Annotated in this window: 61 protein-coding genes, 3 tRNA genes and 2 riboswitches (2 of these 66 cut by a window edge); of the genes, 58 read left to right on the forward strand and 6 right to left on the reverse strand. The window is 34.0% G+C overall.

Annotation, left to right across the window (positions count from 1 at the left end):
* The 31 genes from Q3V94_RS12075 to Q3V94_RS12225 form a co-directional block, all read left to right on the forward strand.
* Positions 1-331: the 3' portion of an MBL fold metallo-hydrolase gene (locus tag Q3V94_RS12075; protein ID WP_303528059.1), read on the forward strand. The gene continues 311 nt to the left of window position 1, outside the view; 331 of the gene's 642 nt are visible here — the last part of the coding sequence; the start codon falls outside the window, past its left edge; its stop codon occupies positions 329-331.
* A gap of 83 nt (positions 332-414) precedes the next feature.
* On the forward strand, positions 415-2,025 hold the full coding sequence (locus Q3V94_RS12080) for a CTP synthase (protein ID WP_008908239.1): 1,611 nt from the start codon (positions 415-417) through the stop codon (positions 2,023-2,025).
* 212 nt (positions 2,026-2,237) lie between these two features.
* A complete protein-coding gene (gene tnpB, locus Q3V94_RS12085) occupies positions 2,238-3,341 on the forward strand; it encodes an IS200/IS605 family element RNA-guided endonuclease TnpB (RefSeq protein WP_303528060.1) in 1,104 nt (367 codons plus the stop codon).
* Between the two features lie 147 nt (positions 3,342-3,488).
* Entirely contained in the window at positions 3,489-3,866 is a 378-nt protein-coding gene (locus tag Q3V94_RS12090; protein WP_303528061.1) for a hypothetical protein, read from the forward strand.
* 147 nt (positions 3,867-4,013) lie between these two features.
* Complete coding sequence (locus tag Q3V94_RS12095; RefSeq protein WP_008909969.1) at positions 4,014-4,139, forward strand: hypothetical protein; 126 nt, start codon at positions 4,014-4,016, stop codon at positions 4,137-4,139.
* Position 4,140: 1 nt separating this feature from the next.
* Positions 4,141-5,190: a glycosyltransferase family 39 protein gene (locus Q3V94_RS12100; RefSeq protein WP_303528065.1), complete on the forward strand. Its 1,050-nt coding sequence runs from the start codon at positions 4,141-4,143 to the stop codon at positions 5,188-5,190.
* A gap of 183 nt (positions 5,191-5,373) precedes the next feature.
* Entirely contained in the window at positions 5,374-5,766 is a 393-nt protein-coding gene (locus Q3V94_RS12105) for a hypothetical protein (protein ID WP_008909971.1), read from the forward strand.
* A gap of 1 nt (position 5,767) precedes the next feature.
* On the forward strand, positions 5,768-6,415 hold the full coding sequence (gene fsa, locus Q3V94_RS12110) for a fructose-6-phosphate aldolase (protein WP_303528068.1): 648 nt from the start codon (positions 5,768-5,770) through the stop codon (positions 6,413-6,415).
* A 208-nt stretch (positions 6,416-6,623) separates the two neighbouring features.
* Positions 6,624-7,997, forward strand: coding sequence for a transcription termination factor Rho (gene rho, locus Q3V94_RS12115; RefSeq protein WP_303528070.1), 1,374 nt, complete (start codon positions 6,624-6,626; stop codon positions 7,995-7,997).
* A 181-nt stretch (positions 7,998-8,178) separates the two neighbouring features.
* Positions 8,179-8,394 carry a 50S ribosomal protein L31 gene (rpmE, locus tag Q3V94_RS12120; RefSeq protein ID WP_008907717.1) on the forward strand — a complete coding sequence of 72 codons (216 nt, stop codon included), beginning with the start codon at positions 8,179-8,181 and terminating at the stop codon, positions 8,392-8,394.
* Positions 8,395-8,440: 46 nt separating this feature from the next.
* The gene (locus Q3V94_RS12125; protein WP_008907718.1) at positions 8,441-9,016 is read left to right on the forward strand and encodes a thymidine kinase; all 576 of its coding nucleotides are present in this window, start codon (positions 8,441-8,443) and stop codon (positions 9,014-9,016) included.
* A gap of 58 nt (positions 9,017-9,074) precedes the next feature.
* Positions 9,075-9,284 carry a DUF3006 domain-containing protein gene (locus Q3V94_RS12130; protein WP_008907719.1) on the forward strand — a complete coding sequence of 70 codons (210 nt, stop codon included), beginning with the start codon at positions 9,075-9,077 and terminating at the stop codon, positions 9,282-9,284.
* Positions 9,285-9,363: 79 nt separating this feature from the next.
* Complete coding sequence (locus Q3V94_RS12135; RefSeq protein ID WP_303528073.1) at positions 9,364-10,293, forward strand: transposase; 930 nt, start codon at positions 9,364-9,366, stop codon at positions 10,291-10,293.
* A gap of 193 nt (positions 10,294-10,486) precedes the next feature.
* Complete coding sequence (locus tag Q3V94_RS12140; protein ID WP_303528075.1) at positions 10,487-11,374, forward strand: DUF1385 domain-containing protein; 888 nt, start codon at positions 10,487-10,489, stop codon at positions 11,372-11,374.
* Between the two features lie 13 nt (positions 11,375-11,387).
* Entirely contained in the window at positions 11,388-12,245 is an 858-nt protein-coding gene (prmC, locus tag Q3V94_RS12145; protein WP_303528077.1) for a peptide chain release factor N(5)-glutamine methyltransferase, read from the forward strand.
* Positions 12,246-12,293: 48 nt separating this feature from the next.
* Entirely contained in the window at positions 12,294-13,364 is a 1,071-nt protein-coding gene (gene prfA / locus Q3V94_RS12150) for a peptide chain release factor 1 (protein ID WP_303528078.1), read from the forward strand.
* A gap of 9 nt (positions 13,365-13,373) precedes the next feature.
* Complete coding sequence (locus tag Q3V94_RS12155) at positions 13,374-13,967, forward strand: hypothetical protein (RefSeq protein ID WP_303528079.1); 594 nt, start codon at positions 13,374-13,376, stop codon at positions 13,965-13,967.
* A gap of 59 nt (positions 13,968-14,026) precedes the next feature.
* A complete protein-coding gene (locus tag Q3V94_RS12160) occupies positions 14,027-14,758 on the forward strand; it encodes a ZIP family metal transporter (protein ID WP_008907725.1) in 732 nt (243 codons plus the stop codon).
* A 10-nt stretch (positions 14,759-14,768) separates the two neighbouring features.
* Entirely contained in the window at positions 14,769-15,803 is a 1,035-nt protein-coding gene (locus Q3V94_RS12165) for an L-threonylcarbamoyladenylate synthase (RefSeq protein WP_303528082.1), read from the forward strand.
* 10 nt (positions 15,804-15,813) lie between these two features.
* A complete protein-coding gene (locus Q3V94_RS12170) occupies positions 15,814-16,260 on the forward strand; it encodes a low molecular weight protein arginine phosphatase (RefSeq protein WP_303528083.1) in 447 nt (148 codons plus the stop codon).
* A 53-nt stretch (positions 16,261-16,313) separates the two neighbouring features.
* The gene (rpiB, locus tag Q3V94_RS12175) at positions 16,314-16,763 is read left to right on the forward strand and encodes a ribose 5-phosphate isomerase B (RefSeq protein WP_303528087.1); all 450 of its coding nucleotides are present in this window, start codon (positions 16,314-16,316) and stop codon (positions 16,761-16,763) included.
* A gap of 11 nt (positions 16,764-16,774) precedes the next feature.
* A complete protein-coding gene (gene upp / locus Q3V94_RS12180) occupies positions 16,775-17,404 on the forward strand; it encodes a uracil phosphoribosyltransferase (RefSeq protein ID WP_303528090.1) in 630 nt (209 codons plus the stop codon).
* 8 nt (positions 17,405-17,412) lie between these two features.
* Positions 17,413-17,859: a cytidine/deoxycytidylate deaminase family protein gene (locus tag Q3V94_RS12185; RefSeq protein ID WP_008907730.1), complete on the forward strand. Its 447-nt coding sequence runs from the start codon at positions 17,413-17,415 to the stop codon at positions 17,857-17,859.
* 72 nt (positions 17,860-17,931) lie between these two features.
* Complete coding sequence (locus Q3V94_RS12190) at positions 17,932-18,954, forward strand: glycosyltransferase family 4 protein (RefSeq protein WP_303528093.1); 1,023 nt, start codon at positions 17,932-17,934, stop codon at positions 18,952-18,954.
* Between the two features lie 9 nt (positions 18,955-18,963).
* Entirely contained in the window at positions 18,964-20,118 is a 1,155-nt protein-coding gene (wecB, locus tag Q3V94_RS12195) for a non-hydrolyzing UDP-N-acetylglucosamine 2-epimerase (protein WP_008907733.1), read from the forward strand.
* A gap of 80 nt (positions 20,119-20,198) precedes the next feature.
* Positions 20,199-20,876, forward strand: a complete 678-nt coding sequence (locus Q3V94_RS12200) for a YwmB family TATA-box binding protein (protein WP_303528096.1) — start codon at positions 20,199-20,201, stop codon at positions 20,874-20,876.
* Between the two features lie 16 nt (positions 20,877-20,892).
* Positions 20,893-22,146, forward strand: a complete 1,254-nt coding sequence (gene murA / locus Q3V94_RS12205) for a UDP-N-acetylglucosamine 1-carboxyvinyltransferase (RefSeq protein ID WP_303528098.1) — start codon at positions 20,893-20,895, stop codon at positions 22,144-22,146.
* A gap of 83 nt (positions 22,147-22,229) precedes the next feature.
* Entirely contained in the window at positions 22,230-23,282 is a 1,053-nt protein-coding gene (gene spoIID, locus Q3V94_RS12210; protein ID WP_008907745.1) for a stage II sporulation protein D, read from the forward strand.
* Between the two features lie 66 nt (positions 23,283-23,348).
* Complete coding sequence (locus Q3V94_RS12215; RefSeq protein WP_303528102.1) at positions 23,349-24,146, forward strand: M23 family metallopeptidase; 798 nt, start codon at positions 23,349-23,351, stop codon at positions 24,144-24,146.
* Between the two features lie 114 nt (positions 24,147-24,260).
* Positions 24,261-24,515, forward strand: coding sequence for a sporulation transcriptional regulator SpoIIID (gene spoIIID, locus Q3V94_RS12220; RefSeq protein WP_008907747.1), 255 nt, complete (start codon positions 24,261-24,263; stop codon positions 24,513-24,515).
* Positions 24,516-24,593: 78 nt separating this feature from the next.
* On the forward strand, positions 24,594-25,622 hold the full coding sequence (locus Q3V94_RS12225) for a rod shape-determining protein (RefSeq protein ID WP_008907748.1): 1,029 nt from the start codon (positions 24,594-24,596) through the stop codon (positions 25,620-25,622).
* A 1-nt stretch (position 25,623) separates the two neighbouring features.
* Here Q3V94_RS12225 and yyaC read toward each other — a convergent pair whose 3' ends face one another.
* On the reverse strand, positions 25,624-26,169 hold the full coding sequence (gene yyaC / locus Q3V94_RS12230; protein WP_008907749.1) for a spore protease YyaC: 546 nt from the start codon (positions 26,167-26,169) through the stop codon (positions 25,624-25,626).
* Between the two features lie 117 nt (positions 26,170-26,286).
* Here yyaC and Q3V94_RS12235 point away from each other — a divergent pair, with 117 nt between their 5' ends.
* Positions 26,287-26,466, forward strand: coding sequence for a hypothetical protein (locus Q3V94_RS12235; protein WP_008907750.1), 180 nt, complete (start codon positions 26,287-26,289; stop codon positions 26,464-26,466).
* A gap of 10 nt (positions 26,467-26,476) precedes the next feature.
* On the opposite strand, the gene Q3V94_RS12240 is transcribed toward Q3V94_RS12235, so the two are convergent.
* Positions 26,477-27,217 carry an ATP-binding protein gene (locus Q3V94_RS12240; RefSeq protein ID WP_303528107.1) on the reverse strand — a complete coding sequence of 247 codons (741 nt, stop codon included), beginning with the start codon at positions 27,215-27,217 and terminating at the stop codon, positions 26,477-26,479.
* Between the two features lie 248 nt (positions 27,218-27,465).
* On the opposite strand from Q3V94_RS12240, the gene Q3V94_RS12245 reads away from it, so the two are divergent.
* From Q3V94_RS12245 to Q3V94_RS12280, 8 genes are all read left to right on the forward strand, one after another.
* Positions 27,466-27,541 (forward strand) — tRNA-Val (locus Q3V94_RS12245).
* A 5-nt stretch (positions 27,542-27,546) separates the two neighbouring features.
* Positions 27,547-27,621 (forward strand) — tRNA-Thr (locus tag Q3V94_RS12250).
* A gap of 3 nt (positions 27,622-27,624) precedes the next feature.
* Positions 27,625-27,710: transfer RNA gene (locus tag Q3V94_RS12255), tRNA-Tyr, on the forward strand.
* 286 nt (positions 27,711-27,996) lie between these two features.
* Positions 27,997-28,099: riboswitch (SAM riboswitch) on the forward strand.
* A gap of 123 nt (positions 28,100-28,222) precedes the next feature.
* Positions 28,223-29,413: a methionine adenosyltransferase gene (gene metK, locus Q3V94_RS12260; RefSeq protein WP_008907752.1), complete on the forward strand. Its 1,191-nt coding sequence runs from the start codon at positions 28,223-28,225 to the stop codon at positions 29,411-29,413.
* Between the two features lie 114 nt (positions 29,414-29,527).
* The gene (locus Q3V94_RS12265; RefSeq protein WP_008907753.1) at positions 29,528-29,752 is read left to right on the forward strand and encodes a DUF1659 domain-containing protein; all 225 of its coding nucleotides are present in this window, start codon (positions 29,528-29,530) and stop codon (positions 29,750-29,752) included.
* 41 nt (positions 29,753-29,793) lie between these two features.
* Positions 29,794-30,009, forward strand: a complete 216-nt coding sequence (locus Q3V94_RS12270; protein ID WP_008907754.1) for a DUF2922 domain-containing protein — start codon at positions 29,794-29,796, stop codon at positions 30,007-30,009.
* Positions 30,010-30,019: 10 nt separating this feature from the next.
* On the forward strand, positions 30,020-30,166 hold the full coding sequence (locus Q3V94_RS12275; protein WP_008907755.1) for a YvrJ family protein: 147 nt from the start codon (positions 30,020-30,022) through the stop codon (positions 30,164-30,166).
* 128 nt (positions 30,167-30,294) lie between these two features.
* A complete protein-coding gene (locus tag Q3V94_RS12280) occupies positions 30,295-30,672 on the forward strand; it encodes a hypothetical protein (RefSeq protein ID WP_008907756.1) in 378 nt (125 codons plus the stop codon).
* 33 nt (positions 30,673-30,705) lie between these two features.
* Here Q3V94_RS12280 and Q3V94_RS12285 read toward each other — a convergent pair whose 3' ends face one another.
* Positions 30,706-31,257, reverse strand: coding sequence for a hypothetical protein (locus tag Q3V94_RS12285; RefSeq protein WP_303528111.1), 552 nt, complete (start codon positions 31,255-31,257; stop codon positions 30,706-30,708).
* Positions 31,258-31,463: 206 nt separating this feature from the next.
* Positions 31,464-32,693, reverse strand: coding sequence for an MFS transporter (locus tag Q3V94_RS12290; protein WP_040305667.1), 1,230 nt, complete (start codon positions 32,691-32,693; stop codon positions 31,464-31,466).
* 128 nt (positions 32,694-32,821) lie between these two features.
* On the opposite strand from Q3V94_RS12290, the gene Q3V94_RS12295 reads away from it, so the two are divergent.
* From Q3V94_RS12295 to prfB, 7 genes are all read left to right on the forward strand, one after another.
* The gene (locus Q3V94_RS12295; protein ID WP_303528114.1) at positions 32,822-33,340 is read left to right on the forward strand and encodes a hypothetical protein; all 519 of its coding nucleotides are present in this window, start codon (positions 32,822-32,824) and stop codon (positions 33,338-33,340) included.
* A gap of 9 nt (positions 33,341-33,349) precedes the next feature.
* A complete protein-coding gene (locus tag Q3V94_RS12300) occupies positions 33,350-35,566 on the forward strand; it encodes an ATP-dependent RecD-like DNA helicase (protein WP_303528118.1) in 2,217 nt (738 codons plus the stop codon).
* A gap of 10 nt (positions 35,567-35,576) precedes the next feature.
* Positions 35,577-37,169 (forward strand): hypothetical protein, encoded by a 1,593-nt coding sequence (locus tag Q3V94_RS12305; protein ID WP_008907762.1) that lies wholly within the window; start codon positions 35,577-35,579, stop codon positions 37,167-37,169.
* Between the two features lie 17 nt (positions 37,170-37,186).
* Positions 37,187-37,807, forward strand: a complete 621-nt coding sequence (locus Q3V94_RS12310) for a ComF family protein (RefSeq protein ID WP_008907763.1) — start codon at positions 37,187-37,189, stop codon at positions 37,805-37,807.
* 456 nt (positions 37,808-38,263) lie between these two features.
* On the forward strand, positions 38,264-38,797 hold the full coding sequence (gene raiA, locus Q3V94_RS12315) for a ribosome-associated translation inhibitor RaiA (RefSeq protein ID WP_008907764.1): 534 nt from the start codon (positions 38,264-38,266) through the stop codon (positions 38,795-38,797).
* Between the two features lie 90 nt (positions 38,798-38,887).
* Positions 38,888-41,386: a preprotein translocase subunit SecA gene (gene secA / locus Q3V94_RS12320; RefSeq protein ID WP_008907765.1), complete on the forward strand. Its 2,499-nt coding sequence runs from the start codon at positions 38,888-38,890 to the stop codon at positions 41,384-41,386.
* A 12-nt stretch (positions 41,387-41,398) separates the two neighbouring features.
* Positions 41,399-42,509, forward strand: a protein-coding gene (prfB, locus tag Q3V94_RS12325; protein ID WP_303528125.1) for a peptide chain release factor 2 whose coding sequence is annotated in 2 segments (ribosomal slippage) — positions 41,399-41,476 and positions 41,478-42,509 — 1,110 coding nt in all. Because the reading frame shifts where the segments join, the coding sequence is not laid out codon by codon here.
* Positions 42,510-42,533: 24 nt separating this feature from the next.
* On the opposite strand, the gene Q3V94_RS12330 is transcribed toward prfB, so the two are convergent.
* Positions 42,534-43,919 (reverse strand): M28 family metallopeptidase, encoded by a 1,386-nt coding sequence (locus Q3V94_RS12330; RefSeq protein ID WP_303528128.1) that lies wholly within the window; start codon positions 43,917-43,919, stop codon positions 42,534-42,536.
* A gap of 286 nt (positions 43,920-44,205) precedes the next feature.
* Here Q3V94_RS12330 and Q3V94_RS12335 point away from each other — a divergent pair, with 286 nt between their 5' ends.
* The 5 genes from Q3V94_RS12335 to Q3V94_RS12355 all read left to right on the forward strand — a co-directional run bounded on the left by Q3V94_RS12335 (position 44,206) and on the right by Q3V94_RS12355 (position 49,923).
* Positions 44,206-45,141, forward strand: coding sequence for a magnesium transporter CorA family protein (locus Q3V94_RS12335; protein ID WP_303528130.1), 936 nt, complete (start codon positions 44,206-44,208; stop codon positions 45,139-45,141).
* Between the two features lie 15 nt (positions 45,142-45,156).
* Positions 45,157-46,227: a sensor domain-containing diguanylate cyclase gene (locus tag Q3V94_RS12340; protein WP_303528132.1), complete on the forward strand. Its 1,071-nt coding sequence runs from the start codon at positions 45,157-45,159 to the stop codon at positions 46,225-46,227.
* Positions 46,224-48,386 (forward strand): Tex family protein, encoded by a 2,163-nt coding sequence (locus Q3V94_RS12345; protein ID WP_303528135.1) that lies wholly within the window; start codon positions 46,224-46,226, stop codon positions 48,384-48,386. The genes Q3V94_RS12340 and Q3V94_RS12345 overlap by 4 nt, the downstream gene beginning before the upstream one ends.
* 80 nt (positions 48,387-48,466) lie before the next feature.
* The gene (locus Q3V94_RS12350; protein WP_008908042.1) at positions 48,467-49,135 is read left to right on the forward strand and encodes a Crp/Fnr family transcriptional regulator; all 669 of its coding nucleotides are present in this window, start codon (positions 48,467-48,469) and stop codon (positions 49,133-49,135) included.
* Between the two features lie 32 nt (positions 49,136-49,167).
* Positions 49,168-49,282: riboswitch (FMN riboswitch) on the forward strand.
* A gap of 53 nt (positions 49,283-49,335) precedes the next feature.
* Positions 49,336-49,923 carry an ECF transporter S component gene (locus tag Q3V94_RS12355; RefSeq protein WP_040305829.1) on the forward strand — a complete coding sequence of 196 codons (588 nt, stop codon included), beginning with the start codon at positions 49,336-49,338 and terminating at the stop codon, positions 49,921-49,923.
* 24 nt (positions 49,924-49,947) lie between these two features.
* Here Q3V94_RS12355 and Q3V94_RS12360 read toward each other — a convergent pair whose 3' ends face one another.
* A complete protein-coding gene (locus tag Q3V94_RS12360) occupies positions 49,948-51,186 on the reverse strand; it encodes an HD-GYP domain-containing protein (protein WP_008908040.1) in 1,239 nt (412 codons plus the stop codon).
* Positions 51,187-51,320: 134 nt separating this feature from the next.
* Between Q3V94_RS12360 and Q3V94_RS12365 the strand changes: the two genes are divergently transcribed.
* The 6 genes from Q3V94_RS12365 to Q3V94_RS12390 form a co-directional block, all read left to right on the forward strand.
* Positions 51,321-53,120 (forward strand): heme NO-binding domain-containing protein, encoded by a 1,800-nt coding sequence (locus Q3V94_RS12365; protein ID WP_303528141.1) that lies wholly within the window; start codon positions 51,321-51,323, stop codon positions 53,118-53,120.
* 94 nt (positions 53,121-53,214) lie between these two features.
* Positions 53,215-53,646, forward strand: coding sequence for a tRNA (adenosine(37)-N6)-threonylcarbamoyltransferase complex ATPase subunit type 1 TsaE (tsaE, locus tag Q3V94_RS12370; RefSeq protein ID WP_008908038.1), 432 nt, complete (start codon positions 53,215-53,217; stop codon positions 53,644-53,646).
* Positions 53,643-54,341 (forward strand): tRNA (adenosine(37)-N6)-threonylcarbamoyltransferase complex dimerization subunit type 1 TsaB, encoded by a 699-nt coding sequence (gene tsaB, locus Q3V94_RS12375; protein WP_008908037.1) that lies wholly within the window; start codon positions 53,643-53,645, stop codon positions 54,339-54,341. The genes tsaE and tsaB overlap by 4 nt, the downstream gene beginning before the upstream one ends.
* 16 nt (positions 54,342-54,357) lie before the next feature.
* Positions 54,358-54,783, forward strand: a complete 426-nt coding sequence (gene rimI / locus Q3V94_RS12380; RefSeq protein ID WP_083852791.1) for a ribosomal protein S18-alanine N-acetyltransferase — start codon at positions 54,358-54,360, stop codon at positions 54,781-54,783.
* A 290-nt stretch (positions 54,784-55,073) separates the two neighbouring features.
* Positions 55,074-55,427: a helix-turn-helix transcriptional regulator gene (locus tag Q3V94_RS12385; protein WP_008908035.1), complete on the forward strand. Its 354-nt coding sequence runs from the start codon at positions 55,074-55,076 to the stop codon at positions 55,425-55,427.
* Between the two features lie 11 nt (positions 55,428-55,438).
* Positions 55,439-57,671, forward strand: partial view of a heavy metal translocating P-type ATPase gene (locus Q3V94_RS12390; RefSeq protein ID WP_303528145.1) — the 5' portion only. 62 nt of this gene lie beyond the right edge of the window; only the first 2,233 of its 2,295 coding nucleotides appear in the window; it begins with the start codon at positions 55,439-55,441; the stop codon falls past the right edge of the window.

Below are 57,671 nucleotides of genomic sequence, written 5' to 3' on the forward strand. Positions count from 1 at the left end.
AATTAGGGTGTGCCACTTAGGGGATTTAGGTCATGTATTATCGCCTGCACAGGTTGAGATGATTGGAAGGGTTGATGTTCTTTTAATCCCTGTTGGAGGAATCTTTACAGTAGATTCTGAGAAGGCAGAAACTATTGTAAAACTTTTAAATCCCAAGATAGTAATCCCAATGCACTATAAAACAGAGCCTTTAAAGTTTAATTTAGATCATGTCGATAATTTTATAAAAAAATTTTCTAATGTTGAAAGACTAAAGGGGCAGGTAGTTGAAATTAAGAATGAAGATCTTAAAATGAATGAATTAAAGGTAATAGTTTTAAACTATAAATAAAGGCGAAAAGCCTTTATTTTTTATTGATAATTTTCTGTTTTTGAAGTAAAATATAAAAGTTAATAATACAAAGGAGGGGCGTTATGGCAACAAAATATATCTTTATAACAGGTGGAGTTACATCTTCTCTTGGTAAGGGAATAACAGCAGCTTCTTTAGGGCGATTGTTAAAAGCAAGGGGGCTAAAAGTCTCTATTCAAAAGTTTGACCCATATATAAATATAGATCCAGGAACCATGAGTCCATATCAGCATGGTGAGGTCTTCGTCACCGATGACGGAGCTGAAGCAGATCTTGACCTCGGTCACTATGAGAGATTTATCGATGAAAACTTGTCTAAAAATAGCAATGTCACAACTGGGAAAATATACTGGTCTGTAATTCAAAAAGAAAGAAGAGGAGATTACCTCGGAGGAACAGTTCAAGTTATCCCCCACATTACTAACGAAATAAAACAAAGAGTATATAGAGTTGCAAAGGAAAGGGAAGTTGATGTAGTTATTACAGAAATTGGAGGAACAGTAGGAGATATTGAAAGTTTACCCTTCTTAGAAGCAATAAGGCAGATAAAATACGATGTTGGAAGGGAAAATGTTTTATTTATTCATGTAACTTTGGTGCCCTATCTTGGAAAATCAGGGGAATTAAAAACTAAGCCTACACAACATTCAGTAAAGGAACTACGAAGCATCGGTATTCAACCTGATATAATAGTTTGTAGAACTGAAAAGCCTTTATCCTTAGAGCTTAAGGAAAAGATAGGACTTTTCTGTAATGTTTCTGCTGATGCTGTAATACAAAATATGGATGCTGATACTATATATGAAGTTCCTTTGCTTTTACATGAGGAGGGGCTAGATGATCTTGTTGTAAAAAAACTTGGCTTAAAGTGTTTAGATGCTGAACTTTCTGATTGGAGAAACATGGTAGAAAAATTAAAAAATCCAAAGGAAAAGGTAAAGATAGCCCTTGTTGGAAAATATGTTGAGCTTAAGGATGCTTATATGTCTGTTGTTGAAAGCTTAAGACATGCAGGGATTGCAAATGATTGTGAGGTTGAAATAGATTGGGTTAATGCTGCCCATATTGATATGGAAAACTACAAAGAAATATTAAAGGATGCTGATGGAATATTAGTTCCTGGAGGCTTTGGAGATAGGGGAATTGAAGGAAAAATTTTAGCCATTAAATATGCAAGGGAAAATAATGTTCCATTTCTTGGAATTTGCCTTGGAATGCAGCTTTCGGTAGTTGAATTTGCAAGGGATGTTGCAGGATTAGAGGGGGCAAATAGCTCTGAGATAGACCCTGAAACTAAATATCCTGTAATTGACCTTATGCCAGAACAGAGGGATGTAGATGAAAAGGGAGGAACCATGAGGCTTGGCCTTTATCCATGTAAGATAAAGGAGGGCACCTTCTCCTATGAGGCCTACAAGGATGAAGTTATATATGAAAGGCACAGACACAGATATGAGTTTAACAATGAATATAGAACAAAGCTTATGGAAAAGGGTCTTGTTATTGCAGGAACATCACCCGATGATAGGTTGGTTGAAATAGTTGAATTGAAGAATCATAGATGGTTTGTTGGGGTGCAATTCCATCCAGAGTTTAAATCAAGACCCAATAGGCCACATCCTTTATTTAGGGATTTTGTAAAGGCGTCCCTTGAAAATAGGCGTGCAAAATAATGCACGCCTTAAATATTTTTTGTAATTTTGGAGATAATATGTATGGTGATGCTATGAGGATTTTGATTAAGAAAGCCTCCACACACTCGTGACTTTAGTCATGAATAAGGACGCTCTAATAATAACATATATTATTTGTGTATCATAACTTATATTAGTTAAAAGTTTGTTTTGTGTAACAACATATGTTGCAATAATTATGAGGTGTAAGTATGGAAAAAGCTTTTAAATTTAGGTTTTATCCTAATAAACAACAAATAGAGCTTATAAATAAAACCTTTGGTTGTGTTAGATTTGTTTATAACTACTACCTTGCAAAACGAGAAGAAATATATAAAATTCAAGGTATAACATTTAATTATAAGGATTGCTCTGCTGACTTAACTAAACTTAAACAAACTAATACATGGCTAAAAGAAGCAGATAAGTTTGCACTTCAAAATTCGCTCAAAGACTTAGACAAAGCATTTAAGAATTTTTTTGAAGGTAGAGCAAATTATCCAAAGTTTAAGTCAAAGAAATGTAAATATCAAAGCTATAGAACAACATTTACAAATAACAAAATTGAAATTAAAGGAAACAAAATCAAACTACCTAAATTAGGCTGGGTAAAGTTTGTAAAATCAATGGAAGTAGAGGGTAAAATACTAAATGCAACTATAAGTAGAACTCCAACAGGGAAATATTTTGTTTCAATTTGTTGTAGGATAGAAAAAACTATAGAAAAGTCTAAAACTAACAAAGTAATAGGTATAGATTTAGGAGTAAAACATTTTCTGATAGATAGTGAAGGCAACAAAATATCCAATCCTAAATATCTTATAAAGTTAGAAAAAAGACTTATTAAGGAACAAAGGAAGCTTTCTAAAAAACAATTAGGTAGTAGTAACTTTAAGAAACAAGCTAAGAAAGTAGCCAAAATACATGAGAAGATAAGAAACCAAAGGGAAGATTTTTTGCAAAAGCTGTCCTCTAAAATTATAAACGAAAACCAAGTTGTAATTTTGGAGGACTTAAAGGTTAAGAATATGTTAAGAAATAACAAACTATCAAAGTCCATATCAGATGTAGCATGGTCAAAATTTGTAAACATGCTTGAATATAAAGCATTATGGTATGGGAGAACAATAGTAAAAATAGATATGTTTTATCCATCGAGTCAAATATGTAATGTATGTGGTTATAAAAATGAAGAAGTAAAAGACTTAAACGTAAGGGAGTGGGAATGTCCAATATGTAGGACAGCCCATGATAGAGATGTAAATGCAAGTAAAAATATATTAAAAGAAGGAAAGAGGATATTAGGCATAGCATAAGTAAAAACAGTAGGGTAGGGACTACCCGAATTAACGCCTGTGGAGATAGTAGGTTACGAGGTTGATGAAGCAGGAATCCCGCGACTTTAGTCGTGGGAGGTTCAAGGAGATGGGCAGCATAGGGCTGAATATATAGATGATTTGATTTTGGAAATTCAAAAAGGATTTGACCTTGTTATAGGTTCAAGATTTTTAGAGGGGAATTTCTATAAACCACCTTTTTTAAGGCGCTTGGGAATAAAATTTTTTGCTTTTTTAGTTTCAGTTATTACAGGACAAAGAATAACAGATCCTACATCGGGGTTTAGAGCCTTTAGCAAGAGAGCAATAGATGCTTTTTGTAGGTATTATCCCTATGATTATCCTGAAGTTGAGGCTATAAGCTATGCTAAGTCCTCTAATCTAAGAATTAGCGAAGTTGCTGTAAAGATGAATAAGCGCGAGGAGGGAAGATCATCAATAACCCCTATGAAATCCATATATTATGCCCTTAAGGTAACACTTTCATTACTTTTGAAATCTTAAGGAGTGAAGGATTTGTTTACTATAATTTTTTTATTGTTAATTTACTACTTTTCTAAGGAAAGGATTTTGGATATTAGATTTTCCTTATGGCTTTTATTTTTTTACTTTTCATTTTTTGTATTTTTAAAATTTAAAGGGTTAGGGTCGGTGATTATTTTTTCGATTCTTTGTATTTTATATCTATTAATAATTATATCTAAGCTTCAAAGACAGATAATAAGATTGGTTCAAGAGGTGGGACTTTTAAAGGAAAGGTTAGAAGAGGAGGATTAGGTTGAAAAAAAGGATTCTAGTTTTAGTTATTATTTTTGTTTTGTTGAATATATATATTAGCATAAGATTTTGTCAAAACTATTATCTTGGAAGTTTTATATCTTTAAACAATGATGATGTTAAATACATAAGAAGTGGACTATATCTTTTAAGGGAAGGAAGGCTTATTTATAGAAGTAAGCTGGATACAGTTTATATTATGCCAGGACTTCCGATTGTTTTGGCTTTATTTTTATCCTTTTTTTCTTTATTTAAGGCAGTCCTAGCCTTTAGAATTTTTCAAGCTATCATACAAGGAATATCTCTTGCTTTAATATATTTATTGGCAAAAGAAGTTTTTAACGAAAGGGTTGGGGCTTTAGCATCTTTAATAGATGCCTTATATCTTCCTGAATATTTTGTGACTCAAGTTGTGCTAACGGAAGGGATTTTTAAATTTTTATTTTTATGTAGTTTATATTTTTTGGTCTTAGCATTAAAGGAGGATAATGAAAGGCATTATTATTTGAGCGGTTTGTTTTGGAGTTTGAGCTTATATTTTAAGCCGGTGGTTGCTCTACTTCCGGTTGTATTAGTTATTTATTGGATAAGAGAAGGATTTGATTATAAATGGTGTGTAAGAATTAGCTTTAAAGTTGCAATTATTTTTGTCTTGATATTAAGTCCATGGTGGATAAGGAATTATTTGATTTTTAAAAGATTTGTTCCGTTTACACTGTCAAGCGGAAATCCAATGCTTCAAGCAACTTATGTAAATTACGACCAAAGTAAAGATTATGTCCCTTATAAGACCTCTGATGATGAAATAAGAAATGATGAGATTGAAAGGAAGATAGCTAAGGAAAGGTTTATAAGTCAGCTTAACAAGGATCCTAAGGGATACCTATATTGGTATCTTATAAAGAAACAAATTTATTTGTTTAATAGGCCCTTTTATTGGAGGAATGTTTTTGGAGTAAGATTAAAATATGTTAATTATGTCCATAATTTTATAGTAGTTCTTGGCTTTTTAGGGATGCTTTTATCCTTTGGTAGGATATCTAAAATATAAAAGTATGTAGTTGTTTATTTTATTATTATATATATTCCTTATTTTACTTTTTCAAGATAAGGTTATCCCTTGATGCCTATTTTAATGATCTTTTGTAGTTATATTCTACAAAAAAATTTTTCATTCGACAAAAGAAGGATTTTTAATTGGGACGTTGAATATTTTTAAAAAGGAGGTGTTACTATGTTTATTTCACCTAAGTTTGTCATTGCAGTAAAGTGTAGTAGTTGCGGAAAATTTAAAAAAATTGATATAGATCTTTTTAAGGCAAAGGAAGCTAAGGGATTAAAATGTGAATGCGGTGGAAGTTTATTAAGCTATAAGATAGTGAACAAGGAAGTGGTTTTGGATATCAAATGTGTTTTTTGCGATAGAATCCACAGATATAAGTTTAAACTAAAGGACATAATTGAAAAACCTCTAAAGATAATAAACTGCTCCTTTAATGGTTTTGAAATAGCTTTTGCTGGAAAAGATGATGCAATTAATGCTATAATAGATAGGTATGAAAATGATTTTGATGAGCTTTTAAAGCTTTTAGGCTTTAATTATCAATCAAGTGTAAGGAGGGTTTAAAGTGAAGCTATTTATCGATACTGCAAATGTAAATGAAATTAGAGAAGCAAACTCCTGGGGAGTTATATGCGGTGTAACAACAAATCCATCCCTTATTGCAAAGGAAGGTAGAGACTTTGTAGAAGTAGTTAAGGAGATAACTGATATAGTGGATGGACCTATTAGTGCTGAAGTTATTAGCCTTGATCATGAGGGTATGATTAAGGAAGCAAAGGAACTTGCAAAGATACATAAAAACATAGTTATAAAGATTCCTATGACTATTGAAGGCTTAAAGGCTGTAAAGGTTCTTTCAAAGGAAGGAATAAAGACTAACGTGACTTTGATATTCTCATCAGCCCAGGCACTTCTTGCTGCAAAGGCAGGTGCAACTTATGTTAGCCCATTCCTTGGAAGACTTGATGACATTGGTCAGGATGGAATGTATTTGATTGAAGAAATAGTTAGAATTTTTGACAACTATGGTATTGAAACAGAAATAATAGCTGCAAGCATAAGACATCCTATTCATGTTGAAAAGGCTGCCCTTGCAGGTGCGCACATTGCAACAGTTCCATTTAAAGTATTAGAACAAATGACAAAACATCCATTAACAGATATAGGCATAGAAAGATTCCTAAAAGATTGGGAGAAGGTTCCTAAGAAATAAGCTGCCAGCTGGCAGCTTTTTTAATAGGGACGGTTCTTATTTGTTTAATTTTTGCAACAACTTCCCATGATACTTTACAATTCAGCTAATTTTTTATAAAATAATACTTACCATATATTCGATTTTCTGTATCCTCTGTGTTTCCCATTTCGCGACTTGTTTCCCCTATTATTAAATTTTAAATAAAACTGCAACCAGGAGGTATTTTATGGATTTTGAAGAATTAAAAGGAAAAACTTTGGATGAGCTGAGGGAATTAGGTAAAGAACTTGGAATTAAATCAGTCACAAGATTTAGAAAAAGTGAGCTAATTGAAGAAATACTTAAATTACAGGAAGAAAATAATGATGAGAAAGATATTAAAGAGGATATTCCAGTTATCATACCAGAAGTTGAAAAGGAATTGGAAGAAATTAAACTTCATGATATAGATGTAGACAAAAGAAATAAACTTCAAGAACTTTTAGTTGATTCGGATACGGTAGAGGGTATTTTTGAACTTATCGAAAATCAATCATATGGTTTTTTAAGACTTGATAATTATCAACAGGGGCCAAGGGATGTTTACGTTTCGCCTTCCCAGATAAGAAAATTTAACTTAAGAACAGGAGACAAAGTTAAGGGTAAAGCAAGAATTCCAAATGAAACTGAAAAATACAGGGCTCTTTTGTATCTTCAAGAGATAAACGGACTACCACCAGAAAAAATACAAGGAAGAAAAGCCTTTGAAAATTTAACACCAATATATCCGACTAAAAGATTAACCCTTGAAACATCAGGCAATGAACTTGCTACAAGGCTTATCGATATTTTAGCTCCTATTGGAAGGGGACAGAGGGGACTTATTGTTGCACCTCCTAAGGCAGGAAAAACCGTCTTGCTTAAAAAGATTGCAAATGCTATAACAAGAAATCATCCGGATGTGGAATTGATTGTTTTGTTAATAGATGAAAGACCTGAAGAAGTTACTGACATGCAAAGGTCTATACAAGGGGAAGTTGTTTATTCCACCTTTGACGAAGAGCCGGAAAATCATACAAGGGTTGCAGAATTGGTTCTTGAGAGGGCTAAAAGATTGGTTGAACTAAAAAAAGATGTGGTTATTTTGCTTGATAGCTTAACAAGGCTTGCAAGGGCATATAACTTAACAATTTCCCCAACCGGAAGAACACTATCAGGCGGTTTGGATCCAGGTGCCCTGATTCAGCCCAAAAAATTCTTTGGAGCTGCAAGAAACATAGAAGAAGGTGGAAGTCTTACAATCCTTGCAACAGCCCTTATTGAAACAGGAAGCCGTATGGACGATGTAATTTTCGAAGAATTTAAGGGAACAGGTAACATGGAAGTACACTTAGATAGAAAGCTTCAAGAAAGAAGAATATTCCCAGCGATTGATATAAACAAATCCGGAACAAGAAGAGAAGACCTTTTATTAACAAACGAAGAATACAATGCCGTAATGGCAGTAAGGCGTGTTTTAGCAACGGAAACTACCCAAGAGGCAACTGAAAAATTGATCCACGCCCTTTTAAAGACTAAAAATAATAAAGAATTTGTTCAAATGTTCCCCAAACTAATTTAAGGGGAACAACATAGGGACAGTTCTTAATTATTTTATTTTCATGTAAATTACATTTTCTCTAAATTATAAACAAACTTATAATTAAAGGTTGATAATTGTATATAAGTATGGTATAATTTTTAGGGTTAAAAGGGAAAGAATAAATTAAAATACTTATTTAAAATAGAAAGAGGTGAACAAGATGAGAGAAGGAATTCATCCAAATTATACTCATGAAGCAGTTGTTAAGTGTGCATGTGGTAATACTTTTGTAACAGGTTCAGTTAAGAAGGAAATTAAGGTTGAAATTTGTTCAAAATGCCATCCATTCTTCACTGGAAAGCAAAAGATGATAGTTGAAGCTGGTGGTAGATTAGAAAAGTTCATGAAAAAATACAATATCAAAGAAGAAGAATAATTTTTTGACCGGGACGCCGGTCTTTTTCTTTTAAGGAGGTTTTATCATGTATGGCCCAAAGGATCATGGTTGGATAGAAATGATTGTTGGACCAATGTATAGCGGTAAAAGCGAAGAGCTCATAAGAAGGATAAAAAGAGCCAAAATAGCAAGGCAAAAGGTTCAAGTTTTTAAACCCTCTATAGATAATAGATACAGTATAACAGAAGTAGTATCCCACAACGGAGATAAAGAGGGGGCACATTCGGTTGAAAATTCAACGGAAATACTTAATCTAGTAAGTGAAGATACTGATGTTATTGCAATAGATGAGGTTCAGTTCTTTGATGATGAAATAGTTGAGGTTTGTAAAAAGTTAGCGGATAAAGGCAAAAGAGTTATTTGTGCTGGTCTTGACCTTGATTTTAGGGGAGAACCCTTTGGACCAGTTCCAAGGCTTCTTGCTATAGCTGAATTCGTTGATAAAATACAAGCTATATGCGTTGTTTGTGGAAACCCAGCAACTAGAACCCAAAGGTTAATCAATGGAAAGCCTGCTAAATATTCTGATCCTATCGTTTTAGTGGGGGCTAAAGAAGCCTATGAAGCTCGTTGCCGCAAGTGCCATATTGTTTTAAAATAGGGACGGTTCTTAATAGTTTTATATCTTAGTAAATTTTAAATAATTAGAAGGGGTTATAATGAAGGGAGTTATAGATAGATTTGAAGGTGAATTTGTAATAATCGTTTTTGATGATGGAAAGGTTGAGAGTATCAACCGTCAGTTGATACCTAATGAGGCAAAAGAAGGAGATGTTATCGTTTTTGAATCAACTATATATATTGATAATGAAGAAACCTTAAAACGAAAAAAGAAATCCAAGAAATACTTGGAATTTTGGGAAGATTAACATATACTGAAATTTATTGCATAAATAACCAAAATCATGGGCATACTATCTACAAAAAGCATAGGGGGTTGTAGATAGTATGCCTAGATGTGCAAGATTAAAGTCGAACGATTCGATTTACCATATTATGTGCAAAAGTATAAGCGATACTGATCTTTTCAGATGTGATGCTGACAAGAAGGTATTTATGGGATATATCAAAAAATATCAGGAGAAATATGAATTTAAAGTATATGCTTATTGCCTAATGACAAATCATGTTCATCTCATAATTGATTCCAATGGTTTTGATATTTCAAAAATTATGCATAGTATTAATCAGTGCTATGCTCAATATTTTAATAGAAGATACCAAAGAAAAGGGCATTTGTTTCATGATAGATTCAAGAGCATAATTGTTAAAGACGAAAGATATCTTTTGACATTATCGGCATATATTCATAACAATCCTATGGCAATAAAAGAATATAGGGAATGTCCAGAAAGGTATGAGTATTCCAGCTTATCAGTATATCTTGGACTTGCTCATGATAAGTTTGAGATACTCGATGAGGGTTTTATATTGGGGCTTTTTGGTTCAAATGTTAAAAAGGCTAGAGAGAGCTATTATAAGTTTGTATTCTCATGTAAAGATAATAAAATAAGAAAAACTATTGAATTTGAAGATCAACCTGGAGAATATAGAAGCGATAGAACTATATTAAGAAGGGAATATTCACCTCAAGACATTTTGAGTTTTTTAGAAGAAAATTTAGGAGTAGAAAGAAAGCTTTTATATTTGAAGTATAGAAAAGAATCAAAGGAGTTTAGAGCAATAGCAGTTTATCTGTTAAGGTGTTTTTGTGGATACAGCTATAGCCAAATATGCAAAATAATTGGAAATATAACTTCTGCGCGGGTAGCTGTCTTATTCAACATAGGATATGAGCTTGTCAATAATGATTCAAAATATAAATTTATATTGGAAAAATTTTTGGATAACAGTGAAAATAAGGACAAGAAGTTTTAACAAAAAAATTTTCTTTTTTATAAAAAGAAGATATATTATAATATGTTTTAGTGCACATTAAGTGGACAAGCATTAGGGACGATTCATTAATTTTATAAAAATTAAATGGGATTTGGGACATTTTAAAACTTTTTAATATGTAAAACTATTAAGAACCGTCCCCAAAAGAGGTGCCAAAAGAGGTGATGGAGAGATGAAACAATTAAGAACTGTCCCCATAGGAGGACAGGCGGTTATAGAAGGGGTTATGATGAGGGGTGAGAGGAAGATTGCAATTGCAGTAAGGGATGCAAAGGGAAACATTAATGTAAGCGTTGAAGAAAATGTTCCCCTTAGCAAAAAGCATAAAATATTAGGCATGCCGATTATAAGAGGAGTTGCTGCTTTTTTTGATTCCCTTATTACGGGAGTCAAGGCTTTATCTTATTCAGCACAGTTTTTTGAAGCTGAGGAGACAAGGGTTGAAAGATATCTAAAAGATAAACTAAAAGAGAAATATGAAGCCTTTGAGATGGGATTTACAATTATCGTTTCTCTAATCTTTGCGATGCTGCTTTTTTTTATTTTGCCAACCTTTGCAGCAACCTTTATAAGAACAAGCGGTTTTATAAAAAATATATTAGAGGGAATAATAAGGCTTACGATATTTTTATTTTATATAGTTTTAATTAGCAAGCTAAACGACATTCAAAGGGTTTTTCAGTATCATGGTGCAGAACATAAGAGCATCCACTGCTACGAGGCAGGGATTGAGCTTACTGTTGAAAATGCAAAAAAGTTTTCAACTCTTCATCCAAGGTGTGGGACGAACTTTTTACTCATAGTCATGCTAATTAGTATTTTTATCTTTAGCTTTTTAGGCTGGCCCAACCTTTTAATAAGAATATTATCAAGGCTTATTTTAATCCCCCTTGTTGCAGGACTTTCCTATGAGCTTATAAGATGGTTTGGAAAATCTGAATCTAAGATTTCTAAAATGCTTTCTTATCCAGGGCTTATGCTGCAAAAATTAACAACAAAAGAGCCGGATGAATCTCAAATTGAAGTTGCCCTTGAGGCCCTTAAAAACGTGTTAGATTAAGGTTGGTGATACTTTGACTTATTTTGAAGTATTAAATATAGCAAAGGATATCCTTAAGAATAACAATAAACCAATCCAAGATGCAGAAATAATTCTATCCTATATCCTTAAAAAAGACAGAACCTATATTCACTGTCATTTGAATGATAAAATAGATGAAACTTTAGAAAAATCCTTTTTAAATATGATCAAAGAAAGGGCATTGGGAAGACCGCTACAATATATTCTTGGCGAGTGGGAATTTTATGGTCTTAAATTTATAGTTAAGGAAGGCGTATTGATTCCAAGGCCGGATACTGAAGTTCTTGTTGAAAAGTGCCTTGAAATTTTAAAAAATATAAAAAGTCCAAAGATAATAGATATAGGCTGTGGGAGCGGTGCAATTTCAATTGCAATTGCCTATAATAAAAAAGATTCCACAGTTTATGCCCTTGACATAGACAGCACTCCTCTTGAAATCACAAGATTAAATGCAGAAAAAAATAATGTTCAAGATAGGGTTTATATTAAAAAATCAGACCTTCTTAAAAATTTAGATGATGATTTGAAGGGCAGAGTGGATCTTATAGTTTCAAACCCTCCCTATATAAAGGAGGAGGAAATTAAAGATCTTATGGATGAGGTTAAAAATTTTGAGCCGAAGCTTGCCCTATCAGGTGGGGAGGATGGGCTATACTTTTATAGGGAAATATCAAAGGAGGCTAAAGTATATTTAAAGAAAAACGGATATATAGCCTTCGAAATAGGATATAATCAGAGAATGGATGTTAAAAAAATACTTGAGGGAGAAGGCTATAAAAATATAGAAATTTTTAAAGATCTTGCAGGTCTTGATAGGGTGATTATAGCAAAATATGTTGATAATTTGTAGATTTAATTGCTATAATATTTCATGATTAAAATTTTGGAGGGTGGAAACATGCTAGAAAAATTAGATTTTATCGAAGAAAAATATGAGGAACTATCAAAAAAGATTAGCGATCCTGAGGTTATAGCTGATAATAATTTATTTCAAAAATTATGCAAAGAGCACAACTCATTAGAAGGAATCGTTTTAAAGTATAGAGAATATAAAACAATATTAAAAAGAATAAAGGAAGATAAGGAACTTTTAGAGGATGACATAGATAGGGAAATGAAGGACCTTGTTGAAGAGGAGTTAAAGGAGCTTTCTGAAGAAAAGGAAAGGGTAGAAAAGGAGCTAAGATTATTACTCCTACCTAAGGACCCTAACGATGAAAAGAACGTATTCATAGAAATTAGAGCTGGTGCAGGTGGGGATGAAGCAGCTTTATTTGCAGCAGATCTTTACAGAATGTATACAAGATACGCAGAAAGGCATAACTTCAAAACAGAACTTGTTTCATCAAGCCCTAATGATCTTGGCGGATATAAAGAAGTTATTTTTATGGTAAAAGGTCAGGGTGCCTATTCAAGATTGAAATACGAAAGCGGAGTTCACAGGGTTCAAAGAGTTCCTGTTACTGAAGCTGGAGGAAGAATCCATACCTCAACAGCAACGGTTGCTGTATTACCAGAAGTTGATGATGTTGAGGTTGAAATTAATCCAAATGATCTTAGAGTTGACGTTTTTAGATCCTCAGGCCATGGCGGACAGCATGTTAATACAACCGACTCTGCAGTTAGAATAACTCACCTTCCAACAGGTATTGTTGTATCCTGCCAGGATGAAAAATCGCAGCTAAAAAACAGAGAAAAGGCAATGAAAATTCTTAAGGCAAAGCTTTATGAGATAGAGCTTGAAAAACAAAGAAGTCAGATAGCTGCAGAAAGAAAGAGCCAAGTAGGAACTGGAGATAGAAGCGAAAGAATTAGAACCTATAATTTTCCACAAGGAAGAGTTACTGACCATAGAATAGGCCTTACAATTTATCAGCTTGAAGCCTTTTTAGATGGGGAAATAGATGAGGTTATAGATGCCCTAATTACTGCTGATCAGGCTGAAAAGCTAAAGGAGGTTGGGGAGTAATCCCATATTATGTTTTCGATTAAAAAGGCCATAAAAAAAGAAAGGGCAAGGCTCAATAGAAATTATTTTATTTCCTTTTTTATTCTTATATTAGTTGCTTATCTTACCTTTGCAGCCATAAGCTTAAGTGTAGTAAAAGGCTGGCAAAGTTACTTTACTATTGCCTATGCCCTTATTATTGAACTTTTAATTTTAATAAACATTTTTAAATTATATTTTGAGTCAAAGTTTAGTGTTGATATATCCTTTGAAAAAATCAAAATCCATCAGCCCTTAAAGGGTAATTTGCCATTACAACCCTCAAAGGTTGTTTATGTGGATGTTATTAGCAATAAAGATGATTTTGATATAGTTATATTCATAAAGGGCAAAAGAGTTAAAAGACTTTTAAAGCTTAATGAAAATGGAGAGTTTAAAAGAATTTATAAGATTTTAAATGAAAAGTATAATGAAGATGAGTTTTATTATTATATCATTAAAAAGGGCGGCGCTAAAAAATATTTTTATCTTTATAAGCTTTACAAAAACTGTTTTGAAGCAGAGTTTTCAAGGAAAGCAATGGAATATATAAAACTTTTTATGGAGGAATACAACTTATCGTAATATATTTCATCTCCTTAAAATAAATTTTTAAAAGGAATATTTTAAGGAGATGAAATTTTATGAATATATTAACCATAACCCTCATTGGAACATTAGTTTGCGCCTTTGGAACCACCTTTGGAGCATTTTTAATAGTTATTCTTAAAAAGACAAATAATATATTAATGTCAAGCATAATAGGCATTGCAGCCGGACTTATGTTGTCGGTTGTCACCTTTGACCTTATACCGGAATCGATAGAAACCGGAGGGCTGTTGTTAGCGGTAGTCGGAACTATAATTGGGATAGCCTTTGCTATAATTTTGGATTATTTTTTGTCATACTTAAACATAATAAAAAAATACGGGAAGCACCTTAAAACTGCCCTTCTTTTAGCCCTTGCCCTATCGGCCCACAATTTTCCAGAAGGGCTTGCCATAGGCACAGGGTTTATAAAGGGAATAAATTTTGGTTTTAAAATAGCCATTGTTATTGCCTTTCATGATATTCCAGAGGGAGCTGCTGTTGCAGCACCCCTTCTTCAGAGCAGCTTAAAAAGGTGGCAAATATTAATATTAACTGCTCTAACAGCCCTTCCTACGGCCATAGGAACTTATTTTGGAGCTGTTCTTGGGAATATCTCGAATGTTTTTGTATCGTTATGCCTTGGATTTGCCTCTGGAACTATGCTGTATATTGTTGTAGGAGAGTTAATTCCAGAGAGCAAAGAACTTTCAAAGGGGATTTTATCAACCTTATCTACTCTTTTAGGCTTACTTTTAGGCCTTTTATTGGTTTCTTTTTTCGGTTAGGAGGATAATTATGGATACAAAGGTTTATAGAATAAACGAAAGGGACGAGGAAAAGATAAAAGAAGCTGCTGAGGTTATAAAACAGGGAGGTCTTGTAGTTTTTCCAACGGAAACCGTTTATGGGCTTGGAGCAAATGCCCTTGATGAGGCTGCCTGCAAAAAAATTTTTGGAGCAAAGGGAAGACCGCAGGATAATCCTTTAATCGTTCATGTTGCCAGCTTTGATATTTCAAAATATGTAAAATATATTCCAGATAAAGCAAAGATTTTGATGGAAAACTTTTGGCCAGGGCCTTTAACGATTATAATGCCAAAGTCAAGTTTAATCCCTGATGTTGTTACAGCTGGCCTTGACAGCGTTGCAATCAGAATGCCTGAAAATAGGCTTGCAAGAAAGCTGATAGAGTTTTCTGGTGTTCCAATTGCTGCACCAAGTGCAAATATTTCTGGAAGGCCAAGTCCAACCTCAATAGAGCATTGTATTGAGGATCTTTATGGAAGGGTGGACATGATAATAGGCGGTGAAAGGTGTAGGGTTGGTCTTGAATCTACTGTTGTTGATGCAACAGATGAGGACATTACGATTTTAAGACCCGGATTTATTACAAGGGAGGACCTTGAAGAGATTGTTGGTAAGGTTTTGGTTGATCCAGCGATAAAAGATAAGGATTTTAAGCCAAAATCTCCTGGTATGAAGTATAGGCATTATGCGCCAAAAGCCCCTTTAAAGGTAATAAAGGGAGATACCCAAAAGGTTGTTGAATATATTAAGGAAAACGTGTATAATATGAAAAGGCAAGGCAAAACCGTTGGAGTTTTGATTGTGGATGAGATTATGGATAAAATAGATGCTGATATTAAAGTTTCCTTAGGAAGCATAAAGGATCCAGGGACTATTGCTGCAAATTTATTCGATAAGCTAAGGGAATTCGATAAAACTAATGTGGATTTAATACTTTCAATTGGCTTTAAAGAAGAGGGGCTTTTTTCAGCCATAATGAATAGACTAAAGAAAGCATCCGGAAACAACCTTATTGAAATGTAGGAGGTTTGCCATGAGAATTCTATTTGTTTGCACAGGTAACACCTGTAGAAGTGCGATGGCTGAGGGTATTGCTAAAAATTTAATACAAAAGGAAAACTTGAATCTTGAAGTATCATCAGCTGGGGTTTTTGCACCCTTTGGCATGGCAGCCTCAGAGAATGCTATTTTAGCCCTTAGTGAGATGGGAATAGACATATCATCCCATTTATCAAGACCCCTTACAAAGGATCTAATAGAAAATTCTGATCTTATCCTTACAATGACTAAGGGGCATAAGGATGCTATTCTTTCAAAATATCCTCAATTTTCTGACAAGGTTTTTACCCTTATGGAATACATAGGCGAGGATTTAGACATCGAAGACCCATTTGGAGGGGATCTAGACGTTTATCGTGCATCAGCAAACCAAATTAAACAAGCTATTGAAATTCTTTTAAAGAAGTTAAAGGAAAGTTAGGCACTTTCAGTGCCTTAGCTTTCCTTTTTTGTATATACAAAAGGAGGGGTAATATGAAAATTGCAATAGCATCAGACCATGGTGGTTTTAACTTAAAGGAGATTATAAAAAAACATTTAGAGGGCCGAAAAATAGAGATTAAGGACTTTGGAACCTTTTCAACTGAATCCTGTGATTATACAGATTTTGCCCTTTTGCTTGCAGAATCTGTAGCAAGGGGTGAATATGATAAGGGCATTTTAGTTTGCGGAACAGGAATAGGAATGTCGATTGCCGCAAATAAAGTAAAGGGAATTAGGGCAGCCCATGTTACAGATACTTTTTCAGCAAAGGCCTGTGTGGAACACAACAATGCTAATATAATAACAATCGGAGAGAGAATAACAGGACCTGGAATCGCCATTGATATAATAGAGACTTTTTTAAGTGCAGAGTTCCAGGGAGGAAGGCATCAAAGGAGAATAGATAAAATAGCAGAAATTGAAAATAAATACATGAAATAAGGGGGATATTTATGAATAAGGTTACATTAATTGACCATCCACTAATTCAACATAAGCTCTCCATAATGAGGGATAAAAATACAGGCTCAAAGGATTTTAGAGAGCTTTTAGAGGAAATTGCGATGCTCATGACCTATGAAATAACAAGGGGTTTTCAGCTTGAAGAGGTTGAAATAGAAACTCCAATTTGCAAAACTAAGGCAAAGATGCTTACAGGGAAAAAGGTTGCTATCGTTCCAATCCTTAGGGCAGGGCTTGGTATGGTTGATGGTATGTTAAAACTTATTCCAGCTGCTAAGGTTGGGCATATAGGCCTTTATAGGGATCCTGAAACATTAAAACCTGTTGAGTATTACTGCAAGCTTCCTTCAGACATATCAGAAAGGGATATAATTTTAGTGGATCCAATGCTTGCAACAGGAGGTTCTGCCTCCGATGGAATTCACCTTTTAAAGGAAAAGGGAGCAAGAAATATAAAGCTTATGTGCCTTATAGCTGCTCCAGAGGGAATAGAGGCGGTTTTAAAGGCTCATCCTGATGTAGAGATATTTGTTGCAGCAGTAGATGAAAGATTAAATGAACATGGGTATATAGTTCCAGGTCTTGGCGATGCAGGCGATAGAATTTTTGGAACAAAGTAGGTGTTATTATGAGACCGTCCTGGGATGAATATTTTATGGAAATTGCCGAGACAATAAAAAAGCGCTCAACCTGCCTTAGAAGACAAGTTGGGGCAGTTATTGTAAAGGATAATAGGATACTTACAACTGGGTATAATGGCGTTCCACCAAAGATGCGGCATTGCGATGAAGTTGGGTGCTTGAGAAGGGAACTGAATATCCCATCGGGGCAAAGGCATGAGCTCTGCCGTGCCCTTCACGCTGAGCAAAACGCAATAGTTCAGGCAGCAAAATACGGTATTTCAATTGAAGGATCAACTATATATATTACAAATCAGCCTTGTATAATATGCGCAAAACTAATAATAGCATCTGGTATCAAAAGAATAGTCTATAGTGGAGACTATCCAGATGAGCTGTCACTTTCCATGCTAAAAGAATCTGGAGTTGAAATTGTTAATTTTAGGCTATCCTAATTTTGGGATAGCCTTATTTTTATTTATTTGGTAAAATATATTTTGTGCAAAAAACATTGAGGAAGTGAAAAAATGTTTGAGTATCCTATGATTTTTTTAGTATCATTTGTTTTTTCATTTATTTTAACCCCAATCGTTAAGAGATTAGCCTTCAAGATAAATGCAATAGATATTCCAAAGGATGAGAGAAGGATTCACAAAAAGCCTATTCCAAGGATAGGTGGTCTTTCAATCTTAGTATCATTTATCGTATCAAGTTATATGTTTTTGATTTTCGATAAGAATATTATAGGAATAGTAGTAGGTGCAGTAGTTATTTTTATAGGTGGCTTTTTAGATGATTTATATAATTTAAAACCAAAACAAAAGCTTTTGTTTCAATTTATTGCGGCTTTGATTTTAATAGCTTTTGATGTTAGAGTAAAATACATAACAATTCCCTTTACTAAAGCAGGAGAGTCTTTATTTATTGGCAATATAGGAACTTTTATTACGCTGCTTTGGGTTGTTGGAATTACTAATGCTGTAAACTTGATAGATGGGCTTGATGGACTTGCAGCGGGAGTTTGTTTTATATCTTCCCTATCTTTATTTGTTGTATCTTTAATTAGCGGACGTTCGACGGCTATAGTTTTAACTTTGATATTATCTGGTGCATGCCTTGGATTTTTACCCTTTAATTTTAATCCAGCAAGCATTTTTTTAGGCGATTGTGGTGCCCAGCTTTTGGGATTTTTACTTTCTGCAATTTCAATACAAGGGGCAATAAAATCTGCTGCAGCCTTTGCAATTGCAGTTCCCATAATTGCCCTTGGAATTCCAATATATGATACATTGTTTGCAATGATAAGGAGAAAACTAAACAATAGACCCATAAGTGAAGCCGATAGAGGACATTTGCATCATAGACTTTTAGATCTTGGACTTAATCAAAGGCAAGTTGTTTTTATTATGTATTTTATTAGTTTTGTTTTTGGTGTTGTTTCAATCCTTGCAATGCTTTTAACTGCTAAAAATTCCTTTGCCCTTTTGATAATAATATTTGCGGTAACATTATCCTTTGCAATTGAGTTTGGTTTATTAAGTAAGAAATGAGGTGGTTTAATGAAAAGGATAAAAGTTATGACTATATTTGGAACAAGGCCTGAAGCAATAAAGATGGCCCCCCTTGTTAAGGAGCTTGAAAAAAGGGAAGAGTTTGAATCGATAGTTTGTGTAACAGCACAGCATAGAGAGATGCTGGATCAAGTTTTAGATCTTTTTAATATAAATCCCCATTATGATCTTAATATAATGAAGGAAAGGCAGTCTTTAACTGGTATTACAACGAGGGTTTTAGAGGGACTTGAGAATATATTTAAAGAAGCACAGCCTGATATAGTTTTAGTTCATGGCGATACGACAACTACCTTTGCGGGAAGTTTAGCCGCCTTTTATAATCAAATTAAAATAGGTCATGTTGAGGCAGGATTAAGATCATTTAATAAATACTTCCCATTTCCAGAGGAGATGAATAGAAAACTTACAGGGGCATTATCAGACCTTCATTTTGCACCTACAAAAACAGCAAAGGAAAACCTTTTAAGGGAAGGAGTAAATGAAGAGTTTATATTTGTAACCGGTAATACCGTAATTGATGCTATGGAAACAACCGTTGAAAGAAAGTATGTTTTTGAAACAGAGGAATTAAATTCTATAGATTTTAAAAATAAAAAGGTGATAATGGTAACTGCCCATAGAAGAGAAAATTGGGGACAGCCCCTTGAAAATATATGCGAGGCACTTAAAAAGATTGCATTAGAATTTAAAGATGTTGAAATCATATATCTTGTTCATTTAAATCCTGCTGTAAAGGAGGTTGCCTACAGGGTTTTAGCCGATGTAGAGAGGGTGCATCTATTACCACCTCTTGATACTAAGGAAACCCATAATTTAATGGATAGAAGTTATATGGTAGTTACAGATTCAGGAGGACTTCAGGAGGAGGCACCCCACCTTGGGAAGCCGGTTCTTGTTTTAAGAGATGTAACGGAAAGACCGGAGGCAGTTAAGGCGGGAACAGCAAAAATAGTGGGCACAGAAACGGATAATGTTTACGAAAACATAAAAAGGTTGTTAATAGATAAGGATGAATATAAAAAGATGGCCAACGCAATAAACCCATATGGAGATGGTAGAGCATCCGAAAGAATTGCAGATGCTATACTTTATTATTTTGGAATTTACAAAAAACGACCGGAGGATTATAAAAGCTTTTAGGCTGGTATCTTATGATACCAGCCCTTTTTTGAATAAAAAAAAATTAAATGGAAATAATTGAGAAGAGAGGGGTGAGGAATATGAAAAGGTTTTTATTGGGATTAACAGCTTTATTTTGTTTTTGCTTTTTTAATTTTCCTAATAATAACGAAGGAATGCCTAGGATCATGAAATTTTTTGATGAAAACGGAATAGAATATATAGGTGCAAGTTTAGAATATAACATTAGTTTAAAGTCAAAAATAAATTTAGAAGATATTCAAAATAAGGTCTTGTCCCAAATCAAGTTAAAACCTATAAAAGTTTCAAAGGGCAATGATACGGTTATAGAATTTGATGGAGCCCAATTGAGGGTAAGTGGCAAAGAAAATGGCAATGAATATTTATTAAGTATTTTTTATTCACAAGCTTTAAGGGATATGAATATTATAGATAATATAAGAAGGTCGTTGAGTCTTAAAAAGCATATGCAAAATAGACCTTCCTTTTATAGTTTAATGGAAGGAAAAATGAATAAAAAATTATCTTGTGAAGAAAAAAAGGAGCTTCTTTTTGAAATAATAAAAACGTTAAGAGTAAAGCAAACAAATATAATTGAAGAAGATAGATATATTAGTTTAATAGGTTATTCTATGTATTTTGATGATAATTTAAGTTTAAATGGTAAAATATTCAATATTAATATTGCAATTAGAGATGGTAGCGATGACTGCACTTACATACTTGTAGGAACCCCAATAATAACAGTTGAGTATTGATGAATGGAGGAGTATTATGGGCAAAATAGTTATAAATGGTGGTAGAAAATTAAGTGGAAAGGTTAGAATAAGTGCTGCTAAAAATTCTGTTCTACCGATCATTGCAGCATCGCTACTTACAGGATTTGACTGTATTCTTGAGGATATTCCCTTTTTGGAGGATGTCAATGTGATTTTAAGCGTTTTAGATTCCTTAGGGGTTAATTTATTTATAGATAAAAATAAAGGTAAATTATTGATAAAGGCTGAGGATATAAAATCCTTTGAGCCATCCTATGAACTTGTTAGAAAAATGAGGGCATCCTTTTTAGTCATGGGCCCTATTCTTGCAAGATTCGGTAAGGTTAGAATATCTTTGCCAGGTGGATGTAACATAGGCTCAAGGCCGATAGATCTTCATCTAAAGGGTTTTAGTCAGTTAGGTGCAGACATAAATCTTGGCCATGGATATGTTGAGGCTTCATGTAAAAGACTAAAGGGGGCTAAAGTTTATCTCGATTTTCCGTCTGTAGGTGCAACAGAAAATATAATGATGGCAGCTGTCCTAGCAGATGGTGAAACTGTTATAGAAAACGCAGCTGAAGAACCTGAAATTGTTGACCTTGCAAGTTTTTTAAACAAGATGGGTGCAAAAATTATAGGAGCAGGGACAGACACTATAAAGATAGAGGGTGTAAAAGAGCTAAAAGGGACAATTCATCAGGTTATACCTGATAGAATAGAGGCAGGGACTTATATGGTAGCTGCTGCCATAACAGGTGGTGAAGTAACCATTGAAAATGTAATACCAGAACATGTAAGATCCATTACAGCAAAGCTTCAAGAGGCTGGTATTTATGTAAAGGAAGAACAAAATAAAATAAAAGTCAAAGCAAATGGAAGGATAGAAGCTGTTGATATAAAAACTATGCCGTATCCAGGATTCCCAACGGATATGCAGGCGCAATTTATGGCACTTTTAAGTATAGCAGATGGTGTATCTATAATAACTGAGACTGTATTTGAAAATAGATTTATGCATGTTAATGAACTTAAAAGGATGGGTGCCAATATTAAAATTGACGGAAGAAGTGCTGTTGTGGAAGGAGTTGAAAAACTTACAGGAGCAGAGGTAAAGGCAACTGATCTTAGAGCAGGGGCGGCACTTGTTATAGCAGGACTTATTGCAGAAGGGATAACTGAAGTTTCAGAGATTTATCATATAGATAGAGGATATGTTGATATGGTTGGAAAACTTAAAAAATTAGGTGCTGATATAGATAGAATATAGCTGCCTTATGGCAGTTTATTTTTTTTGAATAAATAAAGCTATATAAAAATAAAATGTAATAGGTTTGCTTTGGGGGGAGAAAATTGAAATACATAGGATATTTTGTATTTTTAGTAGCTTTTATAGTCATATTTGTTCCTGTTACTATATTGGGCGGAGTAGGAGAAGGAATTAAACTACCTGTAATATTGAATAAGTTCCCTATTGTAACGGATAACAATGTTAAGGAGATAGCAAAGATAGATTCAAATATAAAGGTTAAGATGTTTGATGTAAAAAACAATAAAGTAATAGAGCTTGATCTTGAGGATTATGTTGCAGGTGTAGTGTCAGCTGAGATGCCCGTATCTTTTAATATTGAGGCATTAAAGGCACAGGCAATTGCAGCAAGAACCTTTGTTATAGCAAATATGATATCTTTAGGAGGAAGTGGTTGTAATAAACATCAAGGGGTTGATGTGTGCAGCGATGTCCACTGCCAAGCATGGATTTCAAAGGAGGAGAGATTAAAGCTATGGGATGCTAATAGTGCTTTAGAAAACTGGAATAAAATAATGGAGGCAGTAGAATCTACCAAAGGGCTTGTTATAACATATAATGGAGAAATAGCAAAGCATATTAAATACCATTCGACAAGCGGGGGCAAAACAGAGGATAGTAGATATGTATTTGGTTATCAAGAGCCCTATTTGGTAAGCGTTGAAAGCCCCTATGAGGAGGTTGCTCCAAACTATATAACAACAGTAGTTATGAGTAAAAAAGAGTTTATAAGGAGGATGAAGGAATTAAGTCCCAATATCAATTTAAGTGAAGGTAGATTGGCAAATCAGATAAAGATACTTGAATGGACTGAAGGGGGGAGAGTAAACAGGATAAAGATAGGAGATAAAGAATTTACAGGAATCGATGTAAGATGGGCGATGGGGCTCAAAAGTGCTGCCTTTACGATAAAAATAGACACTAAAAATGTAACCTTCACTGTTAAAGGGTATGGGCATGGTGTTGGAATGAGTCAGTGGGGAGCAAACCAAATGGGTAAAAGAGGATATAGTTATGAAGATATAATTAAACATTATTATAGAGGAGTTGAAATTCAAAAAATTGAAGATGTATTAAAGTTAGGGCAACAACCCTAACTTTTTTATTTTTGCATGTATAAAATGGGATTATTTGGACAAAACTATTTTACAGGAGGTGTAATTATGGGATTTAAAGATAATTTTAAAAGAATGCTTCAAAGAGAAATGTTTTATGTTGTGCTCTTTATCTGTTTGTGTGTAGTAGCAGTTGCAGCAGTTTATGTTTCAAGGAATAATGCAAAAATTAGTAAAGACCTTGCAAAGGCTCCAATTAAAACAGAAGAAAAGATTACTGAACCAAATAATGAGCCTACGCTAGTTGAAGAGAAATTATCAAACATAAAAGAAATGCAAGTTGCTCAGGTTCCAAAATCAACTGTTCAGAATAAAGATAATAAAACTCAAACAGATAAAGGGCAGCCCAATAATGAAAAGGCTTCTTCAAAGGCTTCAAATCCAGCCCCAGCATTTAAAATGATTATGCCTGTTGAGGGCGAGATTACAAAGAATTTTGACAAAGAAAATCTTCAATATTCTGTAACTCTGCAGCAATGGGAGACCCATGAGGGTATCGATATAGCTGCTGATATCGGAACAGAAGTTAAGGCTGCTGCAGATGGAAAGGTTATTGATATTATTACTGATGATAAGATTATTGAAGGATTAAATTTAAAAACTGGATATGGAATTACTGTAATCATAGACCATGGCAATGGTATTCAATCCGTCTATGGCAATCTTGCTCAAGAGTTAAAGGTTAAAAAGGGAGATAAAGTTAAAAAGGGCGATGTTATAGGATTTGTTGGGGATACATCCATTAGAGAAGCAAGCAGCATAGAAGGATGTCATATTCACTTTGCAGTTATTAAAAAGCAAGGAAAAGACATAGTTACAGTTAACCCTCTTGACTATATAAAGTAATTTTCCAAAGGGCCTTGCAGAATTGCCATAGGTTTTGCAAGCGCTCTTTTTTTTAGAAATAATTGATTTTTCAAGGACATATATTTAATTAAGGTGTAAAAGGGAGGTTAATAGATGAGGGACTATATAGAAGAAAGGGTTTTGGAAGTTGCAAGATATATTATCGAAACTAGAGCAACCATAAGAAAAACTGCAAAAGCCTTTGGGGTTAGCAAGAGCACCGTTCATAAGGATATTACAGAAAGACTTCCCAAAATCAATCCTCAGATAGCAAAAGAAGCAAAGGAGATTTTAGAAATAAATAAGGCAGAAAGACATATAAGGGGAGGAAAGGCAACAAAATTGAAATATAAATCAGCAAATGCATAAAATTTTTCCCTACCAAGAAGGATTTTGCAAATTTTTATCGAATATTATAATTGCAGTATATAGGTAGGGAGTGAAAATATGTTCTGGTTTGGTAGTAATGATATGGGAATAGACTTGGGAACTGCTAGTGTTTTGGTTTATGTAAAGGGAAAGGGGATTGTTCTAAGAGAACCATCAGTAGTTGCTCTTGACAAAAACACAAATAGAGTATTGGCTGTTGGAGAAGATGCAAGACAGATGATAGGAAGAACCCCAGGAAATATAGTTGCAGTTAGGCCTTTAAGGGATGGAGTTATATCAGACTATGATACAACAGAAAAGATGCTAAAGCATTTTATAAAAAAAGCCTATGGTAGTAAAAAACTTTTAAGGCCAAGGGTAGTTGTATGTATTCCATGTGAAGCTACAGAAGTTGAAAAAAGAGCCGTAAAGGATGCTGCTTATAATGCCGGAGCAAGGGAAGTCTATTTAATCGAGGAGCCAATTGCGGCAGCACTAGGTGCAGGTGTTGATATTTCAAAGCCTAATGGTTGTATGATAGTTGATATAGGTGGTGGAACAACGGATATTGCAGTAATTTCCTTGAGTGGAATCGTTGTAAGATCATCCATAAAAGTTGCTGGGGATAAATTTGATGATGCGATTATTTCATACTTGAAGAAAAAGTATAAGTTAATGATTGGAGAAAGAACTGCGGAGGAATTAAAAATAAACATAGGTTGTGCCTACAAAAGGGACGAGGATATTTCAATGGAAATAAAGGGAAGAGATTTAATAAGCGGCCTTCCTAAAAATATCTTAGTAACCTCTGAAGAGATAAGGCTTGCTCTATCGGAGCCTGTTGAAGCTATCACTGATGCTGTTCATCAGGTTCTTGAAAAAACTCCTCCAGAGCTTGCGGCTGATATCAGCGACAATGGAATAATTATGACAGGGGGAGGATCCCTTCTTTGGGGACTTGATAAATATATTCAAGAAAGAACAAAGGTTCCTGTAAAAGTTGCTGAGGATGCTATATCTTGCGTTGCAAAGGGAACAGGTATCTCGTTAGATTATTTAGATTATTTAGTAGACGAGGGACCAAGAAAAGCAGCTAAAAAGGCATGAGTTACATGCCTTTTTGTTTTGCAGCCAAAATTAAACCTTCTGAGATAATTTTAGCCATATCCCATATAAAGTTTAATCGGATATTTTTTAACCAATAACCATCTTTAATATCTATAGAATCAACAACTCCGACTATTGATATATCCCCAACGGTCGGAAGATTTTTTCCTACTCCTTTTCCTGGATGAACAGGACCTAATTTTATTTGAATATCACCTAGGTTATCTTCAAATCCTAAACATGCATCTATTGCTATTATGAAGTAATTTGGGTATTGGCAGCTAATATCACAAAGTATTTCTTCTAAATTTACAGCATGGGCAGGGTTTTGAAGTGTGCCTATTACAGGCAGTGGGAAATTAGCTTCTTTTAAAAATGTGCCAACCAGTGGTCCTAAACTATCTCCTATGCATTTATCAGTTCCTATGCATACTATCAGTGTATTATCCCTCAAAAAATTTGATAGATATTCTGCTAATGCCTCTTTGGCACCTTCTTCCTTATAATTTACTACCGCCACTATGGTATCATAGTTTGAAGATCTCAACTAACCACCCCCTCAATTCATATATACAGACTTAAAGAAACATTTATTACTGGAGGTTGTATATTTTTTGCTATTTTAAGAAAAAATAATAAAGAAAAAGCTATGAGGGGTGATAACTTGAAAAAGTATTTTAATATAATCATCGTTATTATAATTACTTTTATGACTTTAGTTTCTATATTTACATTAAAGGCGGAAAAAGTAGAAGGTGTGTTTTATTATGATGAAAACACAATTGAAGACGAAGCAGGATACATTTTCGATAATTATTATGATGTGAATATTAATTTTAAATAGGGCATCTGCCCTATTTATTACATAAACTTCTCAATTTTTCCTTATCCCATATATTAAGTTCTTCAATATTTTCAATAGCACCCAACATGTTATCTTTAATATCAGGAATAGTTTTTTGGAGTTGCCATATAAGGTCCTTTATGCTTTGCCTTTGGGTCTTACCATTGGCAGGACATAAATTTTTTACTACAGGGACATTATTTTTCTTTACAGCACTTCTTATATCCTTTTCATATAGATAAACAAAGGGCCTTATTAGATAAATGTCTTTATCTTCAAAATATGTTATTGGCGAGAAGGTGCTTATTCTGCCTTCGAAGAATAAGGACATTAAAAGGGTCTCTATTGCATCATCTGCATGATGGGCAAGGGCTATTTTGTTATATCCCATTTCCTTTGCGGAGTTGTATAAAGCACCTCGCCTTAATTTTGCACAAAGAGAACAAGGATTTGTTTCCTTTCTTATATCAAATACTATTTTAGCAATATCAGTTTGAACTATTTTATAGGGGACATTAAGTCGTTCAGTAAATTCTATAAGAGGGGTAAGGTCCATCCCTTCAAGTCCCATATCTATTGTTATTGCACCTAGTTCAAATTTCTGTGGACTAAACCTTTGATAAAGGGAAAGGGCGTATAATAGAAGAGTGCTATCCTTTCCACCTGAGAGCCCAACAACAACCCTATCACCATTTTGGAGCATATTAAACTCCTGAATACATTTTCTTAATCTACCAAGTATTCTTTGCATAATTACCACCGCCTTGAGACCTATATATATAAAATATATCAGTATTTATGCTTTCCTGTGAAGAAGCATTTTAATCCTGATTAAAATTTTTTATGATATATAGGAGAAAACAAGAGATATAAAGAGATAATGTGAGTATAAAAGATATAATTTAGTGTAATAATAAATAATGAGCGTTGAAAAAAAGAGTAATCTTATGTATACTTAATAATGTCGCTGGTGAGCGACGGGAAAACAAAATAAAGCGTGGGCGCCTAGCTCAGCTGGGAGAGCATCTGCCTTACAAGCAGAGGGTCACAGGTTCGAGCCCTGTGGTGCCCACCAGGTATGCCGGCTTAGCTCAATGGTAGAGCAACTGACTTGTAATCAGTAGGTTGTAGGTTCGAGTCCTATAGCCGGCTCCACATGGAGCGGTTCCCGAGCGGCCAAAGGGGGCAGACTGTAAATCTGTTGGCAGACGCCTTCGGTGGTTCGAATCCACCCCGCTCCACCAAAAAAGACGCTTTAAAGCGTCTTTTTATTTGTATTAAATTTTAACTAATCAGTGGCAGAAGTCGCCACTTCTGTGTGGGTGATGAAGGTCTCTTGACTTAAAAAAATATAAAATATAAAATAATTATATAGCGAAATCCAAGCTAAACCAACCACATAGTGGTATTGTTGGGGATGGAACAGCCCTTTGAGCGTGGAGAATCTGGTAACAAAAGTTATCTTAACCACGAAGCCACCCTTTCAAAGAGTGGAGATAGTTCTTGCTAAAATTAAATATGATAAGGTTTTCCTTATCAAGAGAGGTGGAGGGACGGGCCCGATGAAACCCGGCAACCTGCATAAAGCAAGGTGCCAATTCCTGCAGAATGGAAACATTCTGGGAGATGAGGACGAGTATTAAGCCTCTTCTTGTCAGAAGGGGCTTTTTTTAATACATAATGTTTAGAGCTTATAAAAATAGTCAAAAATGAAAAATAATATAAAAGTAGGATTTTTAAAAAAGGAGGTTTTAGAATGGTAAAAAGACTTTTTACTTCAGAATCAGTTACAGAGGGTCATCCAGATAAAGTGTGTGACCAGATTTCAGATGCGATACTAGATGCTATACTTGCACAGGATCCTGAAGCTAGAGTTGCTTGCGAAACAGCAGTAACTACTGGTATGGTTCTTGTTATGGGAGAGATAACAACAAAATGCTATGTTGATATTCCAAAGATAGTAAGAAAGACAGTAGAAGAAATAGGATATACAAGAGCTAAGTATGGTTTTGATGCAGATACATGTGCAGTTTTAACTTCAATAGACGAACAATCACCAGATATAGCAATGGGCGTTGACAAGGCTCTTGAAGCTAAAAAGGGAGAAATGGACGCAATAGAAGCTATTGGAGCAGGAGACCAAGGTATGATGTTCGGTTTTGCTTGCAATGAAACACCAGAATACATGCCTCTTCCAATAGCACTTGCTCACAAGCTTGCAAGAAGGCTTGCTGAAGTTAGAAAGAATGGAACTTTGGAGTATTTAAGACCTGATGGAAAGACTCAAGTTACAGTTGAATATCATGATGATAAACCAGTAAGAGTAGATACAATAGTTGTTTCAACACAACATAGCCCAGAAGTAACAAGGGAACAAATAGAAAGAGACATTATAGAACATGTTATAAGAAAGGTTGTTCCTGCTAACCTTTTAGATGAAAATACAAAATATTTAATTAACCCAACAGGAAGATTCGTAATCGGTGGACCACACGGAGACTCAGGCTTAACAGGAAGAAAGATAATAGTTGATACATACGGTGGATACGGAAGACATGGTGGCGGTGCCTTCTCAGGAAAGGACCCAACAAAGGTTGACCGTTCAGCTGCATATGCTGCAAGATGGGTAGCAAAAAACCTTGTTGCTGCAGGACTTGCTGATAAGCTTGAAATTGAAATAGCTTATGCAATAGGAGTTGCAAGACCAGTTTCAATTGAAGTCGAAACATTTGGGACAGGAAAGCTTCCAGATGATAAGATTGTTGAAATAGTAAATAGAGTATTCGACTTAAGACCAGCTGCTATTATAAAGAATCTTGATCTTAGAAGACCAATCTATAGACAAGTTGCAGCTTATGGACACTTTGGAAGAACAGACCTTGACCTTCCATGGGAAAGACTTGATAAAGTAGAAGAAATCAAGAAGATAGTTGCGGAAATGATGTAAAACCTAAACTTAGGTGCCTGGCACCTAAGTTTATTTTTTGGGGACGGTTCTTAATTTTTTGATTATATAAAAAATTAAGAACCGTCCCTATTTATTTGTTAGGAGGTGAGAGAGATGGCAGTTACAGCAGTAAAGGTTACTTCAAATGTTGTTTTTAGGGTAAAGCTTGGGGTTGACCAAAACGGCAATGACATCGAAAGGGCTGTAACCTTAAGAAGGGTAAAACCAACTGCAGCAGATCAGGACGTTTTTGATGTTGTTGCAGCAATTGAAACATTACTTGAAGGACCAATTCAAAACGTTGTAAGACAAGACGTATCACAGCTTATTAATGCTTAATGGGAATGGCCTTTTTAATACTTAAAGAAGGGGGGATTTTGATGAAGACTTTACAGATGGTTTTCCAAAATACAGCTGGTAGAAATGTTTCAATAAACATCCCTTATGTTAAGGATGGAATAACGACGGAGGAAATAAGAAATTTAATGCAGCTCATATTAGCAAAAAACATATTTGATTCAACAGGCGGAAATTTAGTTTCAATAATGGGGGCAAGCGTGATTTCAAGGGATGTTACTGATTATGCCGTAAGATAAGGGTGATAATATGGATGGTATTTTAAACCAGATAGCCAATTTAGGCTTTCCAATAGTTTTATCCATTTACCTCCTAGTTAGGGTGGAGGGTAAACTGGAGAAACTTTCCGAGAGCATAAATGAGTTATCGAGAACAATTGCGTCGATTAAGGATTAAGGGTGGGGTTTTCCCCACTCTTAATCTTTAATAGATATCAAATCATTTTAAAAAACATAAAAATTTCTAGCTATTGAAAATTGACTTTGCAGTTTAAAGTAAATTTGAATTTAGGAAGGTGAGATTTAATGGCTATAGCAATATATTGTCCTCCAAGCAAAGCAAGTAAGAATGTAATTACTGTAAATGCAACTTTAACAAGAAAAGAAGTAGAAGTAATTAGAAACTATTATGAAGCAAAAGAAGATTGGGTTAATGTTATTGCAACGACTTTGGTTACAGTGTTATTAATGTCAACAAATAATTTATTTGCATTTTTGGGAGGGATTACATCAACATTGTTGACGAGTGTAATTTCAGAGAATCTAATAAATAAAGATAATAACATTGATGCAATACTCGTAAATTTAACAAGAGATACATTTAATGTGATATGCACCTATAAATACGTAAGACATGGCTCTAATGATGGTGCATATTTTTTAACATATATTAATTTCCAATAAAGGTGGAGGGGAAATCCTTTCTCCTTCATTTTTTTAAGAAAATAAGTAAATCATAGCGAACATTAGTCCCCAAGCCGTTAAAATTAAGCCTAACTTTGAAAAAGGTTTAGTTTTATATCCTTTTAACGAACTGTTTAATTTTTCTACTATAAGTTTATATAAGGGGGTATTATATATATCTGTTAAATATAAAGACGTTAAATCGAATACCTTGGGTTTAACTTTGATTGTCCATTTATTTTTTTCTTCTTCTATTATGATTGAATTTTTATGAACATTATGATTAATTTGCTGTTCTTTTAAAATTTTACTTAGAATATCTAGGATGTCATTGGGAGGCAAGTTAAAAACTATATATTTTCCTTTAACTATAACCTTATCCCCATAGTCATAGTGTAACAAAAGTCCAAAAACAAACATCACTATAATAAATGCTATTTTAGCTCTAATTTGTTCAAATGATATAGAAGTCAAAAGAGTTAAAAGAAGAAAAATAAAGTTAAAAAATTCATATTTACACAGAAATGATTTTTTGTATATTATTACCGAGCCTAAAAGTATAAGAATTATACCTAAAATAAACATAAAAATCCCTCCTAAAAAAATAACAGAAGTATATATTATCAGATTGCAGATAATTCCTTTTTTGTTAAAAATTTGAAATACCCCATAAGGATTTAAAAGACAATCTTTCATAAGCTTTAGCAATTAGAATTGCTTAGTGAAATAACTGAATGTCATGGTATCCTTCACGGGGCTAACTAAAAACTTTTTAAAGATCCTAAGTATTTTTATGCTTCAACTTGCTGTTTTTTATGCCTTATAAGAAACGTTAATCCAGAAAGTATTCTTAAAAATCCTACTATCAGAAAGGCATTTTTTATTCCTGTAAAATGCGATAATCTCATTCCTATCCAAGGGGAAATTACTAAAGTTATATTAGTTACAAGATTATAAAAGGCAATAAAGGAGGTTCGATTTTCTCTTGGGGATACCTCATATAACGAGTTTAAAAGAAGTAGCATAACCCCTGATACACTAAAGCCTGTAAGCGCAACAAAATATGTAACATGATATATTTTGGTAGATATAGAATAGAAAAAGGGTGCAAGGGCCATGCCTAATGAGGCAATAGTTATTGCAGCAGAATTGCCGTTATTTTTAGAAAAACGTCCCCAAAACCTATATCCATATGCCATTGCAATTCCGTTTATAGTCGATATAATGGCTGCCCACATCTCGTTCGTTTTAAGATAATCTACCTCATAGGTTAAAAAAAGTGGCCAAGCCATTTGCCATGTAAAATGAAAAATAATGACGCAGATTATAAAAACAAAATATTCCTTATGTTTTGGAAGGTTTATCAAAAAATCTAAAGATATTTTATTACCGTTAGTTGAAACTTCTGCATAGGCAGCATTTTTTCTCTCTTTATGCATTAATAAAGTTATAACCTCGATTATTCCAATAAAAAAGGCTATAACAAAGGCTATTTGATAAAAGGTTATAAGCTGGGATTTATTCCTTGAAAGAGAAGTTAATAAAAATCCTGTTATAAGAGTTGTTGCAGTTCCTGCTATTGTTGCAATGCTGTTTCTTGATGCTAAACTTGCCTCCCTATCTCCAGGTGGAAATATGTCTGCGAGGAAAGACTGCCATAAAAATACTGCAATAGAATTTGGAAAATTCATTGCACTGTATAATATTACAAAGGCTATTGGCCTTAATTTATCAGGTAAAAAGGGAACAAGTGCGATTAAAATATAAAAAAACCTCGTTATTAAAAAAGCGAAGGATGTTGTTCGCTTTTTGTTTTTTGTATTTGTTAAAATAATTCCACCTATAAATATCGCAAGGATACTGAAAAAAGCTGGAAGTGAATTAAAAAGCGAGACAAGCTCATCATTTGCATTTAATCTTTTTAAAAACAGTCCTGCAAAGGAAGTAACTAAATTCACTGCGATGACCTGCAAAACTCCGTTTAAATTATTAAGGAAAAAGTTATTTTTTAGTTTAGACAATATAACACCCCCATCCCCATAAAGATTATAACAAAAAATTAAAAAAATTGAAAGAAAAATTAAAATTTGACACCGAACAAATGTTCGTATTATAATTTTCTTGTAATAAAATGGAAGGGGTTGATATCATGCTTATATATATCTTGCCTTTCTATTTAGAGGGAGTAGGGGATGTTTGCAAGGTAAAGGATGAAAAGGGAGAAAGAATTGTTTATATAAAACTTTCCAATATGCTCAAAAACATATTTAAAGAAAGAATGCTGGATTTTAAAGAGGTTAGAAGAAAATGTAGAAAAGTGTTAAATCAAAAGAACATTATTCCTCTTGTATTAAATGAAAAGGAAATCTTACTTCCAATAAAAATTAGAAAACCCAGGACGTCAAGGGATGAAGTTTATGGCTATATTAATTTTCATTTTATTGATAAAATAGAAGAAGGAGAAATCCTTTTAAAAGATGGACAAAAAATTTTTTTTATAGAAAGCTATAGGTCTGTTATTAAAAGGACAAAATTAGTTAAAACTCTAGAAAAGGAATTTTGTGATAAAATTAAATTAGATAAATTTGACTTTAACGCCCCTGCGACAAAGGGGGATATTGCTTTTATATTAAATGAGATACTCTATCTTAAAAAGCTTTTGGAATAGGTGATGAGAATGATAGAAATAGAAGGCTTAGTTGAGAATATAGTTTTTAGAAATGAAGAAAATGGATATACAGTTATCAAGTTAAGACATAATAATGAGCTCATTTCAGTCGTAGGAACAATGCCCTATATTAGCGAAGGAATTAGGATAAAGGTTTCAGGCGAGTGGGTAGTTCATCCGACCTTTGGACAACAAATTAAGCTTACTGGCTACGAAGAGGTTAAGCCTAATACCATAGAAGGCATAGAAAAATATTTGGCATCAGGGCTTATTCCTGGAATAGGTCCGGTAACTGCTAAAAAAATTGTAGAAAAGTTTGGTAAAGACACTTTAGAGATAATAGAAATGAACCCGGAAAGGTTAACAGAAGTTGACGGAATAGGAGAAAAAAAAGCCCAAAGGATTTCTGAAGCTTTCAACGAACAGAGAGAATTAAGAAATGTCCTTATTTTCCTACAAAGCTATGGTATTTCAACAAACTTAGGGATTAAAATTTTCAAAAGATATGGCAATGAAACAATAAGGGTCGTCAAAGAAAACCCCTATAGACTTTGTGATGAGGTAAATGGAATAGGATTTAAAACGGCAGATAAAATAGCACGAAGCATTGGGATAGATTTAACTTCAAAATATAGAATTAGGGCAGGAATAAAATATGTCCTTGCAAACTGCATATCAAACGGACATGTTTATCTTCCTAAATTGGAGCTTTTGGAGGAGGCCTATAAACTACTTAACATCCCCTATGAGCTTATAGAAAATGAGATTATAAGCCTTATTGAGTCTAAGGATGTTGTAAGGGATGATATAGATAATCAAGAAGTTTATTATTTATCACCTTATTACTTTGCTGAGCTTAAGGTTGCCAAAAAACTTATAGAATTATCCCTTCAAACAATTAAAGAAGATCTTGAATGGATAGATAAGGAGATTAAGGATTTTGAGAAGGAAAATAATATTAAATTAGCTGATGAACAAAGGGAGGCAATAATTAAGGCAGTATCGAATGGTGTTTGCGTAATAACTGGAGGTCCTGGCACAGGGAAAACTACGATAATAAAATGTATTATAAAAATTTTTAATAAAAAGGGTCTTGAGGTTGCCCTTTGTGCTCCAACAGGGAGGGCTGCAAAGAGAATTACGGAGGCTACTTTAGAAGAAGCAAAAACTATTCACAGGCTCCTTGAGATGGAGTTTTTAGAATCTGAAAATGGTCCTTGCTTTGCAAGGGATGAGTATAATCCATTAGATCAGGATGTGATCATAGTAGATGAGGCCTCTATGGTGGATATCCTCCTTATGAATAGTTTGTTAAAGGCCATCGACATGGGTAAAAGGCTTATTATTGTTGGGGATGTAGATCAGCTCCCTTCTGTCGGTCCTGGAAATGTTTTAAGGGATATAATAGAAAGCAAGGGTGTTGTAGTTGTTAGATTAAATAGAGTATTTAGACAAAAAAATGAGAGTCTTATTGCTATAAATGCACATAAAATAAATAATGGTGAGATGCCTTTTCTTAATGAAAAGGATAAAGATTTTTTCTTTATTCAAAAGAACAATCCTCAAGATATCTTAGAAGAGATTTTAAATCTTGTAGACAGAAGGCTGCCAAGCTTTAAGGAGGGCTTTGACCCCTTAAAGGATATACAGGTTTTATCTCCTATGAGAAAGGGAGAAAATGGAGTGTTGAATTTAAATAAAGAGCTTCAAAGGATTTTAAATCCTCCTTCGAGTAAAAAGGCAGAAAAAGAGGTTAGGGACATGATTTTTAGAGAAGGCGATAAGGTTATGCAAACCAAAAATAACTATAGTCTACAATGGGAAGGGGATTTTTCGATAGATGGTCAGGGGGTTGGAGTTTTTAATGGTGATATAGGTTTTATAGAAAAAATAGACGATGAGGAACAAAAGGTGACTGTTGCCTTCGATGATAAAAGGGTGGTGTATGATTTTTCAAATCTTGATGAACTGGATCTAGCCTATGCCATAACAATTCATAAAAGTCAAGGAAGCGAATTTCCTGTAATAGTTGTTCCAGTTTCCTTTGGGCCACCGATGCTTATGACGAGAAATTTAATATATACAGCTGTGACAAGGGCTAAGAAACTTGTGGTGCTTGTCGGGATGAAACAAGCCCTAAGCTTTATGATCTCAAACGACAAAACCTTTAATAGATTTTCTGGTCTAAAAAACAGAATAATAGATGTTATTTCGTCAATTAAATAGAGGTGATCCGATGGAGGTTTATTTGTATAAAGCCAAGGGGACGGGTGGGGCTATATATGATTTTTCCTTTAATCCGTATATAGACCACGAAATTTTAAAAAGGACAAGAAATATTGAATCCTTTGAAGTATTAGGTAAGATTTCAATTGATAGGGCTAAGAGCATTATTGATAAAATAAATAAAACATCTATGCTTGATAAAATAATAAAAAATACTGACTTTTTAGTGAAAAAGGAGATTAAAAAAAATAGTCTAAAGGCAGAATATAAAAAAATATCTTCAGGATATGTTCTACCATCAAAGGAAGATATAGAATTTGTGGAGGGTAAAATTATAGGTAGAGTTTTAACCTTAAATGATATCATCGATTATTTTAAAAGATATTATCAATATGATTATCTGCTTGATATATTACAGGTATTATACTGTGAAAGAAGAGTTTCAATTCTTCCTGCCTTTAGAGAAGAAGGAGAAAAACTTTATTGTAATTTCTGCAGAAGGAGGGTTTGCGAAGGCTGCCAATTTAATTTTAAAGAATCGGATCTATTGATTTATGCTGCAGATAACTATAATTTCTCATTAAGACAAGGTTTAGGATATAAATTTCCAAAATTAAAGGACGTAAAGGAAGATATCGCCCTTGATCTATTAGATTTTATAAAATCCAAGAAAAATAATGGGCTTATTTTCTCAGCTCCCCATTCATTTAGTTTAGATATGCTTTACCCTTCCTTTTCCGAAATTTTGAAAACTGGTGGTAAGGTCCTATATATAACAAGCTTTAATGAGGCATATGAAGCATTAGAAAATTTAAAATCGACCTTTTACAACAAAAAAATATCAATAATTCATGATAAATTTGAAGATTTTAGAAATAACGATATAGTTATATCCTACAAATCTAATTATGTTCCTTTTTACAAAGCCTTTGATTTGGTTTTATTGAACGATATTTATAGGGCATTTAATAAAGAGAAATTGCTGCACTTTGCGGCAAAAAAGGCTTGCAAGGACAAGGGGAAGTTTATAGTAGCTTGTATAAATCCCGAAAGATATAAAGAACTTAGCTTTGAAATTACATTTTTGCCCTATTCTCATGGCAACCATCTAATTCCTGAACCAAGGGTTGAGATATCAAAGGTTCTAAGGGAGGGATTTTATCTTCCTGATCTTGCTTTAGATACTTTAAGATGGTCAATCAAGGATGGAAGCAAAACAATAGTTTTTATCCCTAAGAGGATGCAAATATCAACAATATTGAATTACCTTATAATGGAGGGTATAAATAAAAATCAAATTGAGTCAAAAAGCGATTTTTTAACGTTTTTGAAGGGAACAAAAAGGATATATTTAACCAGCGATTTTAGTATTTCTAAAAACTTTTCAGAAAATGTAAACGTTATAGTTTTAAATGCCCATGATGACTGTTATAACGAAGAAATTTTAATTTATCTATCTGCCCTTGCATCCCTTGGGAAAAACAAAAAAGTTGGGGAGGTTTTATTTGTTGCCGAAAATGAAACGGAGGGGATCTCTTTAGCCAAAAAGTGTATAAGAAGTTTAAACAAAGCCGCCTGGGAAAAGGGGTTTGTGAAGCAATAGATGCCCTTTTCTATATTTTGTTTCCTGAAACAAAATATTGTTTAAACTGTGGAAGACTTCAAGAAGAAAAATTTGGACTTTGCACCTTCTGTTATACGGAGATTTTAAAAATTAAATTATCTAAAAGTGTTGTATATGCTTATCCTATAGAGGTAGCCTTTGATGAGGTATATTCTGTATTTAAGTATGACAAGGTAGCTAAGGACATAGTAAGAAGATTGAAATATAAAGAAAAAGTTGAACTGAGCAAAGTTATAGCGTTTTTTATGAAGGATACAATAGATGAGAATAAAATAAAATTTGATCTTATTGTTCCAATTCCAATTTCCAAGAAAAGGTTGAAACTAAGGGGATATAATCAAGCTCTTTTAATTGCAAAGGAACTTTCAAAGCTCACGTTTATTCCTTTTAAGGATTGCATAGAAAAAATAAAAGATACTAAGTCTCAAACACTATTCAAAGATGAAAATAGATGGTATAATGTTAAGGGGGTTTTTGATTGTAACGAGGACCTTCAAGGGAAAACAATTCTTATTGTGGATGATGTATTTACAACCGGGGCAACAGCCCATTATGCATCCGAAGCCTTAAAAAAGTGTAAGGCTAAAAAAGTAATAGTTTTGACCTTTGCGTCATAAGGATATGGCATGATTAGGTCTGTGGTTGAAAGTCGATGCCAGTCGCAGGCGAAACGACCCACGTAAGTCAGACAAAGTCTGATGAGCATGGTGCGGCTTAGAAGTAAGTCCTGCCGGTAAAACCGAGAGGAGGATTAGTGAGAGGCATACACCTTAAGCAAAACTCCCAGCAGGCGAGTGTGGGGGCAAAGACCAGGTCAGCTAATCAATGCCATATCCTTTTTGTATTTCTTTTTATATTTTTGCACAAAATATAAAAAGATATTAACATTAATTGTTGATAAAAACCCTTTGAAATTCAAGTTATGCACAAATTTGTCCACATTATCCACAGATAAATATCAACATATTAACATTTTTCACACTTTAGTAAAAAAGGCTTGATTAAATTTTCAGAAAATATTAAAATTAAAATAAGAAATTTTTCCCTTAGACCACTTGAAAGGGGTAGATCTTATGAAATTTATGATTACGGGAAAGAACATAGTTTTAACAGATGCTCTAAAGGATGTTGTAGAAAAAAAGCTTGGCAAGCTTGAAAAGTATTTTAGTCCAGAACAGGAGGCACATGTTACTTTATCAGTTCAAAAGAATAGGCAGATAATTGAGGTTACAATACCATTTAACGGGATGATATTAAGGGGCGAAGAATCAAGCGGTGATATGTATACATCCATAGATAATGTAGTTGAAAAAATAGAAAGGCAAATAATCAAACATAAAACTAAATTACAAAAGAGGGTTCACAATGGAGAAACACTGAAATTCTTAGATATACCTGAATATAGGGATTACGATGAGGATGAAGAGGGCAAGATAGTTAAGAAAAAAAGGTTTTCAGTAAAGCCTATGGATGTCGAAGAGGCAATACTTGAAATGGAGCTTTTAGGTCATAATTTCTTTGTATTTAGAAACGCAAATACAGAAGAGGTCAATGTGGTTTATAAAAGAAAGGACGGTAACTACGGTATAATAGAGCCAGAAATATAAGGCACGATTAATCGTGCCTTATTTCTTTTGATTGTTAAATTAATTAAAATATGTTAAAATATTAGTATTGCTTTAAAGGAAGGTGGTAGGATGGGACTTTTAGAAAAGATATTTGGGACCCACAGTGAAAGGGAAATTAAAAGGCTAATGCCAATAGTCGATAAAATAGAAAGCCTTGAAAAAACTATGGAAGGTCTTTCAGATGAAGAGCTTAGGAATAAGACCTTCGAGTTTAAGGAAAGGCTTCAAAGGGGCGAAACCCTCGATGACATTTTGCCAGAGGCCTTTGCAGTTGTTAGGGAGGCTGCTTGGAGAACCCTTGGAATGAAGCATTTTAGAGTTCAGCTTTTAGGTGGCATCGTTCTTCATCAAGGAAGAATTGCTGAAATGAAGACAGGTGAAGGAAAAACATTAGTTGCAACTTTACCTGCTTACCTTAATGCCCTAACTGGAAAGGGTGTTCATGTTGTAACTGTAAACGACTACCTTGCAAAGCGTGACAGGGAATGGATGGGTAAGATATATGAATTTTTAGGGCTTACTGTTGGTGTTATTACCCATGACCTTGATGCAGAGGAAAGAAGAAGGGCATATAATTGTGACATCACCTACGGAACTAATAATGAATTTGGCTTTGACTATTTAAGGGATAACATGGTTATATACAAAGAAGAGATGGTTCAAAGGGATCTTCATTATGCCATAATCGACGAAGTTGACTCAATCCTTATAGATGAAGCTAGAACTCCTCTTATTATCTCTGGCGCTGGTGAAAAATCAACAAGGCTATATGAAGTTGCTGACATGTTTGTTAGGACATTAAAAAAGGATGAAGATTATGAAGTTGACGAAAAACAACATGCAGTTACATTAACCCAAAGCGGTATAGATAAAGCAGAAAAATTCTTTAATCTTGAAAACTATGCAGATCCAGAGAACATGGAGATACAGCACCATGTAATTCAAGCCCTAAAGGCTCATGCCCTTATGAAAAGGGATATCGATTATGTAGTAAAAGATGGTGAAGTTATTATAGTTGATGAGTTTACCGGAAGATTAATGTATGGAAGAAGATATTCAGATGGTCTTCATCAGGCAATTGAAGCAAAGGAAGGAGTTAAAATAGAAAGGGAGTCAAAGACCCTTGCGACTATTACCTTCCAAAACTACTTTAGACTATATGAAAAAATTGCCGGTATGACAGGAACTGCCCAAACCGAAGAGGCAGAATTTAGAGAAATATACGGACTTGATGTTATAGTAATTCCAACAAATAGGCCTATGATTAGAGTAGACCATCCGGATGTTGTATATAAGACAGAAAAGGCAAAATTTGATGCCATCGTTGAAGAAATAGTTGAAACCCATAAAACCGGGCAGCCTGTTCTAGTTGGAACGATAAGCATAGAAAAATCAGAAATGCTATCAACCATGTTAAAGAAAAGGGGTATTCATCATCAGGTTCTCAACGCAAAATACCATGAAAAGGAAGCAGAAATAGTTGCCCATGCTGGAGAAAGAGGTATGGTAACCATTGCAACAAACATGGCTGGTCGTGGAACCGACATAAAACTTGGTGAGGGTGTTGCTGAACTTGGAGGACTTAAAATAATAGGAACTGAAAGGCACGAATCAAGGAGAATAGACAACCAGCTAAGAGGACGTGCTGGCCGTCAAGGGGATCCAGGATGTTCAAGATTTTATGTTTCCTTAGAAGATGATTTGATGAGGCTCTTTGGTTCTGATAGGATAAAGGATATAGTATCAAAGCTTGGTCTTCCTGATGATGAGCCTATTGAAAGTAAGATGGTTACAAATGCAATAGAACAGGCCCAAAAGAGGGTTGAGGCAAACAACTTTGAAATAAGAAAATCCCTATTGCAGTTTGACGATGTTTTAAACAGACAAAGAGAAATAATATATTCCCAAAGGAAAAAGGTTTTAGAGGGAGAAAACTTAAAGGACAGCATACAGGGTATGATCATAGATGTTGTTACATCTATAGTCAATGCCCATGTAACTGATGACAGGCATAGGGAAGAATGGGATCTTAAGGGACTTTCAAGATATATTGAAGACGTATTTATGGTAAAAATTAGCGAACAGCAGTTAGATCCTCTTTCAAAGGATGAAATCCTAGAAAAAATTACAGATACAATTAATAAAGCTTATGAGGAAAAGGAAAAGGAATTTGAAGAAAATATTTTTAGAGAAATCGAAAGGGTTGTTCTTCTAAGGACTGTTGATACAAAGTGGATTGACCACATAGATGCTATGGAACATCTAAAGCAGGGAATAGGCCTCAGAGCGTATAGGCATAGAGACCCTGTTCAAGAATATCAAATTGAAGGTATGAATATGTTTGATGAGATGATCTATAGCATCAAAGAAGATACATTAAGATTCCTGTTTAGAGTAAAACCTGAAAGAAAGGTTGAAAGGGAAAGGGTAGCAGAGCCTACTTCAACGAACTATGATGATTCTGTTAAAAAGCAGCCTGTTAGAAAATCAGAAAAAATAGGAAGAAACGATCCATGCCCATGTGGAAGCGGTAAAAAATATAAAAATTGTTGTGGAAGAAACGTATAAGGAGGCGATAGGATGCACATTCAATTTGAAGAACATTATTCAGCAATTGAACCAATGAAAAGAATCCTAGAAGAAGTGGGGGCTTCTCTTTGACATCCCAAGGCTCAAAAAGGAAGTTGAAGAATTAGAAACCAAGATGCAGGATGCTAATTTTTGGAACAACATTGAGGAGGCTCAAAAGATAGTTCAAAGGGCAAAATCCCTAAAGGATAAAGTAGAAAGATATGAGAGCCTTTTAAAAAGAGTGGAGGATCTTGAGGTTTTAATTGAGCTTTGTGATGAAGAGGAGGACTACTCTCATCTTGATGAAATCGCAGAAGAAAGGCACGACCTTGAAAAAAATATAGAAGCCTTTAGGATAGAGACGATGCTTTCTGGAGAATACGATAAAAATGATGCTATATTAACTATCCATGCTGGTGCAGGTGGAACAGAGGCCTGTGATTGGGCTTCTATGCTTTTAAGAATGTATACAAGATGGGCGGAAGGCAAAGGTTATAAAGTAGAGACCGTAGACTTTTTACCAGGTGATGAGGCAGGAGTAAAGAGCGTAACATTAGAGATAAAAGGGGAATACGCCTATGGTTATTTAAAAGCTGAAAAGGGTGTTCATAGACTTGTAAGAATTTCACCCTTCGATGCTGCAGGAAAGAGGCATACATCCTTTGCTTCTGTTGAAGTTTTACCTGAAATTACCGATGATCAGGATATAGAAATAAGGGATGAGGATATAAAGATAGATACCTTCCGCTCCGGCGGGGCAGGCGGGCAGTATGTTAACAAGACTGAGTCTGCCGTTAGAATAACCCACCTTCCAACTGGAATAGTAGTTTCCTGCCAGAGCGAAAGGAGTCAACACTCCAATAGAGAAATGGCAATGAAGATGCTAAAAGCAAAGCTAATTGAGCTTAAAGAAAGGGAAAGAAAGGAAAAGATAGAGGATCTTACTGGAGAGCAAAAGGAAATAGGCTGGGGAAGCCAGATAAGAAGTTACGTATTCCAGCCCTATACCCTTGTTAAGGATCATAGGACTGGAGTTGAAATTGGAAATATTCAAGCTGTTATGGATGGAGAAATCGACGATTTTATAAATGCATATTTAAAGATGGAAAATAAAAAATAGATCCGGATATTCCGGGTCTATTTTTTATGATATGGTTTTTTCCTTTTTTGAAACAGAAGAATATATAAAAACAAACACGATTAAAAATATTGAAGTTAACATATAAACTACATATCTATTCTCTATTATTTCGCTCTTTTCTATAAAAACTTTCCTTGCCTTTAAAAAATCATCAACTACTAAGAAGGCTTCGTTTATTTTATCGACGCTAATGTTTTCAATTGTATCATAGGGAGTGTGAATTTTATCCGTATCATCGTGGATGAAAGTAACTGCGCTTATATTTTTAAGGTTAAAGGGAACGTGATCGCTATTGTCTTCATAACTTCTACCTAGCTTATGACTATTAAGAAAAGCATCGATAGAATCGCTCCTGTTTAATGAGTATACAGATTTTAATGCAGTTAGAGGGATATCCTTTTTAGTGCCGATCATATCAAAATTTATACATTCAGCATTTTCCAAAGGAACAGGGGAATGATTTACAAAGTAGTATGATCCTAAAAGTCCCTCTTCTTCGGCGTTAAAGGCAACGAATATAATGTCTCTACTGGTATATTTGTCTTTAAAGAAGTTGGCAAGCTCCACTAAAAAGGCAACACCGGATGCGTTATCAAGGGCTCCAGGATAAATTCTATTTATAGCGTCAAATCCTACATGGTCGATATGGGCGGTAAAAATTAATGGGTAGCCTTCCTTTTTTAATGCCCTTTTCATTGCAACGACATTTTTTGTTTTAACCTTTTTAAATTCTAATGGGCTTTTTATCACAAAGGTATATCCTTTTTTCTGAAATTTAAGTATTTCATCAAAATATTTATTGTCTAATACGATTTTTACAAGGCCTTCTTTGTATTCATTTTGAAACTTATAGGTGCTTTTGAAATCCATTCTATTATCTGATATATAGATTATCGCCTTTATACCCTTTGATAAAAGCCCTTTATCAAAATCGTATGTAGAATTAGATTCAAAGGGTCTATCGATGGCAATGAATATATCTCCCCTTTTAGAGTCATCGGAATAAATTTTACCTTTAACTTCTCCTCCAATTGAAAGACCATATATTACTTCTTTATAATCGGTTCCATAAACATATTCCTTAATAAGTTTATTACCATCATATACTTTAAAACTTGCTTTGCCGTTAATGAAGGGAACAAAGGCGTAGAAGGATTGAAAGTAGGTTTTATTATCTCCTATTGGTATTAAATTAGCCCTTTTAAATTTTTCAGCTACTAAATCGCAGGCTAATTCATTTCCTATATCACCGGATAATCGTCCGCGATATTTTTCGTTAGAAAGTTCCTTTATTAGGTTAAAAACGTTTTGGGAGTTAAAGGGAGTTGCAAACACAATGGATTGGAAAAGGACAAAGAAGGCCATTATAATTCCAATTAATTTTTTCACAGAACCACCCCATTAATTACATATATTTCTATTATATTCCAATATCCACAGGGTTATCAACAGTTTGTGAATAAATATGTTGATAACCCTGTGATTTTTGTGTGAATTTATATGGATAAATTTAAACTTGTTTTTTTTCTTGCAATGATGTAAAGTAAAAATGGATAAAAATTTTTTGTGATGAGGTGTTTTATATGGAAGATTTACCCGTCAGTTGCATTAATTTAACATAGAGCCTATTTAGGCCCTTCCTGAGCCTAAATAGGCTCAGGAAGGGAGTGGAAATATGCTGCAAATATTTAAAACCAATTTGGAAGGACAGACATTTGAAATCGATAGCATCGAAAAGGGATGCTGGATTAATCTTACTAATCCAACGGAGACAGAACTTGAATACGTTTCGCAAAAAACAGGCCTTTTGATAGAATTTTTAAGGGCACCCCTTGACGAGGAGGAAAGTTCAAGAATCGAAGTTGACGGTGAACAGATTTCGGTTATCATCGATATTCCTATTATGGATGTTAAGGAAAAATCCCTTCAGTATTATACAATACCTTTAGGTATTGTTTTAAACGACAATGTTATAGTCACCATTTGCTTAAAGGAAAATAAAGTAATCGACGATTTTCTTGCAAATAAAGTAAAATCCTTTTTTACCTTTAAAAAATCAAGATTTATACTTCAAATACTTTATAAGGTGGCATCATATTATCTTTGTTATCTTAAGCAGATTGATAAAACAAGCCATATAATTGAGGCAAGGCTTCATAAATCCATGAAAAATAAAGAGCTTATTCAGCTTCTTTCATTAGAAAAAAGCCTTGTATATTTTTCAACTTCGTTAAAATCCAATGAAATTACATTAGAAAAAATGTTAAAACTTGAAATAATGCAGAAATATCCAGAGGATCAGGATGTTTTAGAAGAGGTTATAATAGAAAATAAACAGGCGATTGAAATGGCAAACATCTACAGCAACATTTTAAGTGGAACTATGGATGCCTTTGCTTCGATTATTTCCAATAATTTAAATATAGTTATGAAGTTTTTAGCATCTATTACCATAGTTCTTTCTATTCCAACTGTTATATCTGGATTTTTTGGAATGAACGTTCCTGTTCCCTTTGCTAAACATCCCTATGGATTTTATATTGTAATATTAATAACTTGTGCTATTTCAGCACTTGTTACCTATATCCTTGCCAAGAAGGATATGTTCTAGAAAGGTCGGGGGGTTATGGAATTATTAAATATTTCTTTAAGTTTATTATGTATCATCTTTTTGATTAGGACTATTAATTTAAAAAAGCAAAATATTAAGGTATTAAAAACCAATGAAACCTTATTAAAGGTTGCAAGCGAACTTGAAAACTTTGAAAGCCTTGACAGCATTTATCCAAAACTTTTGAAGTATACGATAGACCTTATTGAGAACGCAGAGACTGGAAGCATATTGATCTATAGCAAAGATAAGGGTGTGTTAGAATATAAGGCTGCCGAAGGATTTGATATTGAGATTTTGAAAAAAATAAATCTTAAAAAGGAAGAGCTTTATCTTTATAAGTCAACAAGGTTAACTGAACCTGCTATTATTAAAAATCCAAGGAAGTTTGATGATAATAATTTGCATAAGGAAAGTTATAAAAAATTATTAGAAAATGATTGCCTAAATATAAGTGCTACCCTGTCTGCTCCAATATATGTTGATGGGGAGTTTTTTGGAGTTATAAATGTTGATAATAGAAGAAAAGAAGATGCCTTCAATAAGAATGATATCAAAGTGATTAAATATATAACTACCCAATTAGAAGCAGCTATAAAAATTGCAAAGCTTATGGATGATTTGAAAAACATATTGAAGATTGATTACCTGACTGGGCTTTACAACATGAGAAGTTTAGAGGAAATTATTGAGAATTTATTATCTAGTAGAAAATATTTTGCATTTTGCATTATCGATTTGAACGATTTTAAAGGGATTAATGATACCTTTGGACATAAAAAGGGGGATGAGGTCCTTAAATATTTTGCTGCAGCATTAAAGCGATATTTTTCTAATGATTCTATAGCATTTAGATATGCAGGGGATGAGTTTGCAATAATAAATTTTAAAGGTATAGATGAACTTAAAGAAAAAATTAATATATTTAGGGAATATTTAAAATCAAATCCTATAGACGACATTACTATAAAGTTTAGTGCGGGATATTGTGACTCTGATATGTGTAATTGCTTAGATGACGTGATACTTAAGGCTGACAATGATATGTATAAAGAAAAAAGGAAATTTAAACTTGAGGTGGTTTGATGGACATAATAAGCATACTTTCAAAGGAGCTCAATATAAGTCAAGGACAAGTTCAAAATACTGTTAAACTTATTGATGAAGGCAACACTATTCCATTTATTGCAAGATACAGAAAGGAAGTTACAGGTGGACTTGATGATATAACATTAAGAAGGCTTTATGATAGGCTTAGTTACTTAAGAAGCCTCCTAGCAAAAAAAGAAGAGGTAAAAAGGCTGATAGGAGAACAGGGAAAGCTTACAAAGGAAATAGAGGAGGCAATTGAAAGGGCGGAGACAATAACGGAGGTTGATGATTTATATAGGCCCTTTAGACCTAAAAAAAGAACTAGGGCTACCATAGCAAAAGAAAAGGGACTAGAACCTTTAGCAAATATTATTATTTCTCAAAGCTATGATGAGGAAATTTATAAAATTGCCCAAGGATTTGTCGATAGCGAAAAGGGTATTCTAACAATAGAAGATGCGATATCGGGGGCATTAGACATTATTGCCGAGGAAATATCGGATAATGCCGATTACAGAAAATTTATTCGAAATATAACCTTTAGAGAAGGAATAATTATTACAAAATCTACAAAGGATGAAACTTCACCATATGAGATGTATTATGACTATAAAGAATCTGTAAAATCAATACTTCCCCACAGGGTTTTGGCAATAAACAGAGGTGAAAGGGAAGAATTTTTATCTGTAAAGATAGAAGCTCCTGTCGAAAAAATACTGGCATATCTTGAGGAAAAAATAATAAAGCGTGAAAGGGATAAGGAGATTCTGCAAAGGGCTATAAAGGATAGCTATCAAAGGCTTATTGAGCCTTCGATTGAGAGGGAAATAAGAAACGATTTAACAGAAAAGGCAGAGGAACAGGCAATAAGGGTTTTTGCAGAGAATTTAAGAAACCTTCTTATGCAGCCGCCAGTAAAGGGAAAAGTTGTTTTAGGCTTTGACCCTGGATTTAGAACCGGATGCAAAGTTGCTGTTGTAGATGAGACAGGGAAGCTTTTAGATACTGCAACGGTATATTCTACAGCGCCTCAAAATGACATTGAGGGAAGCAAAAAAATAATGAAGGAGCTTATATATAAACATAATGTTGATATTATATCCCTTGGCAATGGGACGGCATCAAGGGAGTCTGAAGTTTTTATATCGGAGCTTATAAAGGAGATAAAAGAGGAAAGCGGTAAAAAACTTTACTATGTAGTTGTCTCTGAAGCTGGGGCATCAGTTTATTCTGCATCTGAGCTTGCAAGTAAAGAGTTCCCTGATATTAATGTTTCTTTAAGGGGTGCTATTTCCATTGCAAGAAGGCTTCAGGATCCTTTGGCAGAACTTGTAAAGATAGACCCAAAATCCATCGGCGTTGGACAATACCAGCATGATGTTTCTCAAAAAAGGCTTGATGAAACTTTAAAGGGTGTTGTTGAGGATGTTGTAAACAACGTTGGAGTTGATTTAAATACGGCATCGGTATCTTTGCTCTCCTATGTTTCAGGTATAAACGCTGCTATTGCAAAGAACATAGTGGAAAACAGAGAACAAAATGGAAAATTTACAGATAGAAGACAGCTTTTAAAGGTTAAAAGGCTTGGGGAAAAGGCTTTTGAACAGTGTGCAGGATTTTTAAGAATCCCAGAGAGCCAAAATCCCCTTGACAATACTGCCGTGCATCCAGAATCCTACGAAGCTTGTGAAAGGTTCTTAAATATACTAGGACTTAATATTGAGGATGTGAAGTTAAGAAACCTATCTAATCTTGAAGAACTTGTTGAAAAAAACGGTGGAGTAGAGGAAATTGCAAAAAAGATAAACTGCGGTGTTCCTACCCTTGTGGACATAATAAAGGAGATTAAAAAACCTGGAAGGGATCCAAGGGAGGAGCTTCCACCACCAATATTTATGTCTTCCGTTATGGAGATGGAACACTTGAAAAGCGGCATGATTCTTATGGGAACTGTAAGGAATGTTGCCGATTTCGGTGTGTTTGTAGATATAGGAGTCCATCAGGATGGACTCATCCATAAATCTGAACTTTCCAATAGGTTTATAAAACATCCAATGGAAGTTGTTAAGGTTGGAGATATCGTAAAGGTTAAGGTTTTAGATGTAGATATTAAAAGAAAAAGAATAGCCCTTTCTATGAAGAATATTGAATAGTCCGGGAGTTTTCTCGGACTATTAATTATTGTATATTTCTTCCGATAACTTTATTGTAGCCTTAAAAGGGAGAGGGTAGGATGAAAAAAGATACATTCATGGTTGGGGTTGACTATAGAAAAATATTAGAAAACGAACTTAAAGGTGGACTAAAAAGAATCATTTACTTTAAAAATGAAATAATTACAAGAGAAGCCTTTAAGGATGATTATATATATTTTTTAGATACGGGAAAGGTTATTTTGATTAAAAAGGATATTGAAGAAAGGGAATATTCTGTTGGATATGTTCTTCCTGGAGAGCTTTTTGCCTTATCCTCCTATTTAGGTATGGAGGAAATTGCAACCTATAAGGCTCTAACAAGCTGTGTTGTTTTAGCTGTAGATGCATTATACCTTAAAAAAAGGCTGCAATTTTCTTCGGAACTTAGGGATTTAATTTCTTTTTTAGTTATAAAATCCTTTAGAAATCTCAACATAAGGCAGGCTAATTTAATGTTAAAGGACAGCAAACAAATTTTTATTAACTTTTTAATAGAACATATTAATATTTTTGGAAGGGAAGAAGATGGTAAGATTACTATTGATTTAGATATAAACATAGGAGAAATTTCTAAACTTTTAAACATGTCGCGGGAAACTGTATCAAGGATGCTATCTGATTTAAAAGGGAAAGGTATAATAGAAGGGAATAGAAAACAAATAATAATAAAAGAATATGGTAGATTATTGGAAATAAAAACTTCTTGAAATTATTAGAAAAATTTGATAATATATATACAGAATATCTTCGGGGCAGGGTGAAATTCCCGACCGGCGGTAAAGCCCGCGAGCCGAAAGGCTGACCTGGTGAAATTCCAGGGCCGACAGTTAAAGTCTGGATGGGAGAAGGTATTATTATCTTTTTCTCCCTTTGCCCCTAAAAAAAGGGAGGTTTTTTTATGGAAAAAATCAAGTCAAAAAATCTATCAAAAATGATCAAAATTTCTATTCTTTCTGCAATTGCTCTTATTCTTATGTTTTTTGAATTTGCCCTTCCTATTTTCCCAGACTTTTTAAAAATCGATTTGAGTGAAGTTCCTGTTCTTATTGGAGCCTTTGCACTAGGACCCTTGTCAGGAATTTTAATTGAACTTATGAAAAATTTACTCCATTTTGTGATCAAAAGTCAAACGGCAGGAATAGGCGAGATGGCAAATTTTTTAGTTGGGTGTTCCTTTGTTCTCCCTGCAGCCTATATTTATTCTAAAAACAAATCAAGAAAAGGAGCAATGGTTGGCCTGCTTTTAGGAGTAGTAATAATGGTGATATCAGCATCACTATTAAACTATTTTGTGCTTTTACCTTTATATGAAAAAGTTTTAGGTTTCCCAATAAGCGCAATTGTAGAATGGGCATCTAAAGTTAATAAGAACATAAAGGACGTTAATTCCTTAATTGTATATAGCATAGCACCGTTTAATTTGTTAAAAGGAACTTTTGCATCGCTAATAACTATTCTTATATACAAAAGGGTATCGCCGATACTCCATAAATAAAAATATAAGGCACCTAAGGGTGCCTTATATTACTTCCTTAAGATATTTTAGTGCTGTGCTGCATATTTCTCCTTTGTCAACCATAGATTGAATTATACTTATGGCCTTATCCTTTTGAAGCCCTTTTCTATAGGGTCTATCTGCAGTCAAAGCCTCGTATATATCACAAACTGCCATAATCCTTTCTTCTAAAGATAATCCTTCTTTATCAAGACCTAATGGATATCCACTTCCATCTAGTTTTTCGTGATGATTTGCAGCCCAGTTGGTAATATCCTCAAGTCCCTTTACTCTTGAAAGAATCAACCTTGTATAATAGGTATGGCTTTTTATTATATTTATTTCTCTAGAGTCTAAAGCACCGTTTTTATTTAGAATTGAATTTGGGATGGCAAGTTTCCCAGCATCGTGAAGGAGGGCTGCAATTTCAAATTTAACTCTTTTTTCCTCATCGAAGCCCAAATAAGCAGCTATTTTTAATGCTAATTTTGTAAGATTTGTGGAATGTGTGTAAGTAAAGGGGCTTTTTTTATCTATTATGTCGGCAAACACATATGACATTTGCCTTAGTTCTTCTAATGTAAATGTGCTTATTATTTCAGGCTTTATAGAATCAAATATATCTTGAAAATTGCCTATGTTTTCAACATCCCACCAAAAATATTCCTTTGATTGCACATCTAAAAATAGATCTACAATGTAGGGTGAAAATAATTTTCCTTTACTTGATTTAATATTATCCAATATAAACTGCCTTTGCATGAAATTAGGGATATTTTCATCATACATAAGCTCAAAGGCATCTGAGAGCCTAATTATTTGGGAGATTAATGGAATTTCATCTCCTTTTAGCATGAAGGGACCTGTCCCATCATAGTTTTCATGATGAAACTTAACGGCATCTGAAATAGTTTTGTTTAATGGAAGTTTATCTATAAGGATGCTCCCGTTGTTACTATGTTTTAATATAAATTCAGATTTTAAATGGGCCTCTATTAGTTGACCGGTCCCAGTTATACCTATATCATGAAGGGAGGAAGTAACAAATAAATTTCTTAAGAATATTTTATCCTTTGAAATTTTTTGACCTATTTTCATTGATATATATGTTGTTCTTTTGGAATGATTTAAAAATTTATGTTGAAAGGTTGACCCCAAAAAATCATTTTTTGAATTAATATTTTCATTAAAGGTAGCATATTCACAAAGATCAATGGCAAGGCTTAAGGAGGACAATAAATCATGGGAATTTAATTTTAGCATATTATCACCCTTTAAATTTTTGTTACAAGGTTATTATAAACTTAATTTTAACGAAATTCCACTCTTCTTAAAGATAATTGTTATTTGTTGAAGAATTTTGTCCGAAATGTTATAATGAATTTGGGGGTGTTAAAATGAAGGGAACTGCGGTTTCTACATGGATAAGAACTTGTAGGAAAATTACAAATAATGAGATTGTTGACAAATCCCTTGAGTTTATCGGCTTTAGTAGGGATAAAATTTTTTCACCTTTGGAGGATGTTGAAGATGAAAAGGTATATAAACTAATATCAAATATAGCAAAGCTTTCAGGAAAATCCTATGAAGCTCTTTGGAGGGAAATTGGAATAGATAACGTATTTACTTGGTCAAAGGATTATCCTGCCTTTTTTAAACATGACAGTCTTTATGGATTTTTAAAATCCATGAACGATGTTCACAGACAAGTAACAAAAAGGATTACAGGTGCAAGGCCACCTATTCTAGACCTTGAAGCTATTTCCTCAAGGGAGGCTATTTTTACTTATAGATCCAAAAGGGGAATGTTTGATTACTTTTTGGGACTTTTAGAAGGCGCATCTAAATATTTTAATGAAAAAATTGAAGTAGAACAGATAGAAAAGACGCAGGATATGCTAAAGCTAAAGTTAACCTTTCAAGATGAAATATATATTAAGAAAAAGTATAGGTTAAACAAGTTATTTTCCTTTGGAATAACTAAAAATTTAAACGTTAAAATTGCCCTTTTAAGTTTTATAATATATTCGATATTAAATGGAATTACAATTGCTATAAATAAAGAAATTGCAGGTTTTATTTCCTTTGTCTATGCTTTACTTTCACCCTTTATAGCTTCCTATCTTTTAACAAAACCCTTTGATGTAATAAAGGAAGAGATAGGAAAAATAAACAACAATGATTATTCAGAAAAATTGGATATAGAGACAACGGACGTTTTTGAAGAAATATTCAATCTATTAAAGATGTATAAGACCAAGGTTAGACAGGATTTTGTATCCTTTAAGGGTATGACGGATGAGATGAATACCTTCTCCGGAAAACTTTCAGATATAGCAGAAAAGATGAACATAACTTCAAATGAGATATCTTCAGTGGTTGAGCAGGTTGCAGGTGCTGCCATGATGCAGGCACAGGAGACGGAATCCTCCGTGGCCCTATTGAACGATAATGTTGAATCTATAAAGACAGTCGTTCAGATCGAGATACAAAACAAAGATGAGCTTGAGGATGCTGTTGAAAAGATAGAAGATAGTTTTGCTAATGTAAGCAATACGGTAGATAAATTAAATAAAATTTTAAATGAATTTTCAAATGTAATAGAAAACAGCCAAGAATTACAAAAAAGGGCAAAGGGAATAACAGAAATCGTTTCAATGGTATCATCAATTGCTGCCCAAACAAACCTTTTAGCCTTAAATGCTTCAATTGAGGCAGCAAGGGCAGGAGAAGCAGGAAGAGGCTTTGCAGTTGTTGCAGATGAGGTTAGAAAGCTTGCAGAGGAGTCCCAAAGGGCTGTCAATGAAATCAATGAAAATCTTACAAAGTTCATTGAGGACATTGATAGTTTAGTTGGTGGAATAGGAGTTCAATTTGATGAACTTAGCAATGAAAGTATTGTATTGAAGGATGCTATAGAAAAGAGCGGGGTAGCTAAAGATAAGATAGTTCAAGTTGCAGGTAAGATGATTGAAACTTCTAATAGACTTGAAAGGGAAACTGAGTCAATAGCTGAGATTTATGGCAAAATTGAATCCCTTGCAGCAATTGCCGAAGAAAACTCTGCATCTTCTGAGGAGGTTAGCGCTAATGTTGCAACCTATGCAGAAGAAATTAAAAAGCTCACCCATAATATTTCTGAATTTAAAAGGATGACGGAACAATTTAAGGAGGATATTGATCTTTATAGACTATAATCCCTAAAAGGATTCCCTTTTAGGGATATTTTTGTTGTAAAATGCCAATTGGTATTATAAAATATATATGAATTTTACTAAAGGATGTGGAAGGATGAAGGTAAAGTCCAATTCGCAGGAGATGACCTTTGAAATAGGGTTAAAGATTGCAAAGCTTTTGAAAAAAGGAGATGTAATAAGCTTAAACGGGGATTTGGGTGCAGGAAAAACCCATCTTGTTAAGGGTATAGCAAAGGGATTAGAAGTCCATGAGGATATTACAAGTCCAACCTTCACTATAGTTAATGAATACGATGGTAAAATGCCCCTATATCATTTTGATGTTTATAGGATTTCAGATATATCAGAGCTTTATGAGATAGGTTTTGAGGAATACATATACGGTGAAGGTGTTTCTGTTATTGAGTGGGGCAATCTAGTTGAGGAGCTTTTGCCAGACTATACAATAAAGATAAATATTAGGATTTTAGATGACAATACAAGGGAGATAGAAATTTTAAATTTTAATAAGGAGCTGATATTGTGAGGGTATTAGCAATAGAATCCTCCTCTTTTGTAGCATCAGTTGCGATAGTTACTGAAGAAAAGGTTGAGGGTGAAATTTTTATAAACAATAAGCTTCAGCATTCTGTTTTGATCTTTCCTTTAATAGAAGATATGTTTAAAACTTTGGATTTATCTGTGGATGATATAAATGCAGTTGCTGTATCCGGTGGTCCAGGATCCTTTACAGGTCTTAGGATAGGAGTTGCTGCAGCAAAGGGAATAGCTCAAGGGAAGAATTTAAAATTTATTGGAGTTTCAAGCTTGGATGCAATGGCTTTTATGCAGGTTGGATTCGATGGAGTTATTGTCCCTATAATGGATGCCTTAAGGGATAATGTTTATACTGCTCTTTATAGATTTGAAAGGGGAAGGCTCATAAAAATTAGCGATTATGAAGCTTTGCATATAGACGAACTTATTGAAAGGGTAAAGGAAGAAAAAACACTATTTTGTGGAGATGCTGTAAAAATCCATAGGAAAAAGCTGGAGGGCAATAATTTTTACCTTTCAACTAATACTTCAAACTTACCAAGGGCAAGTGCCCTTGGGGAGCTTGCCCTTTTAAGGCTTATGGAAGGGATGGAGGATGATATATTTACCTTTAGTCCCATTTACATAAGAAAATCCCAAGCTGAAAGGGAATATGAGAAAAAGGTGGGAATAAAGCTTGAGTGACTTTTTAATAAGGGATATGAAGCTTGAGGATATAGATGATGTTGTTAAGATTGAACATTTGAGTTTTAAAACGCCTTGGACTTACGAGGCTTTTTTGTCGGAGATAACACGAAATAAAGTTGCAAAGTATAGGGTTATTGAAAAGGATGCAAGGGTTGTAGGTTATTACGGACTTTGGCTTTTATATGGAGAGGGACATATTACAAACATCGCCGTTCACCCTGAATTTAGAGGGATAGGCCTTGGGAATATGCTCTTGGAGGATATTATAAATATATCGAGGGAAAATAAAATACATGCATTAACTTTAGAGGTTAGAGTTAGCAATACAGTTGCGATAAATTTATATAAAAAATACGGTTTTATTGAAGTTGCAAGAAGAAAGGGATATTATTCGGATACCGGTGAGGATGCGATTATAATGTGGAAGTATGATTTATAAGGCTGCCAATGGCAGCCTTTCAGACTATTGAAAAAGTTATTTATGATTAGCCCCGTGAAGGATTTCCCTGGCATTCGCTCATTTCGCTAAGCAATTCTAATTGCTAAAGCTTATGAGAGATGCCTTTTTGAAATCCATTCACGGGGCTTTTGCAAAATCTGAATACCAAAGAAGGTTTGTTTACAATCTGTAAGGCTGCCAATGGCAGCCTTTTTTTGTTGACAATGAAGGGGGAAAGTGGTAACATAATATTGAACATATGAACATATATTCATATAAGAGGTGATTGGATGGAAATAGAAAGATGTTCCTGCACAGTTGTTCATGAGGATGTTATTGAAAAAGTTAAGAATTTGATGCCGGAGGAAGAAAGATTATATGATGTAGCTGACCTATTTAAGGTTCTTGGTGATTCAACGAGGATAAAGATAATCTGTGCCCTTTTTGAATCTGAAATGTGTGTTTGCGATATTGCAGCTTTATTAAACATGAGCCAATCTGCGGTATCACATCAATTAAGAGTTTTAAAGGCTGCAAGGCTTGTGAAGTTTAGAAAGGAAGGTAAGGTTGTTTATTATTCTCTTGATGATGAACATGTAAAGATGATTTTTGATTTGGGATTGTCGCATATTGGTGAAGAATAGGGGGGTTTTTTTTGAGAAAGGAATTTATTTTATATGGACTTGGATGTGCCAATTGTGCATCGAAGATGGAAGGAAAAATTAGACAGTTAAACGGTGTTAAGGATGCTTCTATAGATTTTGTAAATAAAACCCTTGCGATTGATATAGATACAGATAATTATGAAATAATATTCGATGAAATTGAAAGGATAATTTTGTCGATAGAGCCTGATATTATAATAAAAGAAAAGACTATAAAGAGAATGTTAAATAAAACCCTAATCTTAGTTGGGCTTAACTGTGCTAATTGTGCTGCTAAGATTGAAAAGGATGTAAAAAACATATATGGAGTTAAGGATGCTTCTATTAATATAAGTTCTCAAAAGCTAATACTTACTATAGATGATGAGAAAAACTGGGAGGATATTTTGTCCCAAATAAAATTAATCGTCAATAAATACGAACCTGATGTTAAAGTTGAAGAAAAGGAAATTAAGGTTAAAACCAATTTGAATAGAGAGACTATATTTATCGTATTGGGAACCACTTTGTTTTTATTGGCATTTTTATTTGAGAATAGTTTAAGACAAGTATTGTTCATTTTGTCTTATGTAATTATAGGATATGATATATTGCTAAAGGCAGTTAAAAATATAAAAAATGGACAAGTTTTTGATGAAAATTTTCTAATGTCAATTGCAACCATAGGTGCCTTTATAATTGGTGAGATGCCCGAAGCGGTTTCCGTAATGCTTTTTTACAAAGTTGGTGAAACGCTTCAAGATTTAGCCGTTGAAAGGTCAAGAAAATCAATAAAAGCGCTTTTAGATATAAGACCTGACTATGCAAATTTAATGGTTGGGCATGAATTAAAAAGGGTTAATCCTGATGATGTTAAAATAGGGGATATTATCGTTGTTAAAGCTGGAGAGAAGGTTCCCCTTGATGGAATAATTATAGCAGGGAATTCAAGCTTAGATACATCTGCCCTTACAGGAGAGTCAGTTTTAAAGGATGTTGCTGTAGGAGATGAGGTTTTAGCGGGGTTTATAAATAAGAGCGGGGTATTGAAGATAAAAGTAACTAAAGAATTTAAGGCATCTCAAGTTAATAAAATTTTAGAGCTTGTAGAGGGAGCAAATAGAAGAAAGGCTAAAACTGAAAATTTTATAACCAAATTTGCGAGGGTTTATACTCCGATAGTAGTTTTATTAGCCCTTTTAATAGCATGTGTGCCACCGATAATACTAAGACAGCCCTTTTCTCCTTGGATATATAGAGCTTTAATTTTCCTTGTAGTATCCTGCCCATGTGCCTTAGTTATTTCAATTCCCCTTGGATTTTTTGGAGGAATTGGTGCAGCATCAAAAAATGGGATTTTGGTAAAGGGAAGCAACTATCTTGAAGCTTTAAATTATGTCAATATGGCAGTTTTTGATAAGACTGGGACACTAACTAAGGGAAAGCTTAGGATAAAAAATATAATGTCAGAAGGTGGAATTGATAAAGTTAAGGTTTTGGAATATGCAGCCTATGCAGAATTTTATTCTAATCATCCTATCGCACAATGTATTTTAAAAGAATATGGGGACATAGATAAGTCGAGAATAAAGGAACACAAGGAAATATCAGGATTTGGAATAGAGGCAAGGATAGACGATAATGAGGTTTTGGTTGGAAACGCAAAACTTATGATAGATAGAGGAATTAATATAAGGGAAGATTACGATGTGGGAACTAAGGTTTATGTAGCTGTAGATGGTAAATTTATAGGATGCATAGTTATTGAAGATGAAATTAAAGAGGACGCAAAGATGACAATTGATTTCCTTAAGAAGATGGGTGTTAGAACAGTAATGCTTACAGGAGACCACAAAGATGTAGCATCAGATGTTGCAGAAAAGCTTGCCCTTGATGACTATTATTATGGTCTTTTGCCTGATCAAAAGGTGGAAAAACTTGAGGAGCTAGAAATTCAAAAGGAAAATGGAAAAATAATTTTCGTAGGAGATGGGATTAACGATGCACCGGTTATAGCAAGAGCAGATATAGGCATTGCGATGGGAGCTTTAGGCCAAGATGCTGCTATTGAAGCTGCAGATATAGTTATTATGAACGATCAGATTAAAAATATTTTAACTGCCATGAATATAGCGAAAAAGACTAAAAAAATAGTATGGCAAAACATTTATCTTGCTTTATTTGTCAAGATACTCGTTATGATTATAGCATCCTTTGGAATAGCAAACATGTGGGAGGCAGTTT

It is taken from the genome of Caloramator sp. CAR-1 (assembly GCF_030546345.1).
In the GTDB taxonomy this organism is placed as follows: domain Bacteria; phylum Bacillota; class Clostridia; order Clostridiales; family Caloramatoraceae; genus Caloramator; species Caloramator australicus.

Coding starts and splice junctions, on each gene's coding strand:
- Q3V94_RS12190 (WP_303528093.1), top strand. CDS start 17,932: ATGTTTGAGTATCCTATGATTTTTTTAGTATCATTTGTTTTTTCATTT.
- upp (WP_303528090.1), top strand. CDS start 16,775: ATGAATAAGGTTACATTAATTGACCATCCACTAATTCAACATAAGCTC.
- Q3V94_RS12335 (WP_303528130.1), top strand. CDS start 44,206: ATGCTGCAAATATTTAAAACCAATTTGGAAGGACAGACATTTGAAATC.
- Q3V94_RS12170 (WP_303528083.1), top strand. CDS start 15,814: ATGAGAATTCTATTTGTTTGCACAGGTAACACCTGTAGAAGTGCGATG.
- rimI (WP_083852791.1), top strand. CDS start 54,358: ATGAAGCTTGAGGATATAGATGATGTTGTTAAGATTGAACATTTGAGT.
- rho (WP_303528070.1), top strand. CDS start 6,624: ATGGATTTTGAAGAATTAAAAGGAAAAACTTTGGATGAGCTGAGGGAA.
- Q3V94_RS12135 (WP_303528073.1), top strand. CDS start 9,364: ATGCCTAGATGTGCAAGATTAAAGTCGAACGATTCGATTTACCATATT.
- Q3V94_RS12360 (WP_008908040.1), bottom strand. CDS start 51,186: ATGCTAAAATTAAATTCCCATGATTTATTGTCCTCCTTAAGCCTTGCC.
- secA (WP_008907765.1), top strand. CDS start 38,888: ATGGGACTTTTAGAAAAGATATTTGGGACCCACAGTGAAAGGGAAATT.
- Q3V94_RS12080 (WP_008908239.1), top strand. CDS start 415: ATGGCAACAAAATATATCTTTATAACAGGTGGAGTTACATCTTCTCTT.
- raiA (WP_008907764.1), top strand. CDS start 38,264: ATGAAATTTATGATTACGGGAAAGAACATAGTTTTAACAGATGCTCTA.
- Q3V94_RS12305 (WP_008907762.1), top strand. CDS start 35,577: ATGGAGGTTTATTTGTATAAAGCCAAGGGGACGGGTGGGGCTATATAT.
- Q3V94_RS12125 (WP_008907718.1), top strand. CDS start 8,441: ATGTATGGCCCAAAGGATCATGGTTGGATAGAAATGATTGTTGGACCA.
- Q3V94_RS12215 (WP_303528102.1), top strand. CDS start 23,349: ATGGGATTTAAAGATAATTTTAAAAGAATGCTTCAAAGAGAAATGTTT.
- Q3V94_RS12265 (WP_008907753.1), top strand. CDS start 29,528: ATGGCAGTTACAGCAGTAAAGGTTACTTCAAATGTTGTTTTTAGGGTA.
- spoIIID (WP_008907747.1), top strand. CDS start 24,261: ATGAGGGACTATATAGAAGAAAGGGTTTTGGAAGTTGCAAGATATATT.
- Q3V94_RS12160 (WP_008907725.1), top strand. CDS start 14,027: ATGAATATATTAACCATAACCCTCATTGGAACATTAGTTTGCGCCTTT.
- Q3V94_RS12350 (WP_008908042.1), top strand. CDS start 48,467: ATGAAAAAAGATACATTCATGGTTGGGGTTGACTATAGAAAAATATTA.
- Q3V94_RS12300 (WP_303528118.1), top strand. CDS start 33,350: ATGATAGAAATAGAAGGCTTAGTTGAGAATATAGTTTTTAGAAATGAA.
- Q3V94_RS12270 (WP_008907754.1), top strand. CDS start 29,794: ATGAAGACTTTACAGATGGTTTTCCAAAATACAGCTGGTAGAAATGTT.
- Q3V94_RS12130 (WP_008907719.1), top strand. CDS start 9,075: ATGAAGGGAGTTATAGATAGATTTGAAGGTGAATTTGTAATAATCGTT.
- Q3V94_RS12240 (WP_303528107.1), bottom strand. CDS start 27,217: ATGCAAAGAATACTTGGTAGATTAAGAAAATGTATTCAGGAGTTTAAT.
- rpiB (WP_303528087.1), top strand. CDS start 16,314: ATGAAAATTGCAATAGCATCAGACCATGGTGGTTTTAACTTAAAGGAG.
- Q3V94_RS12280 (WP_008907756.1), top strand. CDS start 30,295: ATGGCTATAGCAATATATTGTCCTCCAAGCAAAGCAAGTAAGAATGTA.
- Q3V94_RS12285 (WP_303528111.1), bottom strand. CDS start 31,257: ATGTTTATTTTAGGTATAATTCTTATACTTTTAGGCTCGGTAATAATA.
- Q3V94_RS12185 (WP_008907730.1), top strand. CDS start 17,413: ATGAGACCGTCCTGGGATGAATATTTTATGGAAATTGCCGAGACAATA.
- metK (WP_008907752.1), top strand. CDS start 28,223: ATGGTAAAAAGACTTTTTACTTCAGAATCAGTTACAGAGGGTCATCCA.
- tnpB (WP_303528060.1), top strand. CDS start 2,238: ATGGAAAAAGCTTTTAAATTTAGGTTTTATCCTAATAAACAACAAATA.
- Q3V94_RS12165 (WP_303528082.1), top strand. CDS start 14,769: ATGGATACAAAGGTTTATAGAATAAACGAAAGGGACGAGGAAAAGATA.
- Q3V94_RS12105 (WP_008909971.1), top strand. CDS start 5,374: ATGTTTATTTCACCTAAGTTTGTCATTGCAGTAAAGTGTAGTAGTTGC.
- Q3V94_RS12225 (WP_008907748.1), top strand. CDS start 24,594: ATGTTCTGGTTTGGTAGTAATGATATGGGAATAGACTTGGGAACTGCT.
- Q3V94_RS12295 (WP_303528114.1), top strand. CDS start 32,822: ATGCTTATATATATCTTGCCTTTCTATTTAGAGGGAGTAGGGGATGTT.
- tsaE (WP_008908038.1), top strand. CDS start 53,215: ATGAAGGTAAAGTCCAATTCGCAGGAGATGACCTTTGAAATAGGGTTA.
- Q3V94_RS12140 (WP_303528075.1), top strand. CDS start 10,487: ATGAAACAATTAAGAACTGTCCCCATAGGAGGACAGGCGGTTATAGAA.
- prfA (WP_303528078.1), top strand. CDS start 12,294: ATGCTAGAAAAATTAGATTTTATCGAAGAAAAATATGAGGAACTATCA.
- Q3V94_RS12385 (WP_008908035.1), top strand. CDS start 55,074: ATGGAAATAGAAAGATGTTCCTGCACAGTTGTTCATGAGGATGTTATT.
- wecB (WP_008907733.1), top strand. CDS start 18,964: ATGAAAAGGATAAAAGTTATGACTATATTTGGAACAAGGCCTGAAGCA.
- rpmE (WP_008907717.1), top strand. CDS start 8,179: ATGAGAGAAGGAATTCATCCAAATTATACTCATGAAGCAGTTGTTAAG.
- Q3V94_RS12200 (WP_303528096.1), top strand. CDS start 20,199: ATGAAAAGGTTTTTATTGGGATTAACAGCTTTATTTTGTTTTTGCTTT.
- murA (WP_303528098.1), top strand. CDS start 20,893: ATGGGCAAAATAGTTATAAATGGTGGTAGAAAATTAAGTGGAAAGGTT.
- Q3V94_RS12275 (WP_008907755.1), top strand. CDS start 30,020: ATGGATGGTATTTTAAACCAGATAGCCAATTTAGGCTTTCCAATAGTT.
- Q3V94_RS12365 (WP_303528141.1), top strand. CDS start 51,321: ATGAAGGGAACTGCGGTTTCTACATGGATAAGAACTTGTAGGAAAATT.
- Q3V94_RS12155 (WP_303528079.1), top strand. CDS start 13,374: ATGTTTTCGATTAAAAAGGCCATAAAAAAAGAAAGGGCAAGGCTCAAT.
- Q3V94_RS12340 (WP_303528132.1), top strand. CDS start 45,157: ATGGAATTATTAAATATTTCTTTAAGTTTATTATGTATCATCTTTTTG.